The organism is Photorhabdus hainanensis, from assembly GCF_018448965.1.
Lineage (GTDB): Bacteria > Pseudomonadota > Gammaproteobacteria > Enterobacterales > Enterobacteriaceae > Photorhabdus > Photorhabdus akhurstii.
The window spans coordinates 57,672-115,342 of record NZ_RCWD01000002.1; the positions used below are offsets into that span (position 1 = coordinate 57,672).

Below are 57,671 nucleotides of genomic sequence, written 5' to 3' on the forward strand. Positions count from 1 at the left end.
CATGTGTGGTAATGAGCATGTCACTGCTTATTATGCTCTCGCCAGTAGCAGTGTTAAACGACCTTCTGTTCTAGGTTTTATAGTGACTGCACCACGAGGCTATCATCAAACTCAGAGACAGCATTTACCAACAAGCTACTTGTCAGAAAAATGGAGAGTACTTTAAAAAATGTTTTGGCTATAATACTCCCCACTCTATTCTGGTTTGAAATAAAGGAAACTTTCATGAGCCTGAACTTAGTACCGGCAGGAAAAGAACTGCCTGAAGATATCTATGTCATTATTGAGATCCCTGCAAATGCCGATCCGATTAAATATGAAATTGATAAAGAATCCGGTGCACTGTTTGTAGACCGTTTCATGTCTACCGCGATGTTCTATCCATGCAACTATGGTTACATCAACAACACTTTATCTCTAGATGGTGACCCGGTTGATGTTCTGGTTCCGACGCCATACCCACTACAACCAGGCTCTGTGATCCGTTGCCGTCCGGTTGGCGTTCTGAAAATGACTGATGAATCAGGTGAAGACGCGAAACTGGTTGCAGTTCCACATAGCAAACTCACCAAAGAGTATGATCACATTAAAGATGTGAACGATCTACCAGAACTACTGCGCGCTCAGATCACTCACTTCTTTGAGCGCTATAAAGATCTGGAAAAAGGTAAGTGGGTTAAAGTGGATGGTTGGGATAATGCCGAAGCTGCTAAAGCAGAAATTATCTCCTCTTTCGAACGTGCCGCTAAAAAATAGTTTTTTCCTGTTTTAATAATTAAAAAACCTCTGGGGAACATCACCAACAGAGGTTTTTTAATACCATACTCCCTTTCTATTACAAAAAAGGCTTTTTATTTACTCTTCCGCATGACGCTTCAACCAGTCACCGCTTTTTATCCGCCGTAAACCAGTTATTGGAAACTGATAAAGATATATCCATGCATTGCCATACGGTGTCTGAATCAATTCCCTTAGATACTCCCGCGAATTATCTTTCAAATCGTCTAATTCTGTCAGGATAGTAGAATTGATTCGATATACCTCACATTCAATACTTCCGTCACCACGGACAACCGCAGGATAATGCCCAAGGTCATATAACTCATAGCCTTCCAGCCGATGATCACCTAACCATTGAGCATCGGTCATCCAGTGATGATTGCCCTGTTTGCGCCGTAAGCTGCCATAAACAATAATTCGCATTTTTAAAACTCAAACTGATAGAGCAAATCCAATGTCTGATCAATACCAGACACCGCTTCCAGATACAATCTAGGCATTAACCTATAACGTAAGGTTAATGTTGCCAGTGAATCAAATATACCAACACCATACTTAACTTGCAGATCTTTTGTAATCTTTCCGCTAACAACTACCTGTGATTTATCACCAACCCCCTGAGTATCCAGTGCTAAGTCAGAAACACCAAATATTTCACCGATCTTACCTACCAACTGACCACTCTGTGCAACCCCCAAACCTATTAATATTGCCGTCATCTGTGAGTTGTCCGAGTTACTATTCTCTAACCCTTCACCACGCAACAGATAAGAAAGTGCTTCCAATTGTGATCTAACAGGCTCTGAGAAAATTTCTACTTTTGGCTGATCCGCCAAACCGGTCACCCTTACCCCTGCAATAACCTTCCCATCGGTAGAATCTGGATTACGAATAGCCTCAATATTCAGCAATGGCTGATCAGGTGGACCGGAGAACATAATCAGCCCTTTACGAACGATCAGATCCTGCCCATAAGTATGGAAACGACCATCAAGAATATCAACTTGACCATTCAAACCCAGTCCCTGTTTATCTTGAACAACCTTCAAATCGCCTTTAAGTTGCGCTTTAAGGCCGAAAGCACTGAGACGAACATCGTCTCCTATATGAATCGTCAAATTACTTTGAATTGGGATCGACGTCTTTTTCTCTTGTAATGGCTGAAGATTCTCATTCAATATAATTTCATCCGGTGAAGCTTCAATTGTTGATTCTGGTAGCTCCTTCACAGTAATACGCGACCAAGGAATACCAACACTACCATCCAATTTCAGCAACTGAGGAGAAGCCTCAAACACCAGAGCAGGACTAACATCAATTTTCACCATTGGTGGAAAAACCACTCTTAACTTGTCACCATTAGCCGCCACTCTTGCATGCCATGCATCCACATTGCGCCAGTTTGCATCACCATTTAGGTTAAGTTGTCCTTTCGGGGTTTTGATAACCCCCTCAAGAACAGAGCGTACTCCATCAAAATTCACACCGATTTGCCCTTGAGTAATATCAAACGGTATCCAATGACCTGAAACTTGCAATGCACCCAAGTTCAACCGACCAAATAATAATGGATTTTTGATATTACCACCCAGACGCAGGTTAGCATTCAAATGACCTTCCGCCTTATCACCGTTCCCTAGAATCGGCTTGATTAACGCCAATGAAATATCCTGAACATCGACATTACCCGACAGCTTACGGCTCCCTGCAAGACCAGCAATCTGAACGTCACCGTTAAACTGACCATTTCCCATAATCTTAAACAACCAATTCAGCTTTGCCGTGCCATTCTTCAAGCCTGCATTGAATGTCAGCGTCTGGAAATCTACCGGTAATACAGCGCCATCCACCATCTGCTTAACCTGAACCCCATCACCGTGCAGACTAACATTGGCCTGAGGCAATCCTCCGCCCGCACTCCATTTAACATCGGCATTGCCACTGAATACCCCTTTCAAATGTGTTTCAGGCCCCAGTAATGGCTGAATCATAGCAAGATCAAAGCGTTCAAGAATAAGGGATGCGCTACCGCTGGCACCTGCTTCAATGAGTTTAGGTACGCAGAGCCGCGCATGTGGATTCAGCCAACAATGCGTGCCCACAGTGACTTTCTGTTGTTGATTAAAATAATCGAGAGTTATTGCTTTAGTTAAACGCCATTCTCCAACCGGGGTGTCAAAACGGGTATTGTCGATGCTGCCTTTCCATCGCTGTTGCTTACGATCAAAACTACCATTAAGCGAAAGTTGACCGGCAATCGGCTCACCGTCGACCTTCAATTGCAAGTTGTGCTGTTTCTCATTGCCCTTTGCATCCAACGTCAAATTACGGACAATCAAATCCGCCTGTTTTAACTGACTGACTTTAACGGCAAGATCCCCGTGGATCTGTTCAGCAGAACGTACATTCCCCTTTACACTCACACGATCAATGCGCAAATCCTGCCACTTCAATCCATTGGCATTGAGATCAGCCGAAAGCTGAGGCGTTTGCATATTACCGCGCAGTTTCAGCGTTCCGTTCACAACACCGCCAAGCCCCGGTAATATGCCATCCAGCTTCGGTGCATTGATATCGCCATCCAGTTTCCACTGTTTGGACAACTGGCCCTGAAAACTCATTTTATTGCGGCCTAAAGCCAGCTCAAATTGAGTAATATTCCACTGACCAGCCGCGTTACCAGAAATCTTACCTCTGGCTTTTACTAAGTTCTGTTTTACGTTACCGTCCAGCATAATTTCTGGGATCTGGAGCTGCCAACTACCACCGTGTAAACTACCACGGGTCACTATTTTCCCCTCTATTTTGGCAGGCCATTCCGGCCACTGTTTAGCGGTATTGATCCCGGAGAGTATCAGCACCGTATTCCAACTTATAGCTTTGCTCCAATCCGCCACACCTGCCAATTCAACCTTTCCCTGCAAAGCAGATAGGCGTAGACGAGTCAACTTAAACTGCTCTTCATTGCCTTTAGCATCTAACACAAGTAATGCCGGTGGAATTTCATTTCCCTTAATACCGGAACGCAATGACAGATCATAGCCACTGGCCTTACCATTCAGGCGCATTTTTATGCCATCAAGCTGATATTCAGGCATCCCCGTTAAAGGCCAACTCAGTTGCTGGCTTTCAAACGTCATCCGCACTGGTAAACCTGTCTTCGCCAGTTCCGCTTGAGCATCAAGTTTAGCGCTGACAGGACCAGACAAATTCAGCCCTAGACTGAGCTGCTCCAGTAAAGCGCCATTAAGTTTTACATTAACCTTCTGCCCTTGGATCTCTTGTCGACTTAATTCACCCTTTATTAGCAGTTTTATCGGCCACTGCTGCGCCAGAGTCGCGGAACCATTAACGGCAAGAGAACCTTCCGGCATTTTAACATTCAATTTATTGAGCTGAATCTGCTGTCCCTGATTGCTAAGTTGCAGTAAAAACTCATTGATTGTGATATTGGTATCACCCGTCAGCCGTAATTGCTTACCACTGATCCCTTCAACAGTCATATCCAGTGGAATAGGCACTTCTGGCAACGTTGCCAATAGCGGCTGGGAGAACAATTTCTTCAGGATTTCCGCCAACGATTTTTCCGGTTCACTCCCTCGTTTCGCTTTCTCCTCTGCTTCCGCCGCTTTCTGCCGCTCAGGGGCAGTTTTTGGCAGTCCCACCAGCAATCCATTAATTTTCGTTGGCTTAAGCGTTAATGCTTTCTGCCGCCACTGAGCTGCGGCCCTAAATTCATCAAGGGCAAATACCGTATCATTTACGGTGACAGTGACATTTTTAACAGATAGCAAATCAAGTGAGACTGGATACGGCGTCCTCAATTCAGTCAAAGGCTCTGACTTTGATGATGGTTCTCCCGCAGGGGACAATTGGCTAGTATTAATCGCCACTTTTACGCCCTCCGTCGTCAATGCATTAACACATAACTGACTATTTTTCAGACAAGAAAGACGCAATGAAAGGTGGAGTTGATTGACACTGACATTCACACCGGGCATTTGATACTTAACGCCTTTCAGAGTCAAATCACGCCAACCACCACTGACGCTGGCTATATCTAGCCCCGGAACCCAACGGGCAGCACTGTTAATCATAAAATGCAGGCCAGATTGCGTTCCTACCAACCCGGCAACAGCAATAACCAACAAAACCACCATCAGCAGAAAAGCAATACTGACCTTTTTAATCCATCTCATAATTCAGATCCTAACCCGATGTAAAACTGGATATTACGGGATTCTGAATCCCCTATTGGTCTGGCAAGGTCAAATTTAATGGGTCCGACTGGAGAAGCCCAACGCACACCAACACCTACGCCGGTTTTAAAATTGCTTTTTCTAATGTCATTAATGGCCTCACCGGTATCAACAAAAACAGCACTCCACCAATTACCCGTTACGTTATATTGGTACTCAAGCGAACCCACAACCAGTGCGGACGCACCGGTCAATTTTCCTTTGTCGTCTTTAGGAGAAATTTTCTGATATCTGTAACCACGAACACTGTGATCACCACCAGCGAAAAAGCGCAAGTCGGGTGGAACTTTCTCGAACGCATTGGTTTCTATCCACCCCAAATTACCCCGAGCAACAAAACGGTGATTATCCCAATAAGTTCTGATCCAAACGTTTTGCGCCTGTAACACCAAGAAATCGACATCGGAACCCCAGAGGGTATCGGAGATATCAATAGAATAGCGCTGGCTATCGCCCCAATAAGGCATTGTCCCCCCACGCTGGCGAATACGGCTAACATTTGCTCCTGGGTACAATAACATTGCCGTATTGGTGACATTAGCCTGAGTAAAATGGCTGAGACTCCAACGCATATTGATCCCATACTGCCAACCTGTTGAAAGATCCCAATTACGGGAAAGATTTACTGTCGCGGTATCTGATACGGTATCATTGATATCTTTACGCTTATAACCCGTCTGCAATGCGTAATATTGCTCTAACGGGTTTACTTTCAGCGGCATTTTATAGGTGGCATCAACAACCTGTTCAGGTGCAGAAAGGTTGATGCTGGTACTAAGGCTGTGTCCACGGGAATTAAGCCAAGGTTTTGTCCATTTCGCCTTTACCCGTGGTCCTATATCAGATCCATAACCCCCACCCAGTTCAACATAGTTTTTGGAACGTGGAGTTAATACTGCTTCAAGAGGAAGCATTCCGTCACCGTTTTTTCTCGCGGTATTAAAATCCGGTGTAACTACCGCTGAATTAAACCAGCCAGTTTCTGCTAACCGCCGATTCAATTCGGCCAATTGTTCTGAGGTATAAAAATCCCCTTCTTTGAACGGAACCAGAGGATTCAGATAATCTTCGCGGATCTGTGAACCACGATAACGTATCTGACCAAAGTGATAACGCTCACCGCTATTAAAAACAAAGTCCCAGAATGCCTCATGCCGCGCTTTGGAAACACCCAATTGGCTCTTTTTCATAACAGCGTCAAAATAACCTTTCCTAATAGCAAGCCCGGTCAGAGAACCTTTAAGGCTTTCATATTCATCATGATTAAGAACCGTTCCTTTCTTTGGGCTTTTGCTTTTTACCAGTTTGGCATAATCTCCATCTGTCTTCGCCCCACCTTCTAAAACAACATTGACACCGGCGACTCGCACAGGCTCACCTGCGGTAACTTTTGCCGTTAATACCGAACGAGCAGGCGGTTTATTTTCCTGATAGGTAAATTCGATAATGGGTTCATAATAACCAAGCGGGCGCAAGCCTTCACGAATCGCTTTATCTACACGAGATCGAAAACGTCCATCTGGCGCAACTTCATCTGTGCTGATAGTGGAGAGATGAATTCGGGCATTTTTCGCTAAACTGCCTGTTAGTCCCTCTATTTTCAGACGAAGATTAGCGCTATAAGCAATGGGAGAGGCGATAGACACACAAAGAAAGCATAAAACGGGGTATCTTGACACGCTAACTCCTAACCTGATCGGAATAATTTGACTATAATAAATTTATCTTGAGTAAAGTTTATAATATATACAATCTATTAATGTCTGAAAACTTAATAATTACGGGAGTGAATTGTGCCAACTTCAGCTAATAAAAGCCTATCTATTGATCCTCAAAGCGCATTACCAGGCAGAACCGAGCCTCTTAAGGTTTCACCTAACCATGCTGTTACCGATCATGCGATAGAACCCGTCCCAGGAAATATGGAAGTTGCCTATTTTGGTATGGGATGCTTCTGGGGCGTAGAACGCCTATTTTGGCAACAACCTGATATTTACACCACCTCCGCAGGTTATAGCGGCGGTACAACAGCGAATCCAACTTACGAAGAAGTTTGTAGCGGCCTAACCGGACATGCTGAGGTTGTTAGAATTGTTTACGATCCAGCAAAAAACAGCTACGAAAACTTATTAAAACTTTTCTGGGAAAACCACGATCCCGCTCAAGGGATGCGACAGGGCGGGGATATTGGTACTCAGTATCGCTCTGCGATTTATACCGTGTCACCTCAGCAACATGAACTGGCATTAGCCAGCCTTGAACGCTTCCAAAAAGCAATGCAACAACAAGGGGATAGCCGCCCTATTACAACGGAGATCACAGAAGCGGGGCCATTCTATTTTGCCGAAGATTATCATCAACAATATCTATTTAAAAATCCTGAGGGGTATTGCGGACTAGGCGGTATTGGTGTTTGCCTACCCCAAATGAACAAAAACTAGTCGTTACATTTTATTAATGTTATAATTAATACGCTAATCAATGGTTTTCTAAGTGCTTGTTATCACTTTTTATTTTATATAATTTTTATTGTTTCCTCCGGTGCTCTTCTAAATAACAACCTACCCTACCACCGGAGGTAAAACACGGACCCCATATGCTAAATAGTCTCTTAATAGTGTTTCTATTGTGCGCGATAAGCGCCTTTTTTTCGTTATCTGAAATCTCTCTTGCTGCCTCCAGACGAATCAAACTAAAACTGATGGTCGATGAGGGTAATGTCAACGCAGCCCATGTCCTTAAATTACAAGAAACACCGGGAATGTTCTTCACCGTGGTGCAAATCGGCCTAAATGCAGTGGCAATTTTGGCAGGTGTTGTCGGTGAATCCGCATTCTCCCCTTCACTGAAAGCTTTTTTCATGAAATTTATGCGTCCTGAATGGGCGGAACAGTTGGGCTTTATCTGCTCATTTACCATTGTGACCAGTATATTCATTTTACTCGCAGACTTGACGCCAAAACGTATCGGCATGATCAAGCCTGAAGCCGTCGCAGTGAAAATCGTTAACCCAATGCGTTTCTGTCTGACAGTTTTCCGCCCATTAGTTTGGCTATTTAATGGCTTGTCTGATCTTATCTTTAAGATTTTTAAAATTCCGACAACGCGTAATGAAGACATCACATCTGATGATATTTTTGCGGTTGTGGAAGCAGGCGCTGTTGCTGGTGTGCTGCGTAAACAAGAGCATGAACTGATTGAAAACGTGTTCGAACTCGAATCCCGCACAGTGCCCTCTGCCATGACCTCAAGGGAAAGTATCATCTACTTCGATAAGAATGAAAGTGAAGAAAGTATCAAACAACAGGTTTCTAGCCAGCCACACTCCAAATACCTGATATGTGATGGAGATATTGACCACGTTATCGGTTATGTGGATTCCAAAGACCTACTCAACCGTGTTCTGAGTGGTCAAAACCTAAGCTTCAACAAAGGTGTCCAAATCCGCAACGCGCTGATCATTCCAGATACTTTGACGCTTTCCGATGCTTTAGAAAGCTTTAAAGCGGCGGGTGAAGACTTTGCCATTATCCTGAATGAATATGCGCTGGTAATGGGTGTGATTACCCTTAATGATGTTATGACCACCCTGATGGGTGATTTAGTCGGTCAAGGACAAGAAGAGCAGATTATCATCCGTGACGAAAATTCATGGTTAGTAGAAGGGGGAACACCTATCGATGATGTACAGCGGGTACTGGATATTGATGACTTTCCTGATTCAAGTAACTATGAAACCATTGCAGGTTTCATGATGTTCCGGCTGCGCAAAATTCCAAAGCGTACCGATTCAGTCAAATTTGCTGGTTACAAGTTTGAAGTTGTCGATATTGATAACTACAAAATCGATCAGCTACTAGTCACAAAAGTCACTGATATTCCCACCGCGACGCCAACACAAAACCTACTTATCAGTGATGATAAATAAAAACGGCCTACTCTTGAACTAAGGCCGTTTAGTATTCTCGTTAAGCGCCACTTATTTTTATTTGTGGCGCTGATTACATCAGTATGCAACCCGACTCTTTTTCGTTATCTATCCTATTTCGGCCTGCAAACGTAGCACTTGCTGATTGACTTCGCTCATTACACTAAAATGGCGCTTATCTCTCACCTTCGGTGGTAAAATTTTGCCACAGTCGAATTCAAAAGCCCCCATATCTTTAATGTATAAACGTCCACGGAATAAAGTTTTAACGTAGAGAGCAATTTTCAGTGGGTTATATCGGTGAAAAATTTTCATCTCTGCTTTTTTCCTCCTAAGTGCTTCTTACGGTTACGTTTGATGAACCAACTCCATACACGATACCGTTATGTAGAATAATAGACTGAATTTATCCGATTTTGTTCCCTCCATTTTTAGTTTTATGCACCGAATTTACATAAAATGACAGATATTTAGATATACATAACTATGTAACTTTATCTCTTACTTAATGTTAAAAATTTGATCTTCTTTAAAGAGATAAATCAGTTAATACCCGCTATGCTAGAGATCCATGTATTGTCACATTAACCTACAAAGGAAAAATTATGATAAAGAACTTTATGCTATATGCTGCGCTACTTTGTTCTCCTGCTTTAGCATTCGCTCACAACATCACCCTGGAACAGCAAGTTCCTTCGATCAATGTCTCTGATAAAGGTGAGTTGCTACTCAATAATAACAAGTTTAGCTACCAAAATTGGGATAGTGGAAAACTGATTGGCAAAGTGAGAGTCATACAACATATTGCAGGTCGTAGTGCCGCTAAAGAGATGAATGCTCCACTGATAGAAGAGATAAAACGCGCTGATTTTTCAAAAGAAAAATACCAAACAACCACCATCATCAATGTCAGTGACGCCATATTCGGTACCGGACCATTTGTCCGCAGCAGTATTGAAGATAGCAAAAAAGAGTTTCCGTGGTCTCAGTTTATCGCTGACAGCAACGGTGTGGCCAAAAAAGCTTGGCAGTTGGAAGCGAAAAGTTCTGCCATTATTGTCCTGGACAAAAATGGCGCAGCGAAGTTTGCTAAAGAAGGTAAGCTAAACAGTAGCGAAATCAAACAAGTAATTGAATTAGTTCGTAAAGAACTACAGTAAAAACATCTGTGGTGATAACGACTTGCAGGTATGTTTTCGTTTGCCCTTATCACCACCATTCTGCTAAAAAACAAATCTGCTAGAAAACAACCATGATTAAAAAATCGTTACTCTAAATCCCGGATTTAGGAATGATTCACGAGGTGTATAATCTAGAGTCTGACCTTTCCAATTCGTCACGTGAGCGCCAGCAGCAATGGCTATAGCATGACCCGCCGCAGTATCCCAGATATGAGTGGGTCCAAAACGAGGATAAAGTTGCGCTTTTCCTTCAGCCACCAAACAGAACTTCAGTGAAGACCCCACAGAAACCGTCTGATGTTCACCTAACTGATTGAGATAATCTTCTAATTCTGTATCCATATGAGAACGGCTAACGACTACCATTGGTGGATTAGCATCACGAATTTTAATCGGCAAGCATTGACCACCACCGGCTTTTTTCCATGCCTGCCGCCCTTGCCCGGAATAAAGCGTATCATGCACAGGAGCATATATGACCCCCATCACAGGAACACCCTCATCAATCAAGGCAATATTAACCGTAAATTCACCGTTACGATTAATAAATTCCTTGGTACCATCCAGAGGATCAACTAACCAATAGCGCTTCCAATCACGCCTCTCTTCCCAAGAGGGAAGCTCTTCTTCCGACAACAGTGGAATTTCCGGAGCGATACGGGATAATCCGGCTTTAATGATTTTATGAGCTACAATATCAGCCATAGTAACCGGTGAATCATCTTGCTTATGATCAACTTTCAGAGGATGTTCATCCTGATAAATTGTCATAATAGCCGCACCAGCTTCCTGAGCCAGTTGGCAGATTTGTTCTAGCATCATACACCTCTGCGGTTAGTCATCTGTTATCATTTTAGACTATATTACCAATTGATCTTTTATTGGAACGGTAAGAATTTTATTACCCCTCTTAAAATAAAAACAACTGGATATGCCTGCTCAAGTTACTGACAATCTGATGCAATCGCTATTATCTTCATGTTCTCACCAAGCACTTTTGCCCAATATGATGCCGTCATCTAACCCGTTGTACCACCAACAATTCATTCATTTAAGTTAAGCATTAAAAACCTTGTGTTAATATCCGCGACTTCGTTGTAAACCCTGGCACACCGCAAGCGCCACTAAAGACAACATGGCGGCTATCAGTAACGCCATAGCTTCCGAGATATGGATGACAGACTCCTCGCTGTGTTGCGTCAACAATGAAAAAAAAGCGACTCCTGCGGCAAACCCGACTTGACGCAACGTGCTGGTAAGAGCTGCCGCCAATCCTGAATTCTCAGGAGCAACATTGTCCATCACCAGCCTTGCCATCAATGGGTTAAGTACTGCCGCTCCCGTACCTAACAACAACAATCCAACCGCCAACAACCAAACATTCCCATCAACAACCGGACTAAAGATACCAGCCAACAGCACCAATCCAACCGTTAACATCAGGAATCCCTCGGTAGCTTGAAGATTGAAACGCTCGGCAATCCTCAATAAAGGTACCAAGGTTAACGGCAAAGAAAGCAATAGCATTGTCATAGCCAGATACAATGCATCAAAGCCCAATTTCACCGCGAAATATTGCGGTAACACCACAAATAAGCTCCAATAGGCGATAGAAAAAATAATCGGCAGAACCAATGAGATAACAAAGGCACCATTTTTAAGCTCAGGTAAACGTGTGAAACTACGCACAGAAAAATGGTGACACAGCCAAACGCTTATTCCCCCCAGAATAAGCAGCGTTGCCTTGATGATAGTGCCATTCTGACCCGGAAGCACTTGATCGATATATTGATACATGGTGACCAACAACAGAATCGCCGTCACTGGTAAGGTACTAAACAGAGAAACACGGCTTAACGCCCCACCGGCAGACAAAGTGCGGCCTTTTCTTTTCAACATCAAGAATACAACCAGCCCCCCTAAGGGCAAATTGAGTAACAATATCCATGACCAATCCAGCATCCTGATTATCAAGCCCCCTAAAGGCGGCCCCAAAGAAAAACTCAGCCCAAGTATCATTGACCAGGTTTTGAAAACCTGTGAACGGTTACTACTTCCCACGGGAAATAGAAGATTCAACAACGCCATCGCCGCTGTATTCAAAAAAGCGGCGGCAATGCCTTGAATTAAACGAACAAAGATAAAACTGCCAAGAGAAACACAACTAACGGACATATAAGAAGCAACAACGAACACCAACAAGGCGGAAATCAGTGTTCTCATGGCTCCCAGACGATCAGTGATTATTCCGGCGGGTAATAGGAAAGCAGCAAAGCCTGCTGTATAAGAAATGCTGAGCCATGCTCCTTCTTTAACACCAAAACCCAGTTCAGTCGCGATCACTGGGATAGCAACCCCTAAGCCAGTTGTATCAAAACCAATCATAAAGGTGACGATCATGATGGCGATAAATATAGCTCTGTATTTCGTATCTTGATTAGAAGAATTCATATAGTCCTATAATGTAAGAGGGTGAATAATAGCCACGCTTTTCCATACATAATTAATGTTTCAGACAACAATAATTCAGGGATCACTATCATCTGAAACATATGACAATATCGTGTCAATTTACCTAAGCAAGAATTGAACCTTCAAGATATTTGACCACATTGCGATCAATAAGGCATTCACACTGTTCATCCATCACACCAAGCGCCGTTATCCACATTTCCTCCATACGTGCCCTTGCCATTTCAGGACCCTTTTCATGCGCCAATAGTGCTAACATGTAAGTTGTGCCAGAAACCGTATAACCAGCCATTTTGATTCGGGAACACTTCAACGACAGCTCAAGAGGAGATGCATTCATTTCCGCCAAGCTTTTGGCAACAAAGGCGTTTTTCTGGGCCATATCCTTAACATCAGGAGAATTCAAAAATTGTTCGCGGGCAGTTTCATTCTCAATCAGGTAACGTAACGAGCTCATCAGATGGAAGCTTTCCATCGGTTTAATCACCGAGACATCGGCGCCATGCCAAATATCGAGGAGTGCCCACAGATCCATCTCTTTGACATTACCTGGCATGATTTTCTGACCGGTATTATGGCCTACAGCATCCAAATAAACATAGGCAGTGCTGGTCTCACTATTTTGGGAGAACGAATAAATTTTCGTATAATCCCCCGCCTTACTGATCCCTTTTTTCGTCAACATCACTTCCTCTGGTAAACGTCCCAACGTAACCACTCCATGAACATGATTACGCGAAAGGATAAAACCCACTTTTTCCAGTAAATTATGAGTCTGTTCCTTATCAAAATTACCGTTATTATCCCGCACACCCCATTGCCCATCCTCTGTTAACGCCAGACCAAAAGGATCGACAATCATCTTCACTGGCACGGAACCAATTGAAGTCAATATATTTTGCAGTGTTTCTTCAAATAATATTAAGCCCGCTTCAATATTATTATTTCTATTTGCCGACGAGATAAATCTCAGAGAAATATATTCTACTCCGAGTGTATTAGCGTGAATTATTCGGTTGGCAGCGCTACGCCAACCATAAGCAAAATAACCAGGCATCCCCTTTGTCGGATTACGTTCTTCTTCTCCCAGATCAATACTAACATCAATAGCCTGCGCCATTTTTTTCGGAGAAATTCGGTATAGACTTTCAGAATTAATACGACGAGAAAAATAGGGTATTAATGGCGATATTTCAATTGCATTCATTTTCATTTCCTTTATATCAAGATAACATTCCTGGCTTATTAATCCGCCAGACCTTTCATAATCGTTGATGCAATGAATTAGCCATACTATTCTTCAATATATTTAATAAATCAACATTATCTTTATAATAAAAACAAACAAAACATTGTTTATTTGTCATTAAAGTTATTAGAAATAAAAAATACTTTAAAATGCTGACACTCAAACAAAGGTAAAAGTAAACAAGTACTAACAAGAGAAAGGAGAAAGTGGAACCTAGGCTTGCCAGTGCGAAACAGCACTATGATCACGATTAAGATCAGAAAGAACCCAAATGCTGGTGGCAACAGCACGGAATATCAGGAAAATAGCATTACCATCTACTTTTTAGGTAAAAGCAAAAACTGACCAGCCCAAAAAACCTATTTTAAAGAAACAACTGGGACATTGAGAAAAAGCCAGTTAATCGGCAACATACTAGCTGAAATTTTCGATAGTCTGAAAACACCGCCCACTTTATTGAATGGGTTTATCAGTAGTCTGAGGCGAATATACCGGCTATTTTTAATCCTACTTCTGGATAAAACTTACAGAATATCCAATAATTCCACCTCAAAAATCAGAGTGCTATATGGAGGAATCGATGCACCAGCGCCTCGCTCACCATAAGCCAAATTATAAGGGATATAAAGCTCCCATTTAGAACCGACAGGCATCAACGTCAATGCTTCAATCCATCCAGCAATCACACCATTCACCGGAAATTCAGCAGGTTCGCCACGCTGTACTGAGCTGTCAAACACAGCGCCATCAATCAGACGTCCGGTATAATGAACACGCACGCTATCAGTACGAGCAGGAATTGCACCATCCCCTTGTTTTAGAACAGAAAACTGTAAACCGGATTCAGTGATGCTTATACCATCACGCTGAGCGTTTTCTGCCAGAAACTTCTGACCCTCTTCTGCCATAACTTGCTGACGTTCACGACGCACACCATCCGCACGTTCATGCATTTCACGTAAGGCACGATGTAATATATCAACCGGCACCGCTGGAGAATGATTTTCCAGCGCATCACACAACCCTGCTAACAGCGCTTCAGGTTCCAGACCTTGCAGGCCAGACTCCAGTAATTGCTGACCAACTTGCAAGCCAACTCCATAACTTGCTTGTGCCTCGATAGAATCAAAAGAAAGTTTTGCCATGAAAATACCTGTGATCAAATTAAATTAGGTTCGTAAGCATAACAGCGCTATGCAGCAGGGTAAACCGAAGATATCACTAGAAAAATACATGTCGACAAAATATATAAGAGCTAATAATCGATATAATTCTAAGTAGCATATTCATTCCTTAAAGGTTACAATATAAAAATTCAATTTTTATATATTTTTACTTATAATTGATTATATGAATGAAATATTTTTTATATAAAATTAATTTTATTGCAAATATTATACGACGAGGAAAATCTTATGAATACATTATTTAATGAGATTTCATCTGAAATTAAAAAATCCAAAACCATGCCAGAATTAGAAAAGAAGCTGTTAAACGCGATAAATTATCTGGGTTTTGAATTCTACTCAATTTATCAGGAAGAAAAATACCCATTCACGACTAAAAAATATGTTCTAATAACCAACTTAAATATAGAAAATGCAAACAATTATAATCAAGATAATAATCACGACAGCGACCAGTTAATGAATGGTGATTACACTTTCTCTATTCCGTCAATTTGTAATGATAATATATCAGAAAACGCTGATTTTATGATTGAAAAATCAAATCCAGATAAAAATGAAGTTAAAAATAGTCTTTCAATCAAAATTAAAGGTTATCATGGAGAAAGGTCAATTTTTTCAGTCGCCAGAAAAGAAGGCACTATTTCCCACAATGAAATACTTAATAAAGCGGGAATGTTAGGCATATTGGCGAATGAATGCATAAAAACATTCAATAATCTAAAAAACAAAAAGGATAAGATCATTGTTCCAACTCTCTCTACCAGAGAAGTTGAAGTCATAAGATGGACTTGTGAAGGAAAAACTTCTGCTGAAATAGCCGATATACTGGATATTTCGACAAGAACAGTTAATTTCCACATTAACAATGTCATGGAGAAATTAGTGGTTCCCAATAAAGTCGCGGCAGTTGCTAAAGCAATAGCATATAATCTAATTATATAATAATTAGAGCCGAAATAAGGCTCTGCCCATACGAAATTACAAAATATAATTAGATAATATATCCCTCCATGCATCATTAACTTCATTCATCAGGGATTCACATTTGACGTGCTCATCATTAATATGCACACAAACGTAACCACAGAAATCATTATTGCTTTTTGGTGTTTCGTAAACTAATGAACTTTTCTCTAAATTAATTTTTATTGCAATAATTTCGTAATATAATTTACTTAGAATATTATCAATAGATGCTAATAATGCTGCATTAATTTCTGTTTTATCGAATTTATCATTAATCTTTCCATCTTTACCTGCCAGCAAATTAATCAAAAATGCTCTTCCCTTCGCTTCAGGCAATATCATCCGATCACTAAATCCTTTGACTAAATGGTCAACCCAAATTTCCTGTAAATTTATATCATATACCCGGTTAGCCATATCCCAAATACGCATACCCGCAGGTCTACGATTAGTTTCAACCAGAAAAGCTTCTCCCGTTTTACTATCCTGCTTAATCTCATTATGGAATGCACCAAGAGTTTGCCCTGAGATCAGATTCATTACCTGCCCTGCTTTATGTAATGCAATCGTATTTCTGCCATCACATTGCGCCGGTACTATTTGCCCTATTTCAACAGGATATTCCCCTTTCTGAGAAACTTTTTGCGTTAAAAACGCCATACAACCAATACCATCATACGAATATTCTGTATCGAAAATAATAAGCTCTTCTGCAAGAATTTGATTACCGCCAGATTGCTCAACAGATTGAACAAAAGCCGTTGGGATTTTACTTCTATCTTTAACCGCAACCACTCCTATATTTGCTCGACCACAATTAGGCTTAATAATCACACCATACGGAACAGAGTCATAAAATTCTTCTAATTCTTTAATCTCATTAATGAAAGTATATCGAGGTGTCTTAATATGTTGTGCCGCAAGCAGTGGTAATATCCGAGTTTCTTGTTGGCGGAATTGATATTTTTCAATACCCGCAAAACTTAATTCGGGATCATCACCATAAACATTTAATTTTTTCGCGATAACAGCAGCATACCCAGATACCGCATCCATAAAGGGGAGAATAGCTGCACATGTCATATTAAGTTCACCAAGAACTGCCATCACACTATCAACATAATTTTCTGCTCGTACAGGAATATGATAGACAAATGGTGTGATATTTTTCTCCTCACCGGACAACATATCGCTAATAATCACCAATTCAAGGGAGTAATGAGATTGAATATAGTCACGAATATTCACGATTTCACTCAGCCTTGCCGGAAGATAATCAAGCACTAACAAATATTTTTTTGAACTCATATTTCCTCCATTATTGACTATTATGCAGATTAAATTTAAGCGAACGATAAGGATTAATAATGACAAACATCAATAAAACGAATGCAGAGAATATCAGATAAATACTATTGTAGGAAAAATGGTTCAGTAAATTAGCACAAATGAAACTAGTTAAAGGTGTCGCTAACTGATTCAAAACCAACACCACACCAAGATACTGAGAAAAACGCTGCTTCGGAATAAGACTCGCCCGATAAGAGCGAGAAAAAAGATTAAAACAACCTTCCGCACCAATGACCAGTAAGAAACCTAATGTGTAAACCACAAATAACGGCCCGGTAGCAAATAGTGTCAAACCACATAACGCAATCAAAAAAGCGGTTACACCAACGATACGCACATCAAAAACTCGGCATAATTTTGGCGCAATAAAAAATACACAACAATTTACCAGACCCGCATAAGCCAAAAGCTGAGCATAACTCCCTTCTGGCTGCGAAAAAACGCTGGTAATAACATAAACTGCCGTTGACAGAATAGCGCCTTGCATCACATTCATCAGAAATGTCAGGCCAATGACGCGTAACAAGGGTGGGTTTCCCATCAAGAATTTAAAAATGGCCGGCAGATTATAACCTTCTCTATTAGCGTGTTCTTCAATCTGATTTTTCCTTTGTAGCTGAAACCATATCAAGCTACTAATCAGAAAAGGAAAAAATGCAAATGCAAATACCGCATAAACACTAAATTTATAAACCAGCAAACCGACAACCGCCGGGGCTGCAATATAGGTAAACTGTTCAACAAACTGTAAACGAGAGTTAACAGAAGGTAATTCTATTGCACTTATGTTTTTAGAGACAAAACCTTCAAGGTTGACATATCCCGCCCCACTAAAAAAGGATAAAACACATGAGAGAGGAATAATGATATATACGATGCTATTATCAGAATATATAAATGAAAGAATAAAAAGAAATAAGCAAACTAATGATCGAAGAATATCACTCAGGAATAACATAACCAACGTATGCATCCTGTCGCCCATCCAACCAGAAATAGGGAGTGAAATCACCCTGAATAGCCGTTCAAGCCCAAAAGCAAAAGATGAAAGTGAAGCACTATTAGTTGAGGTATATACTAATACAGGCACAGCGAACATAACAAATGCCTCTGAAAAAACAGAAAAAAAGCGAGCCAGTATGATCCTATGTATCATTAATATTACCTCAACCTTATTATCTATCCCATTAGGCCATTTTATTTATCAATTCAGCTCTGAGCAAGACTTAAACTGATTCAGCAATTATGCCTACTGGGATAGATTTTTACTTGCAATAATTAATGAACAGATTTAATCAAATAATTCCCCAGAACTAAATAATCAATATTTGTTTTCATGAAAGTTTTAATGGCATCATCAGGAGAACAAACGATCGGCTCGCTATCGTTATAAGAGGTGTTCAGCAGCAAAGGCACACCAGTTTTCAGATAAAATGCCTCAATCAACTGGGCATAACCTGGATTTGATGCACTATCTACCACCTGCACTCTGGCAGTGCCATCTACGTGAACCACAGCCGGAATTTCCGATGCTTTATCCACTTTAGCATCCATCGCTAACAACATATATTTTGCAGCTTCCGGTAATTCTTTTCGAACATGGAACCAGTCAGCAACATGTTGACGCAATACGCTAGGCGCAAATGGTCTAAACATTTCACGATGTTTAACTTTACGATTCATTAAATCCCGAATGTCTTCATTTCTCGGATCGGCCAACAGACTACGATTACCTAATGCCCTCGGCCCAAATTCCATCCTCCCCTGGAACCAGCCAACAACATTATTTTCAGCTAATAAGTCTGCGACGACTTCATGAATATTCTCTTCATACGTCCAGTCCAAACCATGCGCTTTCAAACTACGTTGGTAATCATCTTCACTATATTCCAGACCCCAATAGGTATGAGTCAGAGGATAGCGTTGATTATTTCCAAGAATCTGATGCCAAATAAATAGTGCGGCGCCGGTAGCCGTCCCACCGTCATGGGCGGCAGGCTGAACAAAGATATCTTCGATATCCAACTCTTCATATAGTCGCTTATTGGTTATGCAGTTTAATGCCACACCACCCGCAAGACAGAGCTTATTCGTTGCTGTTTCCTGCAAATAATGACGAGCCATATTTAGCACGATTTCATCAGTTATTTGCTGGAGAGAAGCAGCGATATCATAATATTCCTGCGCAACTTCACCACCAGGCACTCTCTTCGCAATACCAAACAGAGATTCTAATTGAGAAAAATCTTGGCTGCGGAAATTGAGAATGGAGTTATCAATGGTAAACTCACCTTTCTCATAAATTTTGACGAATTGTTGGAACGCCGGCATAAAACCCTCAGGCTTACCATAAGCAGACATTCCCATTACCTTGCAGGCATCGTATACAGAGAAGCCTAGGAATTCTGCTAATTTCTCCCACATAAAACCAATTGAATGAGGGTATTCAATAGTTTTAATTTTTTCCAGACTATTACCATTGCCCAGATATACCCCTGCGGTATTATCCTCTCCAACACCATCAAGTGATAAGGTTAGCGCTTTATCAAATGGCGAAACAAAATAAGCAGACGCCGCATGCGCTGTGTGATGCGGAACCCAATGAAATTGACCACGGAATCCCATTGATTGCAAAATTTCTGGTACTGAAGTGGTTTTACGATAGAAAATAGATTCACCCGAGACACTTCCCCAACTGCCTTCATGGGTAGCTTCATCAATAAAGATTGATTTTCTTCGTTCTATCGGATCGATAGAAAACCCAATATGACTCACATCTTCCAAGCTAATACCCGCGAAGTCTAGTGCAACTTCAATAGAAGCCAATGGCAACTCATCGGGATTATCAATATTTGCTGGTTTTCCGTGTTTTCTTCTATTTAAACGCTCTTCTTCAATGGCAAAGATAGTTTCTCCATCTTTTAATAAGCAAACTGCTGACTCATGGTAAACTGAATTTATACCTAAAATATACATGGCTAATTATCCTCCCATTATAATTATTTAATTTTTAATACTAAGCAGCGCAGACTACCACCACTCTTTAAGAATTCACTCATATCACACTTAACAACATTATAACCATAATTATTTAATTGACGCTCAACTTCTATAGAACAATCATGCATGAGAATATCTCTACCTATTGGGATATTATTACAGATAAATAATTCCTTAGCGTCACGTTCTGATACTGAGATCCGGCGCTCAAATGTTTCAGTAATATAATTCTGACTCTCTTTAGTAAATGCATCAGGATAGTAAACAACCGTATCTTTGTCAATAAATGAGAATGCCAGAGCTACATGAAAGAAAGTTTGATCCTGAATATGCAACTCACCTTTAACTTTAAGTTCTGGATAGACTTTCTGAATCTTATTTATTGCTTCTTTATCTGAGCGAGGACCATAACCAAATATGATATCATTTTCCCAATAGATAACATCTCCAAGCCCTTCAAAATAGATACCGTCATCAACACGATGTATCTCATAACCTAGATTTTCCAGGTAATCAATATAATATTGGCTTTCCCCTTGGCGTTCAGCGTGCCGGAAATTACTAGCAAGGAATTTATTATTATGCACCATACCGCAATCACCTGAGAAAGTCATATCAGGCAAACCCTTAACAGGATCAATAGTGCGAATAGTGATGCCACGTTCAGTCAACCGTTCATAAAGAAAATCCCATTGCTTCTGTGCCAATTTTTTATTGACTCTATTATTAGGATCCATCCAATCATTAATGACGTATTCAATATCGTAAAAGTCAGGTTTACACATTAATAATTCTTTAATCATAATATTTGCCTCATCTTAGATTTAGCACTTTGCTTAGTATGGATATTAAATATTTTTGCAAATCCCTCCGCATCGTTTTGGCTATATAAATGACCACAGTTATATATTGCTAAACTATCATCATAGATAGTATTCTTGGAAGCACGGGAACAAACGCTGGCATATTTATAGCCTAATTCAAGCTTAATCTCACCATTGACATGTTGATTCATACTATCAATAAAATGGTTTAAATGAGTTAATAAAGGATCATACCAAAGCCCAGAATAAACTAATTCAACCCATTTTTTATCAATTATCTCTTTAAACCAATTCTCGTTACGATTACTACAGTAACATTCCAAATCACGATGAGCGGTAATTAAGATATGTGCGGCAGGTGATTGATAAATTGCGCGGGTTTTCAAACCGACAATGCCATCTTCAACAATATCAAAAATGCCAATTGACTGTTTTTTACCAATTTTATTTAATATTTCAATAATTTCATATAATGATTTTTTCTCGCCGTCGATCGATATCGGTATGCCATTCTCAAAACCTAATGACAAAAATATTGGCTCAGTGGCTGATAGTGCATCCTCAAATAATTTCCCTTTGACATCTTCAGGAATTAACATTTCTGGCTCTGCCAATGGTCCACATTCGACACTGAATCCCCATATATTTTCGCTGGTAGAATAAGGGTTATTACAACCAAATTCTTGAGGAATACCATAATTCATAGCATAGCTATTTACGACACTTTCGTCGTATTTAAAATCTCTCAACGAAGCAATAGGTATTTTATTCAGAATTTCTATATTCATATCCATTCTGACTTGATCATTACCTCTGAATTGATGGGCAATATAATCAATATTGAGCTCATTGGCTACTTCAACTGCCGCCTCCGCAATCGCAGGTCGGGACAGGGCTGCACTGAGAAAATAACCATTTTGATAAATAGCATTCGCTTTTATCGCTTTTGTCAGGAAGTGTTCAGCATATTGCGCTCGATAATCCTTATAGATAAATTTATCGGCACCCGCAACCATGCATTCTAATTCAATATCTTCAATGTCTCTTATCTGTCCTTCATCAATATAAAGAGCAATCACCTCTTTATACTTAGATTTAAGACTTCTTATGATAAGAGGATTATAGCGGCGATTATAGTAAATCACCAAAACACGATCAGAACTCATTTAATACGCACCCCATGTTTGTAATAATTTCTTCTAGCTGAGGTTCTGCTCTACTTTCCTCAACTAATTCTGAGAAATTATTTTCAAATAACCAAGTATCATTATAAATTGTGTCGATATAACGTTCTCCACTATCAGGAATAATGACAACAATACTATCTCCAGGCTTAAAATCATCCAGGTGATTTAATGCTGCGCTTACCGCACAGCCTCCCGTTCCACCAATTAAAATACCTTCATTTCTGGCTAATTTTCTCGCTATCCGGAATGCGTCAATATCTGCAATATCGATGTTGCTACGATCCAGAATAGAAGGTATAAACGTCAGTCCCGCGCCTTGTACTAGATATTTCCCTTGTTCACCACCGAAAATAACTGATCCAACCGGTTCAACACCATAAATTCGCACCTGTGGATTTTTCTCTTTCAAATAACGGGAAATCCCGGTAAGTGTTCCACAGCTCCCTGCTGTCGCAAAACAAGCTGTCAAATTATTGCCAAAAGTTTCATATAACTCACGCCCCGTGGAATGATAATGTTCATCAGGATTAACCTGATTTTCGAATTGCATGGGGCTAAACGCATTCGGATAGGCTTTTATAATCTCTTTAGTTAAATCAATACGATATTTGACAGTATCCGTTCCCGCTTCAAACTCTGGCAGGAAAATGATTTCCGCACCAAATGCTTTTATTTTATCGCGTTTCGCTGCCGGTACCATACGGTCCAAGACTGCAATAAATTGATGACCTTTAACAGCACACGCCATTGCCAGACCAATTGCCGTATTACCCGATGATGGTTCAATAACCACCATGCCTGGTCTTAATTCTCCCCAAGCCTCTGCCTTCTCCAGCATAGCAACTGCAATGCGATCTTTAATACTCCCACTGGGGTTAATATTCTCCATTTTGAGAAAGACATTAATACCTTTAGTGTATCTACCATTCAACATAACTACTGGAGTATTACCTATAGTTTGTAATATGTTTTTACCTAGTTTCATACCCGTTTTATCCCTTATGTCTGGGTTAATATGAAGAACATATAATGATGATAAGGTATTTTTATTAATAAATAAGTAAATCAATTCAATATTTAACATATCTATTAATTTATTAATGAAACCATTCACTTTATAAATAACTATGGAGAATAACTTCATACCAATTAACAACAAGAGCATTTATTTGTGTTATCACACAAGGGTTAATTAACAAAAATGATAATTATAAAATTACACTTAAAAGTCTACTGTCAACTCTGACAGTTATATCAGTAAAATCTCATATAGATTTTTGATATTATCATTCAATAATAAGGATATATATTATCATCATTAAATATTCTTATATAAATTCATATGAAATGAATTATTATAATGACAAATAACCGTGACGATATAAGAATATGCTTCTAATTATTATAAAATAATCACACATGTAATTAACAGGATTTACATATATATTAAATTATTCGATAAAAAATCCCCATATCACAACAGAATTAACAACACCGACATTACCTAATAATAAGAAATACGAATTAGATTATTTGCAGATAATAATCTTACAATGAATGATATTTTCAATATAAAAAACGAAAAATCAACAATAAGAAAAGCTGTCCAAAAGGCAATATTACAGAAGAATAGACAAAAGAAACTATGATTCTATAAACGACAAAATAAGGGTAGTAAATGTAGAATAAATCAGATTAATGCTCAGTTACCGGGAATGGGGTTTGGGGAGCAATGGAACAGTAAACGCCGTTAAGCAGTCATTTTAAATAGCCATTTAATTATAAATCATTGCGTTAATCATCTTCATTAAATGGCCTTAGCTCCCCTCTGCTGACGTCTTCCAGAACTGAGTTGATCTTCCCGGCCTTCAAATATGCCTGTCTCAGTTCACCTCGTTTACCATGAAACACACTTCTGGCCACGGCGTGTCGTCCTTCTCCACAATTAAGCTACTGGAGTTGTAAGCGGGGCAATGGTATTCGGTTAAGGAAAAAATTATGCTATAGATACTGATAACTCTGTAGGGGTGACAGGCAAATAAATTTATATTACATGCTGAATAAGGTTTTTTTGACTCGTGTTGGAAAGGACATCAGGTTTTTACTATTAATGGCTCTAGATTAAATGTTCCAAGAAAGCTTTTGAACAAGGGTTACCGGATCCCCAAAACACGTCCAGATATTACCCCTATGCCATGATGATCTGTCTCTATGATGTACTGAACTCAATAGTGTATGATATTGATTTTATTAATCATAATAATGAGAGAGACTGTGCAAAAGGACACCTTGCGTGTCTGGGAGAAAATGCTGTCGCTATTTTCGATCATGGTTACTTCAGTTATTACCTGCTCTATCAAGTCATCCTAAGCAACGTGGATACGTTAATTACCTAATGAAACCTATCAAATTGCCAATTTTAATCGGTGATACAACCGACTTCCTCTCAACACCCCGCCTTGAAACAAGGCTTTACTATCGAAAATATAGTATTTTCAATAGTAACACTAAGCAAACAAAAAAATGATTTCTAAATGGAAATCATTTTTCTATGATGCTACAGTCTTCATGACATATTTATTATATTAGATGAATGACAGTGAAAAAATCAGAAAATATACTAAATGAAAATTGCTTAGATTTGAATGTTTCGTCTTACCAAAAAGGTGCGCTGGGATTCAAACTTGTTTTAGTTCTGGGAATGTTGAGTGCTATTGGCGCTCTTTCGACTGACATGTACCTCCCTTTATTTCCCGCTATGTCTCACGCACTAATCACAACTCAAGCTGGTGTTCAATTAAGTCTAACGTCATTTATGTTTGGCCTCGCGATTGGACAATTAATTATTGGCCCTTGGTCGGATGTGATTGGCAGGAGAAACCTTCTATTAGGCGGTATGGTTTTGCTAACTGTAGCATCAATTGCTTGTTCATTTTCTTCAAGTATTGAGATGTTAATCATTAGCCGTTTTTTTCAAGGTGCTGGTGGTGCATCAGGTATTGTCTTAACACGAGCCATTGTTTCTGACCTTAGTTTTGGTAACAAAGCCGCATACTATTTCAATCTGATGTTAGCGATACAAGGTGTAGCGCCGATAATTGCGCCATTGATAGGAGGCATTGCTGCACATTTTCCGTGGCCAGTTGTATTTGTCTTTTTAACGGTTATTTCACTGATACTCACCGTCTTAACGTTTGCTTATGTGCCAGAAAGTTTGCCAAATAAATCAGCATATAGCGGGATTAAGAACAGTTTAGTTAAACAGTTTTTCAAACTGTTCAGAAATAGAGTCTATATGGGATATACGTTAGTATTCTCGGCCACCTTTGGAGCACTGTTTGCCTACATTTCAGCATCACCTTTTATATACCAGTCCATGTTTAATTTTACCCCAGGATTTTTTTCTGTTGTGTTCGCAATTAATGCCGGAATTATGATGTTCGGTAGCATATTGAGTGCCCGATGGGTTGAACGGATCGGCGCTAAAACGCTTGTCATAGTTGGTGTTGTAACAACTTTTATCCTAGCTTGTTTATTACTGATTGTAAATTATCTCAGTGTTTATCAACTTCAGTTAACTACAGCCATTTTCATGATACTTATGTTCACGATGGCGTTAATTTTCGGCAATGCAGCCAGTTTGGCATTAACAGCGGTTCCTGATTTAAGGGGGGCAGGCTCTGCTGTCCTTGGTGCTCTTCAGTTTGGAACGGCTTCTTTGACGGCATTTTTAACTGGTCTTGGCAAATCTGTGTCTCTGTTTCCTGTATCTATTGTATTAATCGGATGTGGGATTATGACTCTATTTTCCTTAATATTAGTACGTGTAAGGAGATAAATGCAGTGAGGGATCAGAATCATATACAAAACACGATTGAAATTCTTGGTGCTAGGCAAAATAATCTTAAAGGAATTGATTTACGTATTCCTAAAAATGTCATCACAGTATTTACCGGTGTTTCTGGTTCAGGTAAAAGCTCTTTGGTATTCGATACAATTGCAGCGGAATCCCAACGACAACTTAATGACACTTTTCCACCTTATATACAGCATCGGTTACCATACTATAGTCAACCGGATGTGGATGAAATAAATAACCTCACTACCGCAATTATCATCAACCAAAAGCGTATTGGTGAAAATGCCCGTTCAACGGTTGGTGCAGCATCAGATATTTATACCTTACTGCGCCTCTTATTTTCCCGAATAGGCACACCGTTCATAGGATATTCCAACATTTTCTCTTTCAATCATCCGTCAGGAATGTGTCCACATTGCGAAGGATTGGGCATTACCAGCACAATAGATGTTAATAAGCTGGTGAATGAAAACAAATCGCTGAATGACGGTGCAATTGAATATACCACATTTGCGCCAGGCACCTGGCGATGGCGTCGGTATACTCACTCTGGTTTGTTTGATAATAATAAGAAAATTGCCGATTACTCTGCCGAAGAACGCCAGATTTTACTGTATGCGGATAATATCACTCCAGAAAATCCATCCTCAGGCTGGCCTAAATCGGCTCGATTTGAAGGGATCATTCCCAGATTCACGCGCAATTATCTTGTGAAAAACAACAAAGAGTACAAAAGTGAAGAATTTCAGAAAATTGTTTCAATAAAACAGTGTCCTGCCTGCTATGGTCAGCGGCTTAATAAACATATACTATCGTGTTTAATTCAGGGCAACAGTATCGGCGATTGTATTGATATGCCGATTATTGAGTTGAATCAGTTTATAGCAACACTAAATATCTCTTCTGTTAATACGCTGATTGATGCTTTAAAAGAACGTTTAGTATCAATGTGTTCTGTTGGTTTGGGTTATCTGAATCTTAACCGCCCGACGGCAACATTATCAGGTGGAGAGTCCCAACGGCTAAAAATGGTGAGACATTTAGGCAATAGCCTCACTGGAATGACTTATATTATTGATGAACCTAGCTCCGGTTTACATCCAGCTGATATTGTAAAACTGAATACGCTGATCCAGCAGCTGAATGAGCAGTGATGTATTACTCACAGGTACTACTGGCTTTTTAGGTATCTATCTGCTTCGGGATTTACTGCAACAAATTACGGGTAGAGTCATTTGTTTAGTCAGGGCCACAGATAACAGTGCCGGACTGAGCCGTATAATAAAAAATGCTCATTGCTATGGCATCGATCATGACATTGATTTTTCACGTGTTGAAATTGTGGTGGGGGATATTGCCAAAGCGAAATTTGATCTAACAGAGGCAGAATACCAATCATTATCAGAAAGAGTATCTAAAATATATCACGCAGCTGCCCATATTAATTTTGTTCTCCCATACAGTTCTGTTAAGGGAGCGAATGTCGATGGTATCGTGGAAGTCATTAATTTTTGTTGTCACCATGAGCGCAAGAAGCTGGAGTATATTTCTACTATTGCCGTCTTTGCACCGGACTATCCCCAACAGCCAATAACAGAAGACAGTCTCCCTGACTATCCGAACTCACTATCTATCGGTTATACCCAAAGTAAATGGGTGGCTGAACAGTATGTACAGCAGGCCCGATATCAAGGTGTTGATATCAATATTTATCGGATAGGGCGTATATCAGGTGACAGTGTGACCGGTGCATGTCAAGAAGATGATTTTTTATGGCTACAAATTAAAAGCTTCATCCAAATGGAAATTGCACCATACCCTGAATTACTAACTACTGATCTATTGCCAGTTGATTTCGTCAGTCAGGCCATTGTGGCATTATCAGCCTCTAATAAGATACATGAGCATCAAAACTTCCATTTATTTCATCCGAAAGGCACAGATTTTACCCCAGCATATCTGGCTATTACACAAGCAGAATATGACATCACAACGGTTTCTGAATCAGCATGGTTAGAAAAACTCGAACAGATGGTTGTCAATGGCGATGACGTGGCTCTGGGGTCACTGATCCACCTTTTTAAAGAAAATGCTTTGAATATTGGTAATAGTACCTATAACAACAGAAGTACACGCGAAGCCATTAAAGTCCTAGGTCTCGATTTTCCAGATATTAATGTAAAAACTTTCTCAAAACTAATTTCTTATTTTATGAATAAAGAAATCATACGGTCATATGACCCTGAAAACAAACAATATGTAAGACACTAAGGAGAAATGATGTTTAAAGCTGTGTTCGATAAATATATAGAAGCAGTTTTGGAAAAATCACCAACAAAACTTGCTGCTCTATTTTGTAATGATGGCATTCTGAGGTTACCATTTCGTACCAGTCGCGATACAATTGAGAGCCAGTCACAAATACTTGAGCATTATTCAGCAAGTTTTGGTCAGGCGCCTCTGATTTTTACTTCTGTTCAGGATGTAGAACTGTACTCTACAGATAATCCTGATATTTTTATCGTTGAATATCGACTGAATGGTAAAACCTTGCCAGATAAAAAAGATTTTTATTGTTTATATATTAATGTATTTAAATTGAACAACAGTAGGATCAAAGAATTACATGACTATGAAGATATTCTTAATCGAGCAGCCATTTTCTCTTAATTTTGGCTGTTCTTAATCGTAAATTAAGCAGATACTTATAAGCCTGTCCTATAAAAAATCACTTTTCTTTATAAATTTTTATTTATGGGACAGGCAGTTAACTCAATTTCTTATTCAATATTCAGGTTATAAAAGAGTCCAGATGACAAAAGATAATCAAGATACTTGTAATACTACCGTAACACCTTTTGAAGATGCATTGAGCAGGCTTCAGTGTGTCCTTGTTGCAAGAAGGACCATCACAAACCCAGAGGGTATTTCATGGGCAGAATATGATACTTTACATTTACTTCGACAATATCAATCTATGAATCCTACTGCGATTGGCGAAAAACTCGGCTTTACTCGCTCTAAAATGTCTAAAATTCTGAGATTGCTAAAAGATAACGAATTTATTAAACAAGAAACAGGAGAAAACGATAAACGCGAGTTGGTCACTAAATTGAGTCCAAAGGGGCTAATGTTTTTGCAGCGAGTCGAGTCCAACAGACACAATATGGCTGATATTGTAGAGTCTAATATGTCCCAAGATGAAATAGCCATATTTACAGAACTTTGTCATCGTGCCGCAGACCTTTTATATGCAAAAACACTAATTAATGATGAAGATTAAATATTATGAAGATAAAATCACGTTTCACAAAAACTAAAGCTGAATTAACATATTAAGTGCAGCAGGTATGATAGATGTTGGGGTTTGCTCCCTTCTGCTGACGGCTTCCGGAACTGTGAAGGAGTAACGTCCCTGCATGTTAATATGTCCGTATTGTACGGAGACAACTTTCTCCATATTTTCATCCCGAACCGGATAACCCTCTCGCCTGAGTTGTTGCACAGTTGCGTTCATGTAAATCACATTCCACAGAACGATCATATTAGCACTAGCTAATGAACCCAGTTGATCTTCCTGGCCTTCACAATATGCTTGTCTCAGTTCACCTCATTTCCCATGAAACACATTTCTGGCCACGGCGTGTCATCCTTCTCCACGATTAAGTTGCTGCAATGTTTTACGCCTTTTGTTTTCATCGTCGAGGTAGGTCAGCATGTGAATTGTTTTATCTGCACGACCAACGCTATAGTCTGGGCCAAGCTGGTTGGTCTGTCGCCCGTCTGTAAAGTTTAGACTGCGCCTCTCAGCGCTACGCGCGCGCCATGCTCGGCACACCAATAAAAAACGCCGGCGTTGCCAGCGTTTTTTACTTGTTAGCATCAGTTAATCAGGGATTAAGCTTCAGCAACAATGTTAACGTTCAATTTAGCGAATACATCGCTGTGTACCTGGAAATTAACTTCGTGTTCACCAGTAGTACGCAGAACGCCATTAGACAGACGCACTTCGCTCTTAGAGACTTCAACGCCTGCGGCAGTAACTGCATCAGCGATATCACGAGTACCGACAGAACCGAACAGTTTACCTTCGTCACCCGCTTTAGAAGCGATGGTAACGGAACCCAGTGCATTAATTTTCTCAGCGCGAGCCTGTGCTGCTGCCAGAACGTCAGCCAGTTTAGCTTCCAGTTCAGCGCGGCGTGCTTCGAAGAATTCGATGTTTTTCTTAGTTGCAGGAACAGCTTTGCCCTGTGGTACTAAGTAGTTACGGGCATAACCCGGTTTAACGTTAACTTGATCACCCAGGCTACCCAGGTTTGCTACTTTATCAAGCAGAATAATTTGCATTACCTTATCCTCTCAGAGTCGTTAATGGACTGTGCCGATTACTGATGACGATCAGTGTAAGGCAACAAAGACAGGTAGCGCGCGCGCTTGATAGCACGAGCGAGCTGACGCTGGTATTTTGCACGGGTGCCAGTGATACGGCTTGGTACAATTTTACCGCTTTCGGTGATGTAGTTTTTCAGCGTAGCGATGTCTTTATAATCAATCTCTTGAACGCCTTCCGCGGTGAAACGGCAGAACTTGCGACGACGGAAATAACGTGCCATTTGGCTAGTCTCCAGAATCTATCAATTCAATCTGCTCGGCATGAAGAACCAGTTTGTTAAGACCATTGCGACCTTGATGGCAACTAATGAATCCTGAAACGGTTAATCGACTGCCGACCGTTATACTGTGAGTTAAAACTTGTAACAATTGTCCGCTGGCAATAATGGGCATTCTGCACCATGCTTGCCTGCTCAGACCGGCTTCCTGTTGCTGTGAACGGTGCTCAAGCACAAACTGGCAATGAGGAATGCCGGCAGGACTGACTTTTCGAATGGGGACTTTGCACACTGTGCCAGAAAGCACCAAACGATTCGTTGTCACAGTTATTACTCTTCAGAATCCCCAGCTTCTTCAGCATCCATATTGGCGTCTTCCAGAGAGAAGTCACGGCTGCGACGTTCGTCTTTGGCTTTAACCATTGGAGATGCTTCAGTTACCGCGTGCTTAACGCGCATAATCATGCTGCGGATAACGGCATCGTTGAAGCGGAAGTTAGTTTCCAGCTCATCAATCACTTCCTGCGGCGCTTCAACATTCATCAGAACATAGTGAGCTTTGTGCAGTTTGTTGATTGGGTAAGCCAGTTGACGGCGGCCCCAGTCTTCCAGACGGTGAATCTGACCTTGCGCGTTAGCGATAGTCGCACTGTAACGCTCGATCATGCCCGGAACCTGTTCGCTTTGGTCAGGATGGACCATAAAAACGATTTCGTAATGACGCATTAGAATTGCTCCTTACGGATTATTCAGCCTCCTGTCAGGGTCAACCGCGGCCCGTGGAGGCAAGGAACTTGTTTAAGTGCGGCTGAAAAATTGACGCGTAACTATACCTACCCCACATCAAAAACTCAAGGAATGAACAATGCAAAAACACTTTTGTTTCATAATGTCAGATAGGTGAGTTACAACGAGCCGCGCTGACGCACCGCTTCAAACAGGCAAATTCCGGTAGCAACAGACACATTCAACGATGAGACAGAACCCGCCATTGGGATGCTAATCAATTCATCACAGTGTTCGCGAGTCAGTCGACGCATCCCTTCCCCTTCCGCTCCCATCACTAACGCCATAGGACCCGTTAGTTTGCTCTGATGTAGCGTATGGTCAGCTTCGCCTGCTGTACCTACCACCCAAATATTGTACTCCTGCAATAAACGCAAAGTACGGGCAAGGTTGGTGACACGAATAAGTGGCACGCTCTCCGCGGCACCGCATGCCACTTTCTTTGCCGTGGCATTAAGCTGAGCGGAGCGGTCACGAGGCACAATAACAGCATGTACGCCTGCTGCATCAGCACTACGCAAACAAGCCCCCAGATTATGGGGATCTGTCACACCATCAAGTACCAACAAGAAAGGGGTTTCTACTTTTGCCAGTAAATCTGGCAGGTCGTTTTCTTGATACTGACGCCCCGGCTTCACTTTAGCAATAATTCCCTGATGCACCGCACTTTCCGTTTGATTATCCAGCCACTGACGATTTGCCAGTTGGATAGTCATCCCGATGCTTTCCAGCGCATGAATCAATGGTGTCAGGCGGCGATCTTCTCGTCCTTTCAGGACATAAACTTCGATAAAACGCTGAGGATCGCGCTCCAGTAAGGCTTTAACGGCATGAATACCGTAGATAATTTCACTCATAATCTTCTTATTTTCACTGTCATACAGCACTGACGAATACTGTGAGCCTATGCGGTAAGCTCCATCTATTCTGTGGGAGATTAAAATATTTAGGCTATCCCGCAACAGGATAGCCCTTTGATTATTTATCTGCGCTTTTCTTAGCCCGTTTAGCTTTGAATTTAGCGGCAATTTTCTGAGTCTTGGCAGAAAGCGTCTTACCCTTTTTCTTTTCCCCTTTAGGCTTATCCGCCGATCGCTTTTTACGAACAGCGCTGCCATCAGGCTCAAAGTGGGTCTCTTTACGGTAACCACGCCCTTTTTTATTACTGCTTTCGCGACCAAGTTCTACTTTTTTCGCTTTATCGCGTGCTGTTTTGCCTACATTCCGGGCTTTTCGGGCGGTAGAAAGCAGCTTAAAGTCAATATTACGTTCATCCATATGAACCGCTTCCACACGAATTTCAACTTCATCCCCTAACCGGAAAGTTTTACCCGAGTATTCACCCACTAAACGCTGACCAACATTATCGAAATGATAATAATCATTACTCAATGTGGAAACATGCACCAAGCCGTCAATAAACAGATCATTCAAGCGAACAAAGAAACCAAAACCTGTCACACTGGTAATAATCCCAGTAAAAGTATTGCCCACCTGATCTTGCATAAAATCACACTTAAGCCAATCGGCAACGTCTCTCGTCGCTTCATCTGCGCGGCGCTCTGTCATAGAGCAGTGTTGACCCAGTTGCAGCATCTGTTCCACATCGCTGTGCCACCCCCCGGTCAGTGTTCCACCTTGCTCAACAATGCCTTGCTGTTTCGCCAGCAGATATTTAATCGCCCGATGCAATACCAGATCCGGGTAACGGCGGATAGGTGAGGTAAAATGCGCATAAGAATTTAATGACAGACCGAAGTGACCCCGGTTTTCCGGATCATAAATTGCCTGTTTCATTGAACGCAGTAATAAGGTTTGCAATAGCTCATGATCCGGGCGTTCAGCCACTTGATGCATCAGTTGCGCATAATCCTTTGGTGTTGGTTGCATGCCACCAGGCAACGTCAATCCTAATTCGCCGAAAACCGAGCGTAAGTTAACAATGCTCTCTTCTTTTGGCCGATCATGAATACGGTAAAGCACTGGCTCGCCATTTTTTTCCACGAAACGCGCCGCAGCAATATTCGCCAAAATCATGCACTCTTCAATCAGCTTATGAGCATCATTGCGAACAATCGGTTCAATTCGCTCGATACGACGTTCAGCATTAAAGATAAACTTAGCCTCTTCTGACTCAAATGAGATTGCGCCACGTTGTTCACGAGCATTTTCCAATGCTTGATACAACTCATGTAAATGCTCAATATGCTGAACCAGTGGCCTGTAGTGCTCACGCAGCTCCTCATCCCCCTGCAACATACGCCATACTTTGGTATATGTCAGACGGGCGTGAGAATTCATGACGGCTTCGTAAAATTTATAAGATGATAATCGCCCCTGCGCTGAAACCGTCATCTCACACACCATACAAAGGCGATCAACCTGCGGGTTCAGAGAACAGAGGCCATTAGAAAGCACCTCCGGCAACATAGGGACAACCTGAGACGGGAAGTAAACCGAGTTACTCCGGTTACGTGCTTCGGTATCTAATGCGGTTTGTGGACGCACATAATAACTGACATCAGCAATAGCAACCCATAAACGCCAACCACCACTTCGCTTCCTTTCACAATAAACGGCATCATCAAAATCACGGGCATCTTCACCATCGATTGTCACCAACGGCAAAGCACGCAGATCAACACGGCCTTTTTTCGCCGATTCTGGTACCTGTTCATCCAAAGAAGCAATCTGGTTTTCCACCTGTGGCGGCCAATTGTGGGGAATTTCATGAGTACGCAGGGCAATTTCTACTGCCATATTCGTTCCCATCTTTTCACCCAACACTTCAACTATTTTACCGACAGCTTTTGTGCGGCGCGCCGGGCGTGTAATCAACTCGACCACCACCACATTTCCCATGCGAGCACCACCGCTTTCATCCTTCGGGATCAGGATATCAAAGCTCAAACGACTATCATCCGGCACGACAAATCCCATACCAGAGTCAAGAAAATAGCGGCCGACAATCTGGCTGGTCTTAGGCTCCAATACACGAACGATACGCGCTTCATTACGCCCTTTGCGATTCTGAGGCAATGGTTGCGCCAGCACAACATCACCATGAATAGCCATTTTTAATTGCTCAGCAGAGAGATAAAAATCATCTTTGCGGCCTTCTACTCGCAGAAAACCATAACCATCTCTATGCCCAATAACCGTACCTTTCAATAAATCTAATCTTTCCGGCAAGGCATAGCATTGGCGACGAGTGAAAACCAGTTGACCATCCCGTTCCATAGCTCGTAAACGACGACGTAACGCTTCAATATCTTCATCGTTAATCAGATTCAGTTCTTGCGCCAGTTCCTGGCGACTTACCGGTACAGTATGTTTAGCAATAATGTCTAAGATGTACTCGCGGCTTGGAATGGGTGATTCATATTTTTCTGCTTCGCGTCCCAAAAAAGGATCTTGTGACATGGCTGTTCCTCCGTTGTCATCAGCAGGCTGTTTGCGCCATTTCTTCATTCGGTCAGAAGCAGCTTATAAAGGGGAATATTATCTTCAATCATATCAGCTAAAGTATGCTTATCCAGCTCTTCTAAAAACCTTTCTATTGCCTGATTTAAGACTACCTTCAGACGACACGCAGACGTGATATGGCAAGATTCCTGACTACAGTTAACCAATGATAATGGTTCGAGAGCGCGAACAACATCGCCAATTCTGATATCCTTCGCTGGCTTACCTAAACGGATACCGCCGTTTTTACCACGAACCGCAGCCACAAATCCTAAGTGGCTCAATTGGTTAATGATTTTTACCATGTGGTTACGAGAAACACCATAAATATCAGTAACTTCAGAAATACTGGTCATCCGGCTTTGCGGTAAAGAAGCCATATAAATTAGCGCACGCAAGCCATAATCTGTAAAACTCGTTAACTGCACATCAACCTCTGGATAATAAGATATAAATTAATATATCCGAGAACAAACTGAAAAAATAAGCACTTGTTCAAGTTATATGCCATGAATCGGCCAAAATCATGTTGATCCCCTAATCATTAAGCAAAAAAGGCCACAATAAATAGCAAAAAACCGGGCTGAAAAGCCCGGCTTTACCTGATCATAGGTACCATCAGGCATCAAACGGATCACGCAGAATGATAGTTTCTGAACGATCTGGACCCGTAGAAATAATATCAACCGGAACGCCGGTCAGCTCTTCTACACGTTTGATATAGTTCAATGCTGCCTGAGGCAATTTGCTATGCTCTTTCACGCCAAAAGTGCTTTCACTCCAACCAGGCATGGTCTCATAAACAGGCTCAATACCTTCCCAGTCATCCGCAGCCATAGGTGTCGTTTCAATCACACTGCCATCAGGCATGCGGTAACCAACACAGATTTTTACTTCTTTCAAACCATCCAGTACGTCTAATTTGGTCATACAGAAACCTGACAATGAGTTGATCTGTACTGCACGACGGATGGCAATGATATCCAGCCAACCAGTACGGCGGCTACGCCCCGTAGTCGCACCAAACTCTTGGCCTTTTTCACGCAAGTAATTGCCAGTTTCATCAAATAGTTCAGTTGGGAATGGACCCGCGCCGACACGAGTAGAATATGCTTTGATGATCCCCAAAACATAATCAACATAACATGGACCTAAACCAGAACCTGTCGCAACACCACCCGCCGTCGTGTTGGAAGAGGTCACATATGGGTAGGTACCGTGGTCAATATCCAACAACGTGCCCTGTGCGCCTTCGAACATAACCAATTCACCTTTCTGAGTTGCTTTATACAACAAATCAGAAACATCGACGACCATACCCGTCAAAATATCGGCAACCGCCATGATTTCATCCAGGGTTTTCTGGTAATCAACCGCCGGTTCTTTGTAGTAGTTAACCAGTTGGAAATTGTGATATTCGATAATTTCTTTCAGCTTAACTGCGAACGTTTCCTTATCAAATAAATCACCAACCCGCAGACCACGACGAGCAACTTTGTCTTCATACGCAGGACCAATACCACGACCGGTTGTACCGATTGCTTTTGCACCACGCGCTTTCTCGCGGGCATTATCCAATGCAACATGGTATGGCAGAATAAGTGGACAAGCTTCTGAAATGAGCAGACGCTCGCGAACAGGAATACCACGGGACTCTAACGCGTTCATCTCTTTCATCAGCGCATCAGGCGCTAATACGACGCCGTTTGCAATGATACTGATAACATTTTCACGCAAGATCCCTGATGGGATTAAGTGGAGAACGGTTTTTTCACCGTTGATAACCAGTGTATGACCAGCATTATGGCCCCCTTGATAACGAACAACATACTTAGCTCGTTCAGTCAGCAAGTCGACGATCTTGCCCTTGCCCTCGTCACCCCATTGGGTGCCCAATACGACAACGTTCTTACCCATTTCAAAATTCACTCGGTTGCTTAAAAATGGATTCTAACATCTCATCCCACACCTTTCAGTAATTTTTATCACATCCGTTATTTTTGTTAGCCACCAGACATGATAAGGCCCGCCGGATGCGGGCCTATAGATTCAGCCTCTATTAGTGCTGAACCGCACGCTTTTCAGGTGCTTTCATATAGCGGAAGAAATCAGCTTCTGGACTCAATACCAGAACATCTTTCCCGTCTCCACTAAAGCTTTTTTCGTAAGCACGTAAACTACGGATAAAGGCATAGAAATCTGGCGCCTGACTGAATGTATCAGCAAACAGTTTAGCGGCTTCTGCGTCGCCAGAACCACGCAATGTAAGCGCTTCACGCTCCGCTTCTGCCCGTATTTCAATAACTTGCTTATCTGCTGCTGCACGCAGTTTTTCTGCTTCTTCCAGACCTTGAGAACGGTGACGACGAGCTACCGCTTCACGTTCAGCACGCATACGCTGGTAAATCGCTTCTGAAACTTCCAATGGTAAATTGATCTGTTTGATACGCACATCAACAACTTCAATACCCAATGCCGCCATGCTATTCGGATTGATAGCAGGTTGTTTATCTGCCGTTTCCCTTTCTACACGAGCCGCCGCCGACGCAATAGCATCATCCGCTTCAGTTGCACTCGCTGTTTCCTTATCGGTTGTACCTTTATTAAGCGCATCACGAACATCCGTGGTCAATTGACCTCGGGAATCCGTCACGATCCCACGCACATCCTTACGGCCAATTTCAGAACGCAGACGGTCACTGAATTTACGCTTTAACAATACTTCTGCTTGAGAAATATCACCATTACCGGTCGCCAGATAATAACGGCTGAAATCGTTAATCCGCCATTTCAGGTAAGAATCAACGATCAAGTCCTTATTTTCACTGGTCAAGAAACGGTCGGCCTGAATATCCATAGTCTGAATACGAGCATCCAGAGTTTTCACCGCTTCAACAAAAGGTATTTTGAAATGTAACCCCGGCTCATAAACAATCGGTTTATTTCCCGCATCACGCAGAACCTTGCCAAAACGTAGTACGATACCACGCTGCCCTTCCTGCACAATAAATATAGAGGCATAGAAGACAACTAACGCCGCGGCAACAACAAAGATTAATGACTTACGCATGATTATTATCTCCCTACCCTGATAATGTCATTACGCAGATTATCTGTTCGGCTATAATTCGCTCCTCGGCCTGAACTTGAAGGCAAAGTTGGACGAGTAACCCGCGGTTCAGAAGCGACTATATTGTCTGATTGAGCTGTCCCCTCTTTTTTAACACCAGAAGCATCACCACGTAACATCTGCTCTAATGGCAATACCAACAAATTGTTGTTGTGATCATTAACAATAACTTTGCGGGTACGACTCAACACTTTTTCCATCGTTTCAATGTACAGACGTTCACGGGTAATTTCAGGCGCCTCTTTATACCTAGGCAGCATTTTGGCAAAGCCTGCCACTTCCCCCTGCGCTTCTAATACTACGCGAGCCTTATAAGCTTTCGCCTCTTCAATGATACGTTGAGCGTCACCTTTCGCACGTGGCAAGACCTCGTTCGAATAAGCCTCCGCTTCACGAATAGACTGCTGTTCATTTTCACGGGCAGCAATAACATCGTCAAAGGCGGCCTTAACTTCTTCCGGCGGACGAGCAGCCTGGAAGTTAACATCCAACAAGGTTATTCCCATTCGGTACGGAAGAATCGTCTTTTCCAACTCACGCTGAGTATCATCACGGACAACCATACGGTTTGCCGTCAAGATTTTATCCATCGTATATTTACCAACAACACCACGTACCGCGCTATCCGTCGCCTGACGCAGACTATTATCAGGACTTGTCACGCTATAAAGATAAGCGGCAGCATCAGTCACACGATACTGTACGTTCATCTCCACGCGAACAACACTTTCATCTGATGTCAGCATCACGCCCGCGGTTGCCAATTCACGAACAGATTCCACATTAACTGGAACAACTTCATCAATGAATGTGGGTTTCCAGTTCAGACCAGGCTGCACAATATGGTTAAATTTACCTAAACGGGTAACAACACCACGTTCTGTTTCTTTAATCGTATAAAAACCGCTAGCGGCCCAGATCACGACGACAGCAGCAGCGACAAGGCTAACAATACGCCCGCCAAATTTTGCCCCTTGGTCAGAACCATTACCGCCCTTGTTCCCACCAAAACCCCCGAGTTTACTGCTCAGCTTACGGAACAGATCGTCGAGATCAGATGCCCCACGGTTTCGACCACTTTTGTTCCCGCCGGAATTGCCGCTATTATTGCTGCTCCCCCACGGGTCGCGGTCTTGTCCGTTGTTTCCGGGCTGATTCCACGCCATGTTTTAGCTCCATTCTTTTATGATTGGTTTTTCAGGCCAAGAGTCTCTTATAAACAAGCCGACTCTCAATCACATAAGTTTTCTGATATTCACCTGACAGGCACATCAGACAACATAATCAAACAAATCCTGTTCTTGTTTGCATAGACGGCGCCAGTCAACAATCGGCATTCTCACTTCGATACCAACTTTACCGTCCTCTTCTATCCACTCTTTCTCTATTGCTTGCAATTGATAGAAGCGGCTGCGTAAACGACCAGCTTCCGGCGGCAAACGCAATTCGTAGTGTGCAATTTCACCCGAAAGACGCTCCGTTAACGCTTGTAACAATAACGGGATACCTTCACCGGTTTGCGCAGACAACCAAACTCTAACCGGTAAGTTATCTTCGTTGCGATCAATACGCGGTATGAAGCTTTCCAACATATCAATCTTATTCATCACCAACAGTACCGGAATTTGGTGCGCTTCAATTTCTTCCAGTACGCTGTCAACAGCGGCAATATTTTCGTCGATGCGGCTATCCGCAGCATCAACAATATGCAGCAACAATGTTGCTTGCCGGGTTTCTTGCAATGTCGCTTTAAATGCCGCTACCAGATCATGAGGCAGATGACGAATAAAGCCAACCGTATCAGCCAATACCACCGTACCAACATCATTAACTTCAATCCGTCGCAACGTTGGGTCCAGCGTAGCGAACAATTGATCAGCCGCATAAACCTCAGCAGCCGTCATGCGGTTAAACAAGCTTGATTTACCGGCGTTGGTATATCCCACCAGTGAAACCGTCGGTATATCCGCTTTATTTCGCGCTTGACGCCCCTGTTCGCGCTGTTTCTCAACCCGGCTCAGACGACTCAGGATCTGACGGATTTTATCCCGTAATAAACGCCGGTCCGTCTCAAGCTGCGTTTCCCCCGGTCCTCTCAAACCAATCCCACCTTTTTGACGTTCAAGGTGAGTCCATCCCCGGACAAGACGGGTAGAAAGATGACGTAACTGCGCCAATTCTACCTGTAACTTCCCTTCGTGAGTCCGCGCCCGTTGGGCGAAAATATCCAGAATCACGCCGGTGCGGTCGATAACTCGACACTGACAGAGCCGCTCAAGATTGCGCTCCTGCGCAGGACTGAGTGCATGATTAAACAACACAACATCAGCACCGCTAGCCTGTACCGCCTCAGCAATCTCTTCCGCTTTACCTTCTCCAACAAAATATTTTGGATGAGGGGCTTTCCTGCTCCCCGTGACAATTTGCACAGGAACTACACCAGCAGAAGTTACCAGTGATTCAAACTCACTGAGATTATCTGTGTCTTTATCCTGCGAGAAAAAAACATGCACCACAACGGCTTGTTCGCCGCCTTCATAACGTTCAAACAAAGGTGCGACCTCTCAGGCTGAGTAAAAAGCTACAGGAAAAAACATAGGTAAAACCCCCTACCTATGTTTTTCTTCATTCTATTACCGCTCTCAAGCTTATTCAGTGCCATCACTTTCCTGTTGTGCCGCCGGAGCAGAAACGCCACCAGAATGATAATTACCTACGCTCGCCCCTACACTCGTATTGCTACTGTGATGAGAAACCGGGCGGGAAGGTACAACAGTAGAGATGGCATGTTTATAAACCATCTGGCTAACCGTATTTTTCAGTAAAATGACAAACTGGTCAAAAGATTCAATCTGACCCTGCAATTTGATGCCGTTGACCAAATAAATAGAAACCGGGACCCTTTCACGCCGCAACGCGTTCAGGAACGGATCTTGCAAAGATTGCCCCTTAGCCATTCTATATTTTCCTTATTTTGTTGTTTTTAACTAAGAACCTAAAGGTTCGAAAAAATGAACTACTCAAAAATTGCGCTTTGGTACTCATCAATTGTACACAATCAATAAACCTATGCACTAACAACCTGCATAACTGTGCTTAAAGCTTGCTCTGGTTGAGAACTATCCAACCAATGAACCGACTTCCAACCTCTGAGCCAAGTTACCTGACGCTTTGCCAACTGGCGCGTCGCACAAATACCGCGATAAATCATTTCATCGTGGTCAATTTCGCCGGAAAGATAAGACCACATCTGACGATAACCAACACAACGAATAGAAGGTAAATCCACATGCAAATCATGACGAGCATAAAGTGCTTTAACTTCCTCTTCAAACCCTGATTCAAGCATTTGATGAAAACGCGCCTCAATGCGTTGATGAAGAACCTCACGATCCACCGGTGCAATAGCAAATTGATGAACATGATAAGGCAGCGATTCTCCTGATAATTCAGTCAGTTCAGTGAGAGTCTTACCCGAAATAAGAAAAACTTCCAGTGCCCGAGAAAGCCTCTGTGGATCATTAGGATGAATTCTTAACGCCGCTACCGGATCAATCTTCTGTAATTGCTGATGCAATGCATCCCATCCCTGCTCTGCCGCCTGTTGTTCTATTTGCGACCGAATAACTGGATCAGCAGAAGGCAAAGGCGATAAACCTTCAAGTAACGCCTTGAAATAGAGCATCGTTCCTCCAACCAACAGAGGAATACGGCCAGAGGCGGTAATTTCCGCCATTTCCTTCAACGCATCGCGACGGAAATCAGCAGCCGAATAAGATTGAGAAGGGTCCAGAATATCGATTAAACGATGAGGCGCCAACGCTTGCTCTTCGGTTGTTGGTTTGGCGGCGCCGATATCCATTCCACGATAGATCAACGCAGAATCAACGCTGATCAATTCCACCGGAAGATGCTGGCGTAAAGCGATAGATAAAGCTGTTTTGCCTGATGCCGTCGGCCCCATAACAAAAATTGCCGTTGGTAGATGTTGAGTCTTCTGATCACTCATGAGTAAGAGATGCCACCACTGCTTGTAAATCAATTAATTGTAATAACCCATCTGGTGGAGATTTTACCAGTTGTGGGCAAAGACGCTCAACATCCGCTAATAACTGTACCGCCTGCGCAACATTCCACGTTTCATATTCACTGCCGATATGACAAGCAAGCCAAGTTACAACCTGTTCTGTCGATGCTGATGGCTGTTGTGCTAAATAACCTAGCAACTCAGGAATTAATTTAGGCAGATTTTGTTGACGTAATGGTAACGATACCGCACGTAGTGTCGCTTTTCCATGAGATATAGAGGCTTCAATACCAAAAGAACCCAATAAGTCACTATAGCGATTTAAAGCATCGGCTTCCTCTTTACTAAAAGCGAGTTTCAACGGTATCAACAGTGGCTGCGATTTCAGCCCTTGCTCTGTTGGTGTTAACTGTGCTCGCCTTAACCAGCGTTCAGCTACCGGCAAAGATAACAACCCAATTCCCAATGGAGATTCAATCAAAGCATAGTACGATGAATATATACTCAATACCTTACCAAAACTATGGCTGCTATTTTTAACCTGAACAGGAGCCGAAGTAACCTTTTCTGCCATAACCGGAGCGATTCTTGCCGGAAACAGCTCTCTTTTGCTTTCAGGTTCAGGGACAGACTGCATCAGCTTCTGATACACCTCACCCTGACGTTTCTGATAATGATCTCCATGATATTGGCGATTTTCACCACTGCGAAAGCCCCCAACACTCCCTTTACTTGACAAAACCTCTTTTGGTGACGATGCTGCCGCAGGTGTAGCATTGTTTTGCCGGGAAAAATGATTTTCCCCTGCTGACGGACGGTTTTCCGGCTCCCATGCCGGCGCAGGCTCACAGCAAGCTATATCCAATTCAGCGCCGCTTCCACGCTGTTTTAATACGGCGGTTACACCCTGATAGATAAAATCATGTACCAAACGGGCTTGGTGGAAGCGAACTTCATGCTTCGCAGGATGCACATTCACATCCACCTGATGCGGATCAACCTCCAAATATAAAACATAAGCAGGCTGTTGTTCTCCTCGGAGCAAATCTTGATAAGCTTGACGGATAGCATGATTAATTAAGCGATCGCGCATCATACGCCCGTTTACATAACAATATTGAATATCTCCATTCGCCTCAGCATTCATCGGGTCAACAACCCATCCTTTGATCGATAAATCGTCATGCTGCCAGGAAAGAGAAAGAGCCCGTTGCATAAAAGCGGTGCCACAAATGGAAGCCAACCGTCGTTCATACTGTGATTCATCTTTCGCTGGCCGGTATTGGCGCACCAACTTACCGTTATGATGTAAATTGATCAATACATCCAAGCGCGCCAGTGCAATACGTCTGACAACTTCATCAATATGACCAAATTCTGTCTTTTCTGTTCGCAGAAATTTGCGCCGTGCAGGGGTGTTATAAAACAGATCCAGCACTTCGACAGTACTGCCTACCGGATGTGCCGCCGGCTTCACTGTCACCGTCATATCCCGCCCTTCCGCGTAGGCTTGCCAAGCTTCATGCTGCTCTTCCGTACGGGAAGTCAATGTCAGACGCGAAACTGAGCTGATACTCGCCAACGCCTCCCCACGGAATCCCATACTGATAATGGCTTCCAAATCATCTAGTGTGGCGATCTTACTGGTAGCATGACGAGCCAACGCTAGCGCAAGATCCTGATGGTTAATACCACAGCCATTATCACGGACACGAATCAGTTTTACTCCACCACGCTCAATTTCAATATCAATACGACTAGCGCCAGCATCAAGGCTATTCTCCACCAACTCTTTTACAACTGATGCAGGGCGTTCTACGACTTCGCCAGCCGCTATTTGGTTTGCTAATTGAGGAGGTAGGATCTTGATCGCCATACTTAACCTTTACTTCTTGGCTGTTTTAGGTGCCGCTTGTAATGGATTCGCTAGAAAATAGTTGCGCAATCCTCGATGGATAGCACTTGCCAGCTTATCCTGAAAATCATTGGAACCAAGCAGTGTTTCTTCTGCTGAGTTACTGATAAATCCCGTTTCCACTAAAATTGAAGGAATATCCGGTGAACGTAACACTCCTAAGCTAGCATGTTCTGGTGAACGTTTATGTAATAAGCCGACTTTACGCAACTCACTTAAAACCTGTACTGCAACGTTATAACCCACCCGTTGGGAGTGACCGAATTGCAGATCCAGCACCGCCTGGCTTAAGTAGGGATCGGTACCATTTGCCAATGCATCTCCTGCGCCACCCAGTAACTCAGACTGTTTCTCATGCTGCTCAAGCCAATTACCCAATTCACTGTTTGCACGCTTGTTTGACAACACCCAGACAGAAGCACCACGCGCACTACGATTAGGGGCTGCATCTGCATGAATAGAAACCAACATATTCGCGCTATGTTTACGCGCAACCTCAGAACGACCAGCAACAGAAATAAAATAGTCTCCGTTACGGGTCAGAACGGGTTTAAACATAGGATCATTGCGTAACAATGCTTCAAGTTTGCGCGCCACACTGATAGTCACATTCTTCTCTTTCAATCCACGTTGCCCAATCGCACCAGGGTCTTGACCACCATGTCCTGCATCAATAGCGACAACGACTCGCTGACTGTCCTTAGAAGTTGCCTGCAAAGCAGCCTGTTTGGTCGTCTGCAATTTGTTGTTAGTAAGTGATGGCTTACTCGTAGCTGCTTGTGAACTCTCTCTAAAAACAGACTTACCAGTCGATACCCCAGAAGCCCGCAGGGTAAAAATCACCCGATATTCACTACCCGACCGCTGTACTATAGAATTGACTTTAACTTTATTATTTAGTTCAAATACAATGCGTTTCTTTTGTCGATCAGGTGCCTGGCTGGAACGGATTTTCCTCACTAAATCCTGCCCCGGTAGATTCATGGGTAAACCAACAATTTTTTCTGATTGATGGATATCTACCACTAAACGCTCTGGCGAATGCAATGGAAAAACACTGTAATTAGGGCGACCACCTGAAAAAACCATCGTCACTTTAGATTCATTTATGCTGTTACTGACGTGAATATTGGATAAAGTCGCCGCTGTTGCGGTTGTTACCACTAAACTGTTTATCATAATAAACAGCCAGCCCATTACCATAAAACTGACTTGCCATTTCTTTATCATTTTTGCGACTAAAGGACGCGTCATGGTCAGGTGATCTCTTATAAATATTTCAAATTATCTAACAGGCTCTCGCCATATTTAGACAAAGCAATAAAATGTGCCTGTCGCCCTTCTGGCTGGTAACTCAAATGTAATTCAATATCTGCGTCCGGTAATACGCCTTCTCCTTGCTGAGGCCATTCCACCAGACAAATGGCATCTTGATGGAAATAATCACGTATTCCCATAAATTCCAGCTCTTCCGGATCTGCCAATCGGTAAAGATCGAAATGGTAAACCGGCCTCGGTATTAAAGCATAAGGCTCAACCAAAGTATAAGTTGGGCTTTTTACATGCCCTTTATGACCTAAGGAGTGTAAAAAACCGCGGCTAAACGTAGTTTTACCAGCCCCCAAATCACCATATAAATAAATTACACTACCACTATTACAGGCAGCAGCAACCGCGCTTCCAAGAGAAACTGTCGCATCTTCATCTTTAAGTGATAAAACAAGTTCTTTCATCGAATAATATCTGTTGTTTTATTAATTCATCAGCCAAAACGATAACCCTAACACACCTCTATTATCAACATTTAACATCTTCTGCTCAGTTTCATTATCAAACCCACTATTTTTGGCTTGAAACAAATTATGCTACACTGCGACGCCTTGCAGTATAAACCGATTTATCATGACAACGCCTCTCGATCTTAATCTTTTAGCCGCCAATATCAAACAATGGGGTCTTTCTCTTGGTTTCCAACAAGTTGGCATTTGTGATACTGATTTATCGGTAGAAGAGACAAAACTTCAGGAATGGCTAGATAAACAATATCACGGAGAGATGGCATGGATGAAACGCCACGGCATGATGCGTGCTCGCCCGAATGAACTTTTACCAGGAACACTGAGAGTTATTAGTGTAAGAATGAATTACCTCCCTGCTAAAGCTTCTTTTGCCAGCACGCTAAACGACGCTGAACTCGGTTATATCAGCCGTTATGCTCTAGGAAGAGATTATCACAAACTACTGCGCCAACGTCTTAAGAAACTAGGGGAACAAATCCAAAACTACTGCCATGACTTCGAATATCAGGGAGTCCTTAATTTTCGACCTTTTGTTGATTCAGCACCCATAATGGAACGCCCACTCGCCGCCAAAGCCGGATTAGGCTGGGTCGGTAAACACTCACTTATTCTTAATAGAGAAGCTGGTTCATGGTTTTTCCTCGGTGAGTTGCTGATTAATCTTCCCCTGCCGATAGATCTTCCACAAAAAGAGCAATGTGGACGCTGTGTCGCCTGCATGACAACCTGCCCAACCGGTGCAATTATCGCCCCTTATACTATTGATGCCCGCCGTTGTATTTCCTACCTCACAATTGAATTAGAGGGTATTATTCCTGAGGAATTTCGTCCACTGATGGGAAATCGTGTTTATGGTTGCGATGACTGCCAGATTATTTGTCCTTGGAACCGCTTTTCCCAATTGACAGATGAAGATGATTTCAGCCCTCGTGCAATATTACATACACCAAAGCTATTGGATTTATTCAATTGGAGTGAAGAGAAATTCTTACGGATAACGGAAGGTTCTGCAATTCGCCGCATTGGTTATTTACGCTGGCTACGCAATATTACTGTTGCTTTAGGAAACGCCCCCTATCAATACGATATCGTTCTGGCTCTGCAACAAAAACTTGGATTAAACACCATGCTAGATGAACATATTCATTGGGCTATTGAACAGCAAATCATTCGCCGTAAAACGAATACTATTAATGTACAAACACCACAACAGAAACGACTTATTAGAGCGATAACCAAGGGCTTGCCCAGAGATGCTTAATTATTAGCCATCTCTATAACGCATAAAAAGATTCAGATAATTTTCCTGTGAATAAAATAAAAACCCCTTGCCGATCAATGCTCAAAAAAAGCGCAAGTGATCAATATGACATTTCTTAACAAAGTATCATTCTGAAAAACTATCAAAGAGTTACAAAATAAATACTCATTTTATAACATTCAAAATCAGAAAAATTCAGACGCAACAGCCTGTGGATAAGTCTGTGTGATAATTTTAAAGCATCATACTTATTTACTGAGAAACCAGCTTCCGAGCTGTGGATAAAAAATAGAAATCTGTACTATGAAGATATAACCCAAAAATCAAATCTAAAATAAGTGAGCACAACTACTGAGGAAGAAACTTGGAGCGGGAGATAAATTCCTTGAATATCAGCTAATTCATTGATTCAACAGATATTTTTCCCATACCTCACTGACGAAAGGAGTGCATTATGTACTACCCAAAAACGTTTGGCAAGCAGAAGTTGAAAAAATATTTTGCAATTAAAGAATAGTACTTTCTTTACCCCTATAAATACCACACGATGAACTGAGTACCATCAGGACATAAGGCTGGCTACCGATGTCAAAAAAGACAAAGAATATACAACCAAACAATACCCCTTTAGGCATAAACATCACACAATATCGGTGCAACCAGCGCACAGATTCAGACATTCAACCAAAGCCTTCGCTTGATCCACTGTTATTCCAGTGAGATTCTTTTTACGTGATCAAGGAAGATTTGAACAACCATAGGAATCAATAAGCAAGCAATTTTCATGTGCGCCAATCATATTGGATGTCGCGCAACGGTTGCATGCAGATAACAGTCAGATAACTCACTAGCAATGAGGATTGAAGAATGAAAAGATTTACCAAAATTGCAGTAGGTTTTCTAGCGTTAACCACAGCTCAGATCTCCTTTGCCGCTACCAGCATGTGGTCACAAACGAACCGTGCCCCAAATGTTTATGCTGCTGGCTACACCAACTCAAATTTCTTTACCACGCCCTCTTCGGTACCGACAAGGGCAACTATCACGACAGTATCTTGGAATATCGGTTTATATAGCAATGGTGCGACAACTCAGACTTTCAACGTTTGTTACACCCCACGATATTCATCCACTCCATCGCAATGCCTGGATGTCTCCGGCGCCCTCAATAGCACCACAAATGCCTTTAGCGGCCATGATGCCAAAGGTTCCTTTAGAATTAGCGGGATTCTCAACGGAGGTACTTACCCCGTTTACCCGTCCCATTACAATATGATCAAAGTTGATTATCAGTATTAAGCAACCCGACCTGAAGCCTCATGGCTTCGGGTCATTGATAGGAAAGTTACTTTAGACAATTCTTTCGCGTTTCAAGAGCAATATATGCTAGCGGAAGGAGGTAGCGTGCTATAAAGCTGAGCTCATTCACTAACGAGTTCTCTGGAAGCCAAGGAGACAGCCGAACTCACCATACGAAATTTTTTAGTCGCCAATGCGATAAATGCTTTAGTGGCCGGTGATGATTGACGTTCATCAAACACAGCCAACCCGACATGTCGTTTCACTTTTGGATTCAGCGCTTTCTTGACATAGCGAACATCACGAGCCAGCGGCAGAGATGACTCGGCAACAATCGTCACCGCATCCCCACGTTCAACCGCAGCCAAAGTACTTAACAATTGAGACGTCCGATAACGAATATTAGGTTGCAATCTTGCCGATAAAAAAAGCCTGGAAACCAGTTCAGCCGATCCCGCTTCTGTCAACGCGAATGGTCCAACACACAGATCTTTCAACGTTACCGAATCCTGCAATACCAAAGGGTGATCTATCGGCAACAAAGCCACCATCTGATCTTCAAGAATCGGGTAAGTGTCGAATTGATCTTCCGGCAAGGTCACAAATCCCACATCCACTCGTCTATCCATAAGCCACTGCACAACCTGCCTGTCTGGTCCCTCATCAATATGGACCTCAATGCCGGGGTAAAGCCTGCGATAATCGGCCAGTACCTTTGGCAACAGCCATAAGGATGAAGTCGGTCCAAACGACCCGATTCGCAACGTACCTCGTTTCATCCCCCGAGCATCCGCAGCCTCTTGCCGCATGGCCTCAGCCAGACCAAGAATGGCCTGAGCTTTTTGTAGCAGACTTTCTCCTATATCTGTCAGTTCGACAACTCCTTGATGCCGATGTAGCAGCTCTACGCCAAGCTCCTGTTCAAGGAGTCTGATGGCATGGGAAACCCCAGACTGAGAGATCTTGAGTTGGGCCGCAGCCAAGGTAAAGCCCTTCCGTTCAGCAACAACAGCAAAAATTTCGAGCTGAGTTAAAGTCATTATCTCCCCCTTGAGTAATCACTCATTTCCGCATGATCATACATCTGAATAAGTATATGCAATGCGGATATAAAACAGTAGGCGAGGCATGCTCGCTGAACGCTCAACAGAGTTTCCAAACCATAATTAATTAAAAAAGGGGATTTTATGAGTTACCAATGGCCTTCTGATGGTTCATCTTCCATATGGCCGGAAATAAACAGCACGTTCTTATCCCTCCGTGGATTTTCAGACGAATTTATTCCAATGAATGACACTCAGCGAACCTACAAAAAACTCCTGATGGGATTTGATGCAATCACCTCTTGCGAGATGAAAGAACTTTATAAATTCAAAATCACATTAACTCAAATGAACGAACACGACCTTTCTCTCCCTGAGCTTTGCCTTATCCATAAGGCATTCAGCGCATGGGTGAAATTTGATTACGATAACGCGAGATCGCTTCTGACCCAACATATTCGAGCATACCCATCGGATATTGTCGCGCTCTTCTTTATTCACATGCTTGATTTCTGCACTGGCAAAACAACCAACCTGAGGTCTCTTCTGCTTTATTGTGACGAACACATTGTTAGCACTCACTACCTCTATCCGTATTATCTTTCCATAAAATCATTCGTCCTTTGTGAAGCTCAATGTTTTGATGATGCCTTAGAGGTTGGTTTTAAATCTGTTAAATTAATGCCGGACAATATCTATGGCATTCATGCTGTCGCACATGCCTTGCATGAGCTAGGTCGCTGGAAAGAACTTTGTCACTTCCTGACCAACTGCAAAGAACATTGGATCACCAACGCCGGAATGGGAATGCATGTATACTGGCATCTCGCGATTGCGTATGAACGATCCGATGAAATCACGCTGGCATTGCAAGCTTTTGATGAATTATATGCGCTAAAAGACAATCCATTTGCTAAACAAGATTTGGACGCCGTAGAATTCTTGTGGCAACTTAGGCTCAAATCTGCCGACACTAACTTCCAACCAATATGGGAACGTCTTGCTGTTCTTTGGACAGGCAGCATCAGCTCATCCACCTCTTACTTCCACAAAATACATGCAGCACTCGCTTTTTCTGCAACAAATCAGTCTTTTCTTATTGAGAAGCTGATCGCGGAAAGCGATGGATTTGGCATCGAACCAGACACACATTCCACAGGGATAGACGTCCTTAAAGCGATCTTATTATTTACATCTAGGCACTATGAGGAGTGTCTAAATAAACTTCGTCTCAGCTATGAAAAATGGCCATTATTGGGAGGTAGCCGCGCTCAACGTGAAATATTGGACCAGACTATGGAATACGCCGCCTTGAAAGCATCCTCCACCCTATAAATTGCGACATTGACAAACATGAAAAGCAACCACGCATCAACGCAGTCGGTCAACAACTACTCAACCTATATCAAGCTGTCTCTTGTGGCTATTATCTGGGGCGGAACATTTGTTGCAGGTCGATACATTTCTGTCGAGACACCTCCCTTGTTATCAGCAAGCCTCAGATTTATTCTTGCGGGCATAACGCTCATTATCTTCCTCGTTTTATCAGGAAAAATGTTCGTCAAGATTAATCTATCCCAACTATTGAAAATCATTGGACTGGGCCTCTGCGGAATATACGCCTACAACCTTTTTTTCTTTTATGGTCTGCATCACACAACTGCCTCCAGAGCTTCACTTATCGTGGCACTGAATCCAGCAGTAATGGCGATTTTTTCATATTTCTTTTATAAGGAAAGACAATCGTCACTGAAAATACTGGGAATTATTCTTTGTCTGCTCGGAGCAATGATCGTAATTTTTAGCAAAACGCCACAACTGACAATTGGAGAAGAAGATAACTGGTTGGGTGACACTTTGATCTTTGGTTGTGTTTTAAGCTGGGTTGCTTATAGCGTCTTCTGCAAGAACATTGTGAACCAAATCGGCCCGCTACACACCGTTACATACTCCATCCTGGCAGGCGCTATCATGCTAACTGTAACAGCCATTTTCACAGGTCAAATGAGTTTATCCGCAATACATGCATTATCCATGACTGATCTCTCCAGCTTACTTTATCTTGGCGCAGTAGGTTCAGCGGTGGCCTACATCTGGTATTACAACGGAATCCAAAGAATTGGTTCCACTCGCTCCGGTGTATTCATTGCGCTTAACCCTTTGACCGCGGTATTGCTCGGCGCAGTACTATTAGACGAGAAATTAACATTCCCAATGTTCATCGGCGGCGCTCTCGTCATCGGAGGTATCCTGATCTGCAATAAGAGATCAACCGGTAAAAAACTTATTCCACACGAATCTAAATTTGGGATCAATCATATAGTAAAAGCAAAGAATTGCAGGAAATAAGCCAGAAGTTTCATCCTATCGACGCTTTGGTACAAACAAAAGCGTCGATCTTGCTGAGACCTGATGGCAAACCTGATCTCTGAACCTAAAAACCATGAATGTAAGAGACTTCAATAGACATTTGTATAGCAAAAATGGGAGCGGAGAAATGCAATTCATAACCTCTTTCTAAATAAGCCAAAAAATAATAATGAGTGAAAACAACAAAAATCTATAGTCACCCTCTTTTCTAAAATCAGCATTTGCTTAATTGGCAAGGTGATTTTATAATCAACAAGTTGACTTTTTATAGTCTCTATTTAGTCCTTTTGATGTGAGGGATTCTATGCGTTATTCAGAACAGATCAAACCCATTAGCTACCTAAAAGCCAATGCAGCTACGGTGATGACGACACTCACTGAGTCCCGTTCACCGATGATTATTACACAAAATGGCGAAGCAAAAGCGGTGATTCAAGATATTGCCTCTTATGAGCAGACTCAGGAAACTATAGCGTTGTTAAAGATTTTAGCTCTAGGACAACAACAAGTTAAAGCAGGTGAAGTCACACCAGTAAAGGAGGTGGTTCAACGCTTAAAAAATAAGGGGAAGTTCGCCTAATGCCATATCATGTCATGCTGACTAAAAATGCCGAAGCAGATTTAGAGGACATTTACGATTACATTGTCGAAAATGACAGTTCAGAGAAAGCTGATTATGTATTGGATCAGTTGCTGAAAACAGCAGACAGTCTGGCTAACTTTCCTGAAAAAGGCAATTATCCCAAGGAGTTGCAGGAGTTAGGGATCCGCGACTTCCGCCAAACATTTTTTAAACCTTACCGGGTTATTTACCAGATCACAGGTAAACAGGTGGTAATTTTTGTGATTGCTGATGGTCGGCGGGATATGCAAACCCTGCTTACGCACCGGTTGCTAAGTGTATCTGCATGATAAGAAAGACTTGGAGCGGGAAACGAGACTCGAACTCGCGACCCCGACCTTGGCAAGGTCGTGCTCTACCAACTGAGCTATTCCCGCATTACTGACTGGTGATCACCTGAAATAATATATCAATCCCAAGAAATCAATTGTGAATCTAAACTTGGAGCGGGAAACGAGACTCGAACTCGCGACCCCAACCTTGGCAAGGTTGTGCTCTACCAACTGAGCTATTCCCGCGTCACTGGCTGGCTAATAATAACCAGAAACAACATACTGATGCCAAATCAAAATTTGGAGCGGGAAACGAGACTCGAACTCGCGACCCCGACCTTGGCAAGGTCGTGCTCTACCAACTGAGCTATTCCCGCATATCTTTTAGTACGCTATCCATACCTTATGAAATTCTTCATCGGTATGGGGAGCGCATTATACGAAAAATCGTTGCGCCCGCAAGCCTTTCAACGCAAAAAAACAAACTTTCCGGTCAAATGACGATTTAAACGCCAACGCAGGTTAATTAATCATCACACCAAACTTGCGTTATCATACCAACAGAAAATAAAACTTTCTGACTCACAGTTGAATAAAATGTTCCCGATAATAGGCTAACTCAGCAACTGATTCACGAATATCATCCAGCGCCTGATGAGTATTCTGCTTCTTAAATCCAGCAAGGATTTCCGGCTTCCAGCGACGGGCTAATTCTTTAAGTGTGCTGACATCCAAATAGCGGTAATGAAAATAAGCCTCCAATTCTGGCATATAGCGGAACAAGAAACGCCGATCCTGACTAACGCTATTACCACAAATGGGGGAAGCACCTGCCGGAACCCATTTTTCCAAAAATTCAATCGTCGCTTTCTCTGCCTCACGATCATCAATTTTACTTGCCTTAACACGTTCAACCAGCCCACTGCCCGTATGGGTGCGCACATTCCATTTATCCATCAGAGCAAGTTGTTCATCAGACTGATGAACCGCAATGACTGGCCCTTCCGCCAGGATATTCAAATTTGCATCAGTGACAATTGTCGCAATTTCAATAATGCGATCCCGCTCTGGATCTAAGCCCGTCATTTCCAGATCTATCCAGATAAGATTGTGCTCACTTTTTGACATGTTATATCCTAGATTGGAGAGATAGTTCTTATTAATGGTGTATCATAGCGCTTTTAAGCAATAACAGCGATAAGTGTGGAACAAGTGAGGTTCGGTGGCTAAACATAAACTATCCAAAGGCCAGCAACGGCGGGTACAGGCAAATCATCAACGAAGATTGAAAAGACAGGATAATAAACCTGAAATGGATGATAGTCAGTTAGGTGAACCTCAAGAAGGGCTGGTTATCAGCCGTTTTGGCCAACATGCTGATGTCGAGGCAGCAGACGGTTCTATACAACGTTGTAATATTCGCAGAACTATCCGCTCATTGGTCACTGGCGATCAAGTCGTATGGCGTCCTTCGCTGCAAACACAAGCAGATGTTAAAGTAAATGGTATTGTTGAAGCCGTTCACGAACGTACTTCCGTACTTACGCGGCCTGACTATTATGATGGTATTAAACCTATCGCCGCCAATATTGACCAAATAGTGATTGTGTCAGCCATTCTTCCTGAACTGTCACTCAATATTATCGATCGCTACCTTGTCGCCTGTGAAACGCTGGGCATTGAGCCATTGATTGTATTGAATAAAATTGATCTGTTGGACGAAGAAAGCCGTGAATGGGTCAACGAAATCATGTCCACATACCACAACATTGGTTACAGAGTATTGAAACTCTCAAGCCATACTGGCGAAGGTATGGAAGAATTAACGAAGATGCTTGCAGGTCGAATCAGCATTTTTGCCGGTCAGTCTGGCGTAGGTAAATCAAGTTTACTCAATACACTCCTGCCAGAAGATGAAGCAGAGATTATGGTCAATCAGGTTTCAGATGTTTCTGGTTTAGGTCAGCACACCACAACAACCTCCCGTCTTTATCATTTTCCACATGGCGGTGATGTTATTGATTCTCCCGGAGTTCGAGAGTTTGGCCTGTGGCATTTAACACCGGAGCAGGTAACTCTGGGTTTTATCGAATTCCGTGATTATCTGGGCGGTTGTAAATTCCGTGATTGTAAACATCGGGACGATCCAGAGTGTGCGTTACGGAAGGCAGTGGAAGATAACGAAATAACTCAAGAACGCTTTGAGAATTATCACCGTATTCTCGACAGTATGGATCAAATTAAACCACGCAAAACTTTTACAGATAACGATAGCTAACTGACATCAAATGAAAGGACAGGTACAATACCCCCTTTTGTCTAATTTTGCCAATAGAATCCAAGAGGTTGACGTGCTGGATAACATTAAAATCAGGTTGCATTATTTACTGCCTAAACAGGGAATAACTCACCTGGCAGGCTGGTTTGCTAACAAAAAAGCTGGCTGGCTGACTCAACTGGCAATCAAAGCGTTTGCCCGTGTTTATAAAGTGGATATGAATGAAGCGAAAGCGCCTGAGTTTTCAGCATATACGACATTCAATGAGTTCTTTATCCGCCCATTAAAAGATGATATTCGCCCAATTGTCAGCAATGAACACCAATTAGCGCTACCTGCTGACGGTACTATCAGCCAGTTAGGCAATATCCGAACATACCAGCTCCTTCAAGCTAAAGGACACCACTACACACTTGAAGCTCTACTCGCCGGTAATCATCAATTAGCAGAGATATTCCGTGATGGGCAGTTTGTAACGACTTACTTATCACCTAAAGATTATCACCGTGTACATATGCCTTGCGATGGATTACTGAAAGAGATGATCTATGTCCCAGGCGATCTATTCTCTGTCAATCCATTGACTGCCGCCAACGTACCAAATCTGTTCGCTCGTAATGAAAGAGTCATCTGTCTGTTTGATACTCAATTTGGGCCCATGATACAGATTCTGGTTGGTGCAACTATCGTCGGCAGTATTGAAATGGCTTGGTGTGGTACGGTTACACCACCACGGGAAGGCATTATCAAGCGCTGGACTTACCCCGAAGCCGGTGCAACTGGCGCAATTTCTTTCAAGAAAGGGGAAGAAATGGGGCGTTTCAAATTGGGTTCTACCGTCATTAACCTGTTTGCATCAAATCACGTACAGCTAGCCGGGCATTTGAGCAGTGGCTCCACAACCCGCATGGGCGAACTGTTAGCCCAAGCGATCATACCTGACGAACCTACTGACAACATAAGCTAATCCCTTTCCAAGGAGAGCCCTTTATCGTGCGCCTGATTATCAGCTTATTGCTTAGCCTGATCATTATTAGTCCAGTTCTTGCTGCGATTCCACTTGATGAAAACCAGCTCAAACAAGAACTGAAACAAATCGAATCCAGCAAAAACCCACAGGATGCAGAAGTTGCTCAGGCGCTGCAAGGCGCTCTCAATTGGATTGCTGATACTAAATCTGCTAATGACAGAACGCAGAAATATCAGACCGCCATTGATGATTTTCCTAAAATCACGAAAGAACTTCGTCAAAAATTACTCTCTGAAAGTGATACGCCTCGTCCAATTCCCGCTAACCAACCCATTGCAAGCATTGAGCAACAGATCATTCAAGTCAGCAGTCGGTTGCTAGAACAAGGGGGGCAATTACAGCAAGAGCAGGACAAAGGACGGGAAATCAGTGACTCTCTAGTACTATTACCGCAACAACAATCAGAAGCGCGACGCTTGCTAACTGAAGCATCTTCTCGCCTGCAATCATTAGGAACACCCTCCACCCCATTAGCAGAGGCTCAATTTGCCTTAGCTCAAGCCGAAGTCAATGCCCACAAAGCGACAGTCAATGAACTCGAAATAGCTCAACTTTCTGCGAATAATCGACAGGAAATTTCCCGTATGCGGGTTGAACTGTTCAAAAAGCGCTATCATCGACTTGATCTTGAACTGCAACAACTCCGTAGCCAACTTAATGCACAACGCCAGCAAAAAGCAGAATTAGCCTTAGAACATACCGAGATGCTGGCGGAACAAAGTGACCAACTACCAAAATTTCTGCTTGATGAATTACAACTGAACCGGAATTTATCTCAAGAATTAAATCAGCAAGCACAGCGAATGAATATCATCGGCTCAAAGCAGCGACAAGCCGCTAGCGATATTATTCAGGTCCGGCAAGCATTGAATACCATTCGTGAACAAGCACAATGGCTCGGTGGCTCTACAACGCTCGGAGAAGCGCTCCAAACTCAACTTGCCCGCTTGCCTGACATGTCTAAACCACAGCAACTTGATCGGAATATTATCAAATTTAGGGTCGATCGCCTGAAATACGAAGACATGTTGGATCAGTTACAAAAAGAGACAAAACCCGTCCAGAAAAGCAACGTTGCGTTAACTGCTGAACAAGAGCGGATTTATGATTCTCTTACCCGCACCCGCAAAGAATTACTCAATTCATTATTATCTGGCTATGACAGTGAAATCCTTGAATTGACCAAACTGAAAGTCGCTACCAGTCAGCTAAATGACGCGCTAACAGAAGTTAAAGAGGCCACACACCGTTATCTATTCTGGGTCGCGGATGTTAATCCTGTTTCGCTCAATTACCCAATCAGTGTTGTGCAGGATCTAACCCGTCTATTATCGCTAGACACTTTTTCTCAGTTAAGCGGCGCCCTGATAGTCATGCTGACCACTCAGGATACGCTGCTGTACTTATTCGGTACGCTCTTCCTGGTTATATTCAGCATCGGCTCTCTCCGCCATTATTACGCATTCCTTGAACGCGCCAGTAATCGTATCGGCAAAGTCACCTATGATCACTTTTC

52 protein-coding genes, 3 tRNA genes and 2 pseudogenes (1 of these 57 only partly in view) are annotated in these 57,671 nt (G+C 42.3%); 19 read left to right on the forward strand and 38 right to left on the reverse strand.

From position 1 onward, the window contains the following. The first annotated feature begins 225 nt into the window (after positions 1-225). On the forward strand, positions 226-756 hold the full coding sequence (gene ppa, locus EAE92_RS01855) for an inorganic diphosphatase (protein WP_036776561.1): 531 nt from the start codon (positions 226-228) through the stop codon (positions 754-756). Positions 757-855: 99 nt separating this feature from the next. On the opposite strand, the gene EAE92_RS01860 is transcribed toward ppa, so the two are convergent. Genes EAE92_RS01860 through tamA form a run of 3 tightly spaced genes read right to left on the reverse strand, consistent with a single transcriptional unit; the run spans position 856 to position 6,718 of the window. Beyond that, entirely contained in the window at positions 856-1,203 is a 348-nt protein-coding gene (locus tag EAE92_RS01860) for a gamma-glutamylcyclotransferase family protein (protein ID WP_036776564.1), read from the reverse strand. Positions 1,204-1,205: 2 nt separating this feature from the next. Continuing rightward, a complete protein-coding gene (tamB, locus tag EAE92_RS01865; protein WP_214066846.1) occupies positions 1,206-4,979 on the reverse strand; it encodes an autotransporter assembly complex protein TamB in 3,774 nt (1,257 codons plus the stop codon). Then, positions 4,976-6,718, reverse strand: coding sequence for an autotransporter assembly complex protein TamA (gene tamA / locus EAE92_RS01870; RefSeq protein ID WP_214066847.1), 1,743 nt, complete (start codon positions 6,716-6,718; stop codon positions 4,976-4,978). Before tamA ends, tamB begins: the two co-directional genes overlap by 4 nt. Before the next feature lie 114 nt (positions 6,719-6,832). Between tamA and msrA the strand changes: the two genes are divergently transcribed. Both msrA and paeA read left to right on the forward strand, forming a co-directional pair. After that, on the forward strand, positions 6,833-7,480 hold the full coding sequence (msrA, locus tag EAE92_RS01875) for a peptide-methionine (S)-S-oxide reductase MsrA (RefSeq protein WP_214066848.1): 648 nt from the start codon (positions 6,833-6,835) through the stop codon (positions 7,478-7,480). Between the two features lie 155 nt (positions 7,481-7,635). Beyond that, entirely contained in the window at positions 7,636-8,967 is a 1,332-nt protein-coding gene (paeA, locus tag EAE92_RS01880; RefSeq protein WP_214066849.1) for a polyamine export protein PaeA, read from the forward strand. A gap of 108 nt (positions 8,968-9,075) precedes the next feature. Here paeA and EAE92_RS01885 read toward each other — a convergent pair whose 3' ends face one another. Beyond that, the gene (locus EAE92_RS01885) at positions 9,076-9,282 is read right to left on the reverse strand and encodes a DUF1107 domain-containing protein (protein WP_011148633.1); all 207 of its coding nucleotides are present in this window, start codon (positions 9,280-9,282) and stop codon (positions 9,076-9,078) included. Positions 9,283-9,572: 290 nt separating this feature from the next. Between EAE92_RS01885 and EAE92_RS01890 the strand changes: the two genes are divergently transcribed. After that, on the forward strand, positions 9,573-10,127 hold the full coding sequence (locus tag EAE92_RS01890; RefSeq protein WP_065392167.1) for a YtfJ family protein: 555 nt from the start codon (positions 9,573-9,575) through the stop codon (positions 10,125-10,127). A gap of 96 nt (positions 10,128-10,223) precedes the next feature. On the opposite strand, the gene cysQ is transcribed toward EAE92_RS01890, so the two are convergent. The 4 genes from cysQ to bamJ form a co-directional block, all read right to left on the reverse strand. Continuing rightward, positions 10,224-10,967 carry a 3'(2'),5'-bisphosphate nucleotidase CysQ gene (cysQ, locus tag EAE92_RS01895; protein WP_214066938.1) on the reverse strand — a complete coding sequence of 248 codons (744 nt, stop codon included), beginning with the start codon at positions 10,965-10,967 and terminating at the stop codon, positions 10,224-10,226. 258 nt (positions 10,968-11,225) lie between these two features. After that, a complete protein-coding gene (locus tag EAE92_RS01900) occupies positions 11,226-12,599 on the reverse strand; it encodes an MFS transporter (protein WP_036810100.1) in 1,374 nt (457 codons plus the stop codon). Between the two features lie 124 nt (positions 12,600-12,723). After that, the gene (locus tag EAE92_RS01905) at positions 12,724-13,827 is read right to left on the reverse strand and encodes a hypothetical protein (protein WP_214066850.1); all 1,104 of its coding nucleotides are present in this window, start codon (positions 13,825-13,827) and stop codon (positions 12,724-12,726) included. A 566-nt stretch (positions 13,828-14,393) separates the two neighbouring features. Continuing rightward, positions 14,394-15,014: a BamJ family beta-barrel-assembly machinery protein gene (gene bamJ, locus EAE92_RS01910; protein WP_040151139.1), complete on the reverse strand. Its 621-nt coding sequence runs from the start codon at positions 15,012-15,014 to the stop codon at positions 14,394-14,396. A gap of 270 nt (positions 15,015-15,284) precedes the next feature. Here bamJ and EAE92_RS01915 point away from each other — a divergent pair, with 270 nt between their 5' ends. After that, on the forward strand, positions 15,285-16,001 hold the full coding sequence (locus tag EAE92_RS01915) for a helix-turn-helix domain-containing protein (protein WP_046396605.1): 717 nt from the start codon (positions 15,285-15,287) through the stop codon (positions 15,999-16,001). A gap of 36 nt (positions 16,002-16,037) precedes the next feature. Here the strand turns inward: EAE92_RS01915 and EAE92_RS01920 are convergent, their stop codons facing one another. The 7 genes and pseudogenes from EAE92_RS01920 to EAE92_RS25355 all read right to left on the reverse strand — a co-directional run. Next, positions 16,038-17,333 carry an ATP-grasp domain-containing protein gene (locus EAE92_RS01920; RefSeq protein WP_214066851.1) on the reverse strand — a complete coding sequence of 432 codons (1,296 nt, stop codon included), beginning with the start codon at positions 17,331-17,333 and terminating at the stop codon, positions 16,038-16,040. Positions 17,334-17,343: 10 nt separating this feature from the next. Further along, positions 17,344-18,531, reverse strand: a complete 1,188-nt coding sequence (locus EAE92_RS01925; protein WP_214066852.1) for an MFS transporter — start codon at positions 18,529-18,531, stop codon at positions 17,344-17,346. A gap of 122 nt (positions 18,532-18,653) precedes the next feature. After that, positions 18,654-20,351 carry a carbamoyltransferase family protein gene (locus EAE92_RS01930; protein ID WP_214066853.1) on the reverse strand — a complete coding sequence of 566 codons (1,698 nt, stop codon included), beginning with the start codon at positions 20,349-20,351 and terminating at the stop codon, positions 18,654-18,656. Between the two features lie 23 nt (positions 20,352-20,374). Then, the gene (locus EAE92_RS01935) at positions 20,375-21,178 is read right to left on the reverse strand and encodes a dimethylarginine dimethylaminohydrolase family protein (protein ID WP_214066854.1); all 804 of its coding nucleotides are present in this window, start codon (positions 21,176-21,178) and stop codon (positions 20,375-20,377) included. Then, the gene (gene argG / locus EAE92_RS01940; RefSeq protein WP_214066855.1) at positions 21,175-22,365 is read right to left on the reverse strand and encodes an argininosuccinate synthase; all 1,191 of its coding nucleotides are present in this window, start codon (positions 22,363-22,365) and stop codon (positions 21,175-21,177) included. The genes EAE92_RS01935 and argG overlap by 4 nt, the downstream gene beginning before the upstream one ends. Beyond that, positions 22,355-23,551: a PLP-dependent cysteine synthase family protein gene (locus EAE92_RS01945; protein WP_246544962.1), complete on the reverse strand. Its 1,197-nt coding sequence runs from the start codon at positions 23,549-23,551 to the stop codon at positions 22,355-22,357. The genes argG and EAE92_RS01945 overlap by 11 nt, the downstream gene beginning before the upstream one ends. A gap of 678 nt (positions 23,552-24,229) precedes the next feature. Further along, a pseudogene (locus EAE92_RS25355) lies at positions 24,230-24,336 on the reverse strand (Tn3 family transposase); the annotation flags it as partial. Positions 24,337-24,979: 643 nt separating this feature from the next. Here EAE92_RS25355 and EAE92_RS01950 point away from each other — a divergent pair. The 5 genes from EAE92_RS01950 to EAE92_RS01970 all read left to right on the forward strand — a co-directional run bounded on the left by EAE92_RS01950 (position 24,980) and on the right by EAE92_RS01970 (position 29,528). Beyond that, on the forward strand, positions 24,980-26,224 hold the full coding sequence (locus tag EAE92_RS01950) for a multidrug effflux MFS transporter (RefSeq protein WP_214066856.1): 1,245 nt from the start codon (positions 24,980-24,982) through the stop codon (positions 26,222-26,224). Positions 26,225-26,229: 5 nt separating this feature from the next. Continuing rightward, on the forward strand, positions 26,230-27,399 hold the full coding sequence (locus EAE92_RS25165; protein ID WP_339959340.1) for an excinuclease ABC subunit UvrA: 1,170 nt from the start codon (positions 26,230-26,232) through the stop codon (positions 27,397-27,399). Continuing rightward, positions 27,389-28,516: an SDR family oxidoreductase gene (locus EAE92_RS01960; protein WP_214066857.1), complete on the forward strand. Its 1,128-nt coding sequence runs from the start codon at positions 27,389-27,391 to the stop codon at positions 28,514-28,516. The genes EAE92_RS25165 and EAE92_RS01960 overlap by 11 nt, the downstream gene beginning before the upstream one ends. Positions 28,517-28,525: 9 nt before the next feature. Beyond that, complete coding sequence (locus EAE92_RS01965) at positions 28,526-28,915, forward strand: nuclear transport factor 2 family protein (RefSeq protein WP_214066858.1); 390 nt, start codon at positions 28,526-28,528, stop codon at positions 28,913-28,915. Between the two features lie 142 nt (positions 28,916-29,057). Continuing rightward, positions 29,058-29,528 carry a MarR family transcriptional regulator gene (locus tag EAE92_RS01970; protein WP_105397888.1) on the forward strand — a complete coding sequence of 157 codons (471 nt, stop codon included), beginning with the start codon at positions 29,058-29,060 and terminating at the stop codon, positions 29,526-29,528. 33 nt (positions 29,529-29,561) lie between these two features. Here the strand turns inward: EAE92_RS01970 and EAE92_RS01975 are convergent. The 17 genes and pseudogenes from EAE92_RS01975 to tsaE all read right to left on the reverse strand — a co-directional run. Next, a pseudogene (locus EAE92_RS01975) lies at positions 29,562-30,037 on the reverse strand (Tn3 family transposase); the annotation flags it as partial. A gap of 105 nt (positions 30,038-30,142) precedes the next feature. Then, positions 30,143-30,595: a 50S ribosomal protein L9 gene (gene rplI, locus EAE92_RS01980; protein WP_105397890.1), complete on the reverse strand. Its 453-nt coding sequence runs from the start codon at positions 30,593-30,595 to the stop codon at positions 30,143-30,145. Between the two features lie 38 nt (positions 30,596-30,633). Continuing rightward, positions 30,634-30,861 carry a 30S ribosomal protein S18 gene (rpsR, locus tag EAE92_RS01985; protein ID WP_000135199.1) on the reverse strand — a complete coding sequence of 76 codons (228 nt, stop codon included), beginning with the start codon at positions 30,859-30,861 and terminating at the stop codon, positions 30,634-30,636. A gap of 4 nt (positions 30,862-30,865) precedes the next feature. Beyond that, the gene (gene priB / locus EAE92_RS01990; RefSeq protein WP_049585063.1) at positions 30,866-31,183 is read right to left on the reverse strand and encodes a primosomal replication protein N; all 318 of its coding nucleotides are present in this window, start codon (positions 31,181-31,183) and stop codon (positions 30,866-30,868) included. 5 nt (positions 31,184-31,188) lie between these two features. Then, complete coding sequence (gene rpsF, locus EAE92_RS01995) at positions 31,189-31,584, reverse strand: 30S ribosomal protein S6 (protein ID WP_105397891.1); 396 nt, start codon at positions 31,582-31,584, stop codon at positions 31,189-31,191. Positions 31,585-31,763: 179 nt separating this feature from the next. Beyond that, entirely contained in the window at positions 31,764-32,501 is a 738-nt protein-coding gene (rlmB, locus tag EAE92_RS02000) for a 23S rRNA (guanosine(2251)-2'-O)-methyltransferase RlmB (protein ID WP_105397892.1), read from the reverse strand. Positions 32,502-32,622: 121 nt separating this feature from the next. Beyond that, complete coding sequence (rnr, locus tag EAE92_RS02005) at positions 32,623-35,067, reverse strand: ribonuclease R (RefSeq protein ID WP_036810086.1); 2,445 nt, start codon at positions 35,065-35,067, stop codon at positions 32,623-32,625. Between the two features lie 44 nt (positions 35,068-35,111). Next, a complete protein-coding gene (gene nsrR, locus EAE92_RS02010) occupies positions 35,112-35,537 on the reverse strand; it encodes a nitric oxide-sensing transcriptional repressor NsrR (RefSeq protein ID WP_036776602.1) in 426 nt (141 codons plus the stop codon). Between the two features lie 190 nt (positions 35,538-35,727). Further along, the gene (locus EAE92_RS02015; RefSeq protein WP_214066859.1) at positions 35,728-37,026 is read right to left on the reverse strand and encodes an adenylosuccinate synthase; all 1,299 of its coding nucleotides are present in this window, start codon (positions 37,024-37,026) and stop codon (positions 35,728-35,730) included. A gap of 142 nt (positions 37,027-37,168) precedes the next feature. Further along, positions 37,169-38,179 carry a protease modulator HflC gene (gene hflC / locus EAE92_RS02020; protein ID WP_214066860.1) on the reverse strand — a complete coding sequence of 337 codons (1,011 nt, stop codon included), beginning with the start codon at positions 38,177-38,179 and terminating at the stop codon, positions 37,169-37,171. A 5-nt stretch (positions 38,180-38,184) separates the two neighbouring features. Next, a complete protein-coding gene (gene hflK / locus EAE92_RS02025; protein WP_214066861.1) occupies positions 38,185-39,405 on the reverse strand; it encodes an FtsH protease activity modulator HflK in 1,221 nt (406 codons plus the stop codon). Between the two features lie 105 nt (positions 39,406-39,510). Continuing rightward, positions 39,511-40,791: a ribosome rescue GTPase HflX gene (gene hflX, locus EAE92_RS02030; RefSeq protein WP_214066862.1), complete on the reverse strand. Its 1,281-nt coding sequence runs from the start codon at positions 40,789-40,791 to the stop codon at positions 39,511-39,513. A gap of 96 nt (positions 40,792-40,887) precedes the next feature. Next, complete coding sequence (gene hfq, locus EAE92_RS02035; RefSeq protein WP_011148654.1) at positions 40,888-41,196, reverse strand: RNA chaperone Hfq; 309 nt, start codon at positions 41,194-41,196, stop codon at positions 40,888-40,890. Positions 41,197-41,306: 110 nt separating this feature from the next. Further along, positions 41,307-42,248 (reverse strand): tRNA (adenosine(37)-N6)-dimethylallyltransferase MiaA, encoded by a 942-nt coding sequence (miaA, locus tag EAE92_RS02040; protein ID WP_214066863.1) that lies wholly within the window; start codon positions 42,246-42,248, stop codon positions 41,307-41,309. Continuing rightward, positions 42,241-44,142, reverse strand: coding sequence for a DNA mismatch repair endonuclease MutL (gene mutL / locus EAE92_RS02045; RefSeq protein WP_214066864.1), 1,902 nt, complete (start codon positions 44,140-44,142; stop codon positions 42,241-42,243). The genes miaA and mutL overlap by 8 nt, the downstream gene beginning before the upstream one ends. Positions 44,143-44,151: 9 nt before the next feature. Further along, positions 44,152-45,435, reverse strand: a complete 1,284-nt coding sequence (gene amiB, locus EAE92_RS02050; RefSeq protein WP_246544963.1) for an N-acetylmuramoyl-L-alanine amidase AmiB — start codon at positions 45,433-45,435, stop codon at positions 44,152-44,154. Between the two features lie 14 nt (positions 45,436-45,449). Continuing rightward, a complete protein-coding gene (tsaE, locus tag EAE92_RS02055) occupies positions 45,450-45,914 on the reverse strand; it encodes a tRNA (adenosine(37)-N6)-threonylcarbamoyltransferase complex ATPase subunit type 1 TsaE (protein WP_036776614.1) in 465 nt (154 codons plus the stop codon). Positions 45,915-46,083: 169 nt separating this feature from the next. Here tsaE and queG point away from each other — a divergent pair, with 169 nt between their 5' ends. After that, a complete protein-coding gene (gene queG, locus EAE92_RS02060) occupies positions 46,084-47,241 on the forward strand; it encodes a tRNA epoxyqueuosine(34) reductase QueG (protein ID WP_036776655.1) in 1,158 nt (385 codons plus the stop codon). Between the two features lie 506 nt (positions 47,242-47,747). Here the strand turns inward: queG and EAE92_RS02065 are convergent. Then, positions 47,748-47,921 (reverse strand): hypothetical protein, encoded by a 174-nt coding sequence (locus tag EAE92_RS02065; protein WP_160169988.1) that lies wholly within the window; start codon positions 47,919-47,921, stop codon positions 47,748-47,750. A gap of 187 nt (positions 47,922-48,108) precedes the next feature. Between EAE92_RS02065 and EAE92_RS02070 the strand changes: the two genes are divergently transcribed. Then, a complete protein-coding gene (locus EAE92_RS02070; protein WP_214066865.1) occupies positions 48,109-48,540 on the forward strand; it encodes a flagellar protein FlhE in 432 nt (143 codons plus the stop codon). 122 nt (positions 48,541-48,662) lie between these two features. Here EAE92_RS02070 and EAE92_RS02075 read toward each other — a convergent pair whose 3' ends face one another. Then, the gene (locus EAE92_RS02075) at positions 48,663-49,580 is read right to left on the reverse strand and encodes a LysR family transcriptional regulator (RefSeq protein ID WP_214066866.1); all 918 of its coding nucleotides are present in this window, start codon (positions 49,578-49,580) and stop codon (positions 48,663-48,665) included. Positions 49,581-49,727: 147 nt separating this feature from the next. On the opposite strand from EAE92_RS02075, the gene EAE92_RS02080 reads away from it, so the two are divergent. The 4 genes from EAE92_RS02080 (at position 49,728) to EAE92_RS02095 (ending at position 52,865) form a co-directional block, all read left to right on the forward strand. After that, entirely contained in the window at positions 49,728-50,918 is a 1,191-nt protein-coding gene (locus EAE92_RS02080) for a tetratricopeptide repeat protein (RefSeq protein ID WP_214066867.1), read from the forward strand. An 18-nt stretch (positions 50,919-50,936) separates the two neighbouring features. Continuing rightward, positions 50,937-51,932: a DMT family transporter gene (locus EAE92_RS02085; RefSeq protein ID WP_214066868.1), complete on the forward strand. Its 996-nt coding sequence runs from the start codon at positions 50,937-50,939 to the stop codon at positions 51,930-51,932. 325 nt (positions 51,933-52,257) lie between these two features. Beyond that, entirely contained in the window at positions 52,258-52,533 is a 276-nt protein-coding gene (locus tag EAE92_RS02090; RefSeq protein ID WP_214039508.1) for a type II toxin-antitoxin system Phd/YefM family antitoxin, read from the forward strand. Beyond that, positions 52,533-52,865, forward strand: coding sequence for a type II toxin-antitoxin system RelE/ParE family toxin (locus tag EAE92_RS02095; protein WP_036810050.1), 333 nt, complete (start codon positions 52,533-52,535; stop codon positions 52,863-52,865). Before EAE92_RS02090 ends, EAE92_RS02095 begins: the two co-directional genes overlap by 1 nt. Before the next feature lie 11 nt (positions 52,866-52,876). On the opposite strand, the gene EAE92_RS02100 is transcribed toward EAE92_RS02095, so the two are convergent. The 4 genes from EAE92_RS02100 to orn all read right to left on the reverse strand — a co-directional run bounded on the left by EAE92_RS02100 (position 52,877) and on the right by orn (position 53,975). After that, positions 52,877-52,952: transfer RNA gene (locus EAE92_RS02100), tRNA-Gly, on the reverse strand. 65 nt (positions 52,953-53,017) lie between these two features. Further along, positions 53,018-53,093: transfer RNA gene (locus EAE92_RS02105), tRNA-Gly, on the reverse strand. A 55-nt stretch (positions 53,094-53,148) separates the two neighbouring features. After that, positions 53,149-53,224: transfer RNA gene (locus EAE92_RS02110), tRNA-Gly, on the reverse strand. A gap of 205 nt (positions 53,225-53,429) precedes the next feature. Continuing rightward, positions 53,430-53,975, reverse strand: a complete 546-nt coding sequence (orn, locus tag EAE92_RS02115) for an oligoribonuclease (RefSeq protein WP_040151115.1) — start codon at positions 53,973-53,975, stop codon at positions 53,430-53,432. A gap of 94 nt (positions 53,976-54,069) precedes the next feature. Here orn and rsgA point away from each other — a divergent pair, with 94 nt between their 5' ends. From rsgA to mscM, 3 genes are all read left to right on the forward strand, one after another. Beyond that, positions 54,070-55,125, forward strand: coding sequence for a small ribosomal subunit biogenesis GTPase RsgA (gene rsgA / locus EAE92_RS02120; protein WP_214066869.1), 1,056 nt, complete (start codon positions 54,070-54,072; stop codon positions 55,123-55,125). A gap of 73 nt (positions 55,126-55,198) precedes the next feature. Then, positions 55,199-56,092: an archaetidylserine decarboxylase gene (gene asd / locus EAE92_RS02125; RefSeq protein ID WP_214066870.1), complete on the forward strand. Its 894-nt coding sequence runs from the start codon at positions 55,199-55,201 to the stop codon at positions 56,090-56,092. Positions 56,093-56,118: 26 nt separating this feature from the next. Then, positions 56,119-57,671, forward strand: the beginning of a protein-coding gene (gene mscM / locus EAE92_RS02130) for a miniconductance mechanosensitive channel MscM (RefSeq protein WP_214066871.1). The gene runs 1,786 nt beyond the window's last position; only the first 1,553 of its 3,339 coding nucleotides appear in the window; its start codon is at positions 56,119-56,121; its stop codon lies off the right edge, out of view.

Excerpts from the sequence above, each read along its gene's own strand:
- ppa (WP_036776561.1), top strand. The coding sequence starts at position 226 with ATGAGCCTGAACTTAGTACCGGCAGGAAAAGAACTGCCTGAAGATATC.
- EAE92_RS01860 (WP_036776564.1), bottom strand. The coding sequence starts at position 1,203 with ATGCGAATTATTGTTTATGGCAGCTTACGGCGCAAACAGGGCAATCAT.
- tamB (WP_214066846.1), bottom strand. The coding sequence starts at position 4,979 with ATGAGATGGATTAAAAAGGTCAGTATTGCTTTTCTGCTGATGGTGGTT.
- paeA (WP_214066849.1), top strand. The coding sequence starts at position 7,636 with ATGCTAAATAGTCTCTTAATAGTGTTTCTATTGTGCGCGATAAGCGCC.
- EAE92_RS01885 (WP_011148633.1), bottom strand. The coding sequence starts at position 9,282 with ATGAAAATTTTTCACCGATATAACCCACTGAAAATTGCTCTCTACGTT.
- EAE92_RS01890 (WP_065392167.1), top strand. The coding sequence starts at position 9,573 with ATGATAAAGAACTTTATGCTATATGCTGCGCTACTTTGTTCTCCTGCT.
- cysQ (WP_214066938.1), bottom strand. The coding sequence starts at position 10,967 with ATGCTAGAACAAATCTGCCAACTGGCTCAGGAAGCTGGTGCGGCTATT.
- EAE92_RS01900 (WP_036810100.1), bottom strand. The coding sequence starts at position 12,599 with ATGAATTCTTCTAATCAAGATACGAAATACAGAGCTATATTTATCGCC.
- EAE92_RS01905 (WP_214066850.1), bottom strand. The coding sequence starts at position 13,827 with ATGAATGCAATTGAAATATCGCCATTAATACCCTATTTTTCTCGTCGT.
- bamJ (WP_040151139.1), bottom strand. The coding sequence starts at position 15,014 with ATGGCAAAACTTTCTTTTGATTCTATCGAGGCACAAGCAAGTTATGGA.
- EAE92_RS01915 (WP_046396605.1), top strand. The coding sequence starts at position 15,285 with ATGAATACATTATTTAATGAGATTTCATCTGAAATTAAAAAATCCAAA.
- EAE92_RS01920 (WP_214066851.1), bottom strand. The coding sequence starts at position 17,333 with ATGAGTTCAAAAAAATATTTGTTAGTGCTTGATTATCTTCCGGCAAGG.
- EAE92_RS01925 (WP_214066852.1), bottom strand. The coding sequence starts at position 18,531 with ATGATACATAGGATCATACTGGCTCGCTTTTTTTCTGTTTTTTCAGAG.
- EAE92_RS01930 (WP_214066853.1), bottom strand. The coding sequence starts at position 20,351 with ATGTATATTTTAGGTATAAATTCAGTTTACCATGAGTCAGCAGTTTGC.
- EAE92_RS01935 (WP_214066854.1), bottom strand. The coding sequence starts at position 21,178 with ATGATTAAAGAATTATTAATGTGTAAACCTGACTTTTACGATATTGAA.
- argG (WP_214066855.1), bottom strand. The coding sequence starts at position 22,365 with ATGAGTTCTGATCGTGTTTTGGTGATTTACTATAATCGCCGCTATAAT.
- EAE92_RS01945 (WP_246544962.1), bottom strand. The coding sequence starts at position 23,551 with ATGCTCTTGTTGTTAATTGGTATGAAGTTATTCTCCATAGTTATTTAT.
- EAE92_RS01950 (WP_214066856.1), top strand. The coding sequence starts at position 24,980 with ATGACAGTGAAAAAATCAGAAAATATACTAAATGAAAATTGCTTAGAT.
- EAE92_RS01960 (WP_214066857.1), top strand. The coding sequence starts at position 27,389 with ATGAGCAGTGATGTATTACTCACAGGTACTACTGGCTTTTTAGGTATC.
- EAE92_RS01965 (WP_214066858.1), top strand. The coding sequence starts at position 28,526 with ATGTTTAAAGCTGTGTTCGATAAATATATAGAAGCAGTTTTGGAAAAA.
- EAE92_RS01970 (WP_105397888.1), top strand. The coding sequence starts at position 29,058 with ATGACAAAAGATAATCAAGATACTTGTAATACTACCGTAACACCTTTT.
- rplI (WP_105397890.1), bottom strand. The coding sequence starts at position 30,595 with ATGCAAATTATTCTGCTTGATAAAGTAGCAAACCTGGGTAGCCTGGGT.
- rpsR (WP_000135199.1), bottom strand. The coding sequence starts at position 30,861 with ATGGCACGTTATTTCCGTCGTCGCAAGTTCTGCCGTTTCACCGCGGAA.
- rpsF (WP_105397891.1), bottom strand. The coding sequence starts at position 31,584 with ATGCGTCATTACGAAATCGTTTTTATGGTCCATCCTGACCAAAGCGAA.
- rlmB (WP_105397892.1), bottom strand. The coding sequence starts at position 32,501 with ATGAGTGAAATTATCTACGGTATTCATGCCGTTAAAGCCTTACTGGAG.
- rnr (WP_036810086.1), bottom strand. The coding sequence starts at position 35,067 with ATGTCACAAGATCCTTTTTTGGGACGCGAAGCAGAAAAATATGAATCA.
- EAE92_RS02015 (WP_214066859.1), bottom strand. The coding sequence starts at position 37,026 with ATGGGTAAGAACGTTGTCGTATTGGGCACCCAATGGGGTGACGAGGGC.
- hflC (WP_214066860.1), bottom strand. The coding sequence starts at position 38,179 with ATGCGTAAGTCATTAATCTTTGTTGTTGCCGCGGCGTTAGTTGTCTTC.
- hflK (WP_214066861.1), bottom strand. The coding sequence starts at position 39,405 with ATGGCGTGGAATCAGCCCGGAAACAACGGACAAGACCGCGACCCGTGG.
- hfq (WP_011148654.1), bottom strand. The coding sequence starts at position 41,196 with ATGGCTAAGGGGCAATCTTTGCAAGATCCGTTCCTGAACGCGTTGCGG.
- miaA (WP_214066863.1), bottom strand. The coding sequence starts at position 42,248 with ATGAGTGATCAGAAGACTCAACATCTACCAACGGCAATTTTTGTTATG.
- mutL (WP_214066864.1), bottom strand. The coding sequence starts at position 44,142 with ATGGCGATCAAGATCCTACCTCCTCAATTAGCAAACCAAATAGCGGCT.
- amiB (WP_246544963.1), bottom strand. The coding sequence starts at position 45,435 with ATGACGCGTCCTTTAGTCGCAAAAATGATAAAGAAATGGCAAGTCAGT.
- tsaE (WP_036776614.1), bottom strand. The coding sequence starts at position 45,914 with ATGAAAGAACTTGTTTTATCACTTAAAGATGAAGATGCGACAGTTTCT.
- queG (WP_036776655.1), top strand. The coding sequence starts at position 46,084 with ATGACAACGCCTCTCGATCTTAATCTTTTAGCCGCCAATATCAAACAA.
- EAE92_RS02065 (WP_160169988.1), bottom strand. The coding sequence starts at position 47,921 with ATGTCTGAATCTGTGCGCTGGTTGCACCGATATTGTGTGATGTTTATG.
- EAE92_RS02070 (WP_214066865.1), top strand. The coding sequence starts at position 48,109 with ATGAAAAGATTTACCAAAATTGCAGTAGGTTTTCTAGCGTTAACCACA.
- EAE92_RS02075 (WP_214066866.1), bottom strand. The coding sequence starts at position 49,580 with ATGACTTTAACTCAGCTCGAAATTTTTGCTGTTGTTGCTGAACGGAAG.
- EAE92_RS02080 (WP_214066867.1), top strand. The coding sequence starts at position 49,728 with ATGAGTTACCAATGGCCTTCTGATGGTTCATCTTCCATATGGCCGGAA.
- EAE92_RS02085 (WP_214066868.1), top strand. The coding sequence starts at position 50,937 with ATGAAAAGCAACCACGCATCAACGCAGTCGGTCAACAACTACTCAACC.
- EAE92_RS02090 (WP_214039508.1), top strand. The coding sequence starts at position 52,258 with ATGCGTTATTCAGAACAGATCAAACCCATTAGCTACCTAAAAGCCAAT.
- EAE92_RS02095 (WP_036810050.1), top strand. The coding sequence starts at position 52,533 with ATGCCATATCATGTCATGCTGACTAAAAATGCCGAAGCAGATTTAGAG.
- orn (WP_040151115.1), bottom strand. The coding sequence starts at position 53,975 with ATGTCAAAAAGTGAGCACAATCTTATCTGGATAGATCTGGAAATGACG.